Source organism: Angustibacter peucedani (genome assembly GCF_054779595.1).
Genome location: NZ_BAAGXY010000021.1, coordinates 1 through 53,859, shown reverse-complemented (window position 1 = coordinate 53,859; position 53,859 = coordinate 1). Strand labels below are relative to the sequence as shown.

64 protein-coding genes, 1 tRNA gene and 1 pseudogene (1 of these 66 only partly in view) are annotated in these 53,859 nt (G+C 73.7%); 35 read left to right on the top strand and 31 right to left on the bottom strand.

What is annotated here, in order from left to right:
- The 8 genes from ACYVJ4_RS05705 to ACYVJ4_RS05670 form a co-directional block, all read right to left on the bottom strand.
- Positions 1-662, bottom strand: partial view of a 5-oxoprolinase subunit C family protein gene (locus tag ACYVJ4_RS05705; protein WP_460459145.1) — the 5' portion only. 226 nt of this gene lie to the left of the window's left edge; the window shows 662 of its 888 coding nt (coding positions 1-662); the start codon lies at positions 660-662; its stop codon lies beyond the left edge, outside the window.
- Positions 659-1,285, bottom strand: a complete 627-nt coding sequence (locus ACYVJ4_RS05700) for a 5-oxoprolinase subunit B family protein (protein WP_460459144.1) — start codon at positions 1,283-1,285, stop codon at positions 659-661. Before ACYVJ4_RS05700 ends, ACYVJ4_RS05705 begins: the two co-directional genes overlap by 4 nt.
- Positions 1,282-2,049 carry a LamB/YcsF family protein gene (locus ACYVJ4_RS05695; protein ID WP_460459143.1) on the bottom strand — a complete coding sequence of 256 codons (768 nt, stop codon included), beginning with the start codon at positions 2,047-2,049 and terminating at the stop codon, positions 1,282-1,284. Before ACYVJ4_RS05695 ends, ACYVJ4_RS05700 begins: the two co-directional genes overlap by 4 nt.
- A gap of 19 nt (positions 2,050-2,068) precedes the next feature.
- Positions 2,069-2,575 (bottom strand): VOC family protein, encoded by a 507-nt coding sequence (locus ACYVJ4_RS05690; RefSeq protein ID WP_460459142.1) that lies wholly within the window; start codon positions 2,573-2,575, stop codon positions 2,069-2,071.
- A gap of 74 nt (positions 2,576-2,649) precedes the next feature.
- Positions 2,650-3,735, bottom strand: a complete 1,086-nt coding sequence (locus tag ACYVJ4_RS05685) for a calcium:cation antiporter (RefSeq protein WP_460459213.1) — start codon at positions 3,733-3,735, stop codon at positions 2,650-2,652.
- Positions 3,736-3,772: 37 nt separating this feature from the next.
- Positions 3,773-4,654 (bottom strand): MaoC/PaaZ C-terminal domain-containing protein, encoded by an 882-nt coding sequence (locus ACYVJ4_RS05680; protein WP_460459141.1) that lies wholly within the window; start codon positions 4,652-4,654, stop codon positions 3,773-3,775.
- Positions 4,655-4,657: 3 nt separating this feature from the next.
- Entirely contained in the window at positions 4,658-6,001 is a 1,344-nt protein-coding gene (locus ACYVJ4_RS05675; RefSeq protein ID WP_460459140.1) for a 3-oxoacyl-ACP reductase, read from the bottom strand.
- A complete protein-coding gene (locus ACYVJ4_RS05670) occupies positions 5,998-7,278 on the bottom strand; it encodes an acetyl-CoA C-acetyltransferase (RefSeq protein WP_460459139.1) in 1,281 nt (426 codons plus the stop codon). Before ACYVJ4_RS05670 ends, ACYVJ4_RS05675 begins: the two co-directional genes overlap by 4 nt.
- 105 nt (positions 7,279-7,383) lie before the next feature.
- On the opposite strand from ACYVJ4_RS05670, the gene ACYVJ4_RS05665 reads away from it, so the two are divergent.
- The 10 genes from ACYVJ4_RS05665 (at position 7,384) to ACYVJ4_RS05620 (ending at position 16,933) form a co-directional block, all read left to right on the top strand.
- Positions 7,384-8,109, top strand: coding sequence for a TetR family transcriptional regulator (locus ACYVJ4_RS05665; protein WP_460459138.1), 726 nt, complete (start codon positions 7,384-7,386; stop codon positions 8,107-8,109).
- Positions 8,106-10,115 carry an acyl-CoA dehydrogenase family protein gene (locus ACYVJ4_RS05660; RefSeq protein ID WP_460459137.1) on the top strand — a complete coding sequence of 670 codons (2,010 nt, stop codon included), beginning with the start codon at positions 8,106-8,108 and terminating at the stop codon, positions 10,113-10,115. The genes ACYVJ4_RS05665 and ACYVJ4_RS05660 overlap by 4 nt, the downstream gene beginning before the upstream one ends.
- A 464-nt stretch (positions 10,116-10,579) precedes the next feature.
- On the top strand, positions 10,580-11,086 hold the full coding sequence (locus ACYVJ4_RS05655) for a cupin domain-containing protein (RefSeq protein ID WP_460459136.1): 507 nt from the start codon (positions 10,580-10,582) through the stop codon (positions 11,084-11,086).
- Positions 11,083-11,499, top strand: a complete 417-nt coding sequence (locus ACYVJ4_RS05650) for a rhodanese-like domain-containing protein (RefSeq protein ID WP_460459135.1) — start codon at positions 11,083-11,085, stop codon at positions 11,497-11,499. Before ACYVJ4_RS05655 ends, ACYVJ4_RS05650 begins: the two co-directional genes overlap by 4 nt.
- 65 nt (positions 11,500-11,564) lie before the next feature.
- Positions 11,565-11,984, top strand: coding sequence for a PaaI family thioesterase (locus ACYVJ4_RS05645; RefSeq protein WP_460459134.1), 420 nt, complete (start codon positions 11,565-11,567; stop codon positions 11,982-11,984).
- A gap of 11 nt (positions 11,985-11,995) precedes the next feature.
- The gene (locus ACYVJ4_RS05640) at positions 11,996-13,183 is read left to right on the top strand and encodes a thiolase family protein (protein WP_460459133.1); all 1,188 of its coding nucleotides are present in this window, start codon (positions 11,996-11,998) and stop codon (positions 13,181-13,183) included.
- A 60-nt stretch (positions 13,184-13,243) separates the two neighbouring features.
- Positions 13,244-14,041, top strand: a complete 798-nt coding sequence (locus tag ACYVJ4_RS05635; RefSeq protein ID WP_460459132.1) for a CoA transferase subunit A — start codon at positions 13,244-13,246, stop codon at positions 14,039-14,041.
- Between the two features lies 1 nt (position 14,042).
- A complete protein-coding gene (locus ACYVJ4_RS05630) occupies positions 14,043-14,678 on the top strand; it encodes a 3-oxoacid CoA-transferase subunit B (protein WP_460459131.1) in 636 nt (211 codons plus the stop codon).
- A 13-nt stretch (positions 14,679-14,691) separates the two neighbouring features.
- Positions 14,692-15,864 carry a nucleotide sugar dehydrogenase gene (locus tag ACYVJ4_RS05625; protein WP_460459130.1) on the top strand — a complete coding sequence of 391 codons (1,173 nt, stop codon included), beginning with the start codon at positions 14,692-14,694 and terminating at the stop codon, positions 15,862-15,864.
- Positions 15,865-15,883: 19 nt separating this feature from the next.
- Positions 15,884-16,933 (top strand): zinc-dependent alcohol dehydrogenase family protein, encoded by a 1,050-nt coding sequence (locus ACYVJ4_RS05620; protein ID WP_460459129.1) that lies wholly within the window; start codon positions 15,884-15,886, stop codon positions 16,931-16,933.
- Positions 16,934-16,950: 17 nt separating this feature from the next.
- Here the strand turns inward: ACYVJ4_RS05620 and ACYVJ4_RS05615 are convergent, their stop codons facing one another.
- Both ACYVJ4_RS05615 and ACYVJ4_RS05610 read right to left on the bottom strand, forming a co-directional pair.
- Entirely contained in the window at positions 16,951-17,472 is a 522-nt protein-coding gene (locus tag ACYVJ4_RS05615) for a DinB family protein (RefSeq protein ID WP_460459128.1), read from the bottom strand.
- On the bottom strand, positions 17,469-18,410 hold the full coding sequence (locus ACYVJ4_RS05610; RefSeq protein ID WP_460459212.1) for an NAD(P)/FAD-dependent oxidoreductase: 942 nt from the start codon (positions 18,408-18,410) through the stop codon (positions 17,469-17,471). The genes ACYVJ4_RS05615 and ACYVJ4_RS05610 overlap by 4 nt, the downstream gene beginning before the upstream one ends.
- Before the next feature lie 80 nt (positions 18,411-18,490).
- Here ACYVJ4_RS05610 and ACYVJ4_RS05605 point away from each other — a divergent pair, with 80 nt between their 5' ends.
- From ACYVJ4_RS05605 to folP, 10 genes are all read left to right on the top strand, one after another.
- A complete protein-coding gene (locus ACYVJ4_RS05605; protein ID WP_460459127.1) occupies positions 18,491-19,081 on the top strand; it encodes a helix-turn-helix domain-containing protein in 591 nt (196 codons plus the stop codon).
- A gap of 23 nt (positions 19,082-19,104) precedes the next feature.
- The gene (locus ACYVJ4_RS05600; protein ID WP_460459126.1) at positions 19,105-20,061 is read left to right on the top strand and encodes a ribose-phosphate diphosphokinase; all 957 of its coding nucleotides are present in this window, start codon (positions 19,105-19,107) and stop codon (positions 20,059-20,061) included.
- Between the two features lie 156 nt (positions 20,062-20,217).
- Complete coding sequence (locus ACYVJ4_RS05595) at positions 20,218-21,228, top strand: 2-dehydropantoate 2-reductase (protein ID WP_460459125.1); 1,011 nt, start codon at positions 20,218-20,220, stop codon at positions 21,226-21,228.
- Position 21,229: 1 nt separating this feature from the next.
- The gene (locus ACYVJ4_RS05590) at positions 21,230-21,820 is read left to right on the top strand and encodes a TetR/AcrR family transcriptional regulator (protein WP_460459124.1); all 591 of its coding nucleotides are present in this window, start codon (positions 21,230-21,232) and stop codon (positions 21,818-21,820) included.
- Positions 21,821-21,917: 97 nt separating this feature from the next.
- Positions 21,918-22,859 (top strand): 1,2-phenylacetyl-CoA epoxidase subunit PaaA, encoded by a 942-nt coding sequence (gene paaA / locus ACYVJ4_RS05585; RefSeq protein ID WP_460459123.1) that lies wholly within the window; start codon positions 21,918-21,920, stop codon positions 22,857-22,859.
- Complete coding sequence (paaB, locus tag ACYVJ4_RS05580; RefSeq protein WP_460459122.1) at positions 22,856-23,233, top strand: 1,2-phenylacetyl-CoA epoxidase subunit PaaB; 378 nt, start codon at positions 22,856-22,858, stop codon at positions 23,231-23,233. Before paaA ends, paaB begins: the two co-directional genes overlap by 4 nt.
- On the top strand, positions 23,230-24,003 hold the full coding sequence (gene paaC / locus ACYVJ4_RS05575) for a 1,2-phenylacetyl-CoA epoxidase subunit PaaC (protein ID WP_460459121.1): 774 nt from the start codon (positions 23,230-23,232) through the stop codon (positions 24,001-24,003). The genes paaB and paaC overlap by 4 nt, the downstream gene beginning before the upstream one ends.
- A complete protein-coding gene (paaD, locus tag ACYVJ4_RS05570; protein WP_460459120.1) occupies positions 24,000-24,521 on the top strand; it encodes a 1,2-phenylacetyl-CoA epoxidase subunit PaaD in 522 nt (173 codons plus the stop codon). Before paaC ends, paaD begins: the two co-directional genes overlap by 4 nt.
- On the top strand, positions 24,521-25,684 hold the full coding sequence (gene paaE / locus ACYVJ4_RS05565; RefSeq protein WP_460459119.1) for a 1,2-phenylacetyl-CoA epoxidase subunit PaaE: 1,164 nt from the start codon (positions 24,521-24,523) through the stop codon (positions 25,682-25,684). Before paaD ends, paaE begins: the two co-directional genes overlap by 1 nt.
- A 137-nt stretch (positions 25,685-25,821) precedes the next feature.
- On the top strand, positions 25,822-26,628 hold the full coding sequence (gene folP / locus ACYVJ4_RS05560) for a dihydropteroate synthase (protein WP_460459211.1): 807 nt from the start codon (positions 25,822-25,824) through the stop codon (positions 26,626-26,628).
- A 7-nt stretch (positions 26,629-26,635) separates the two neighbouring features.
- Here the strand turns inward: folP and ACYVJ4_RS05555 are convergent, their stop codons facing one another.
- Genes ACYVJ4_RS05555 through ACYVJ4_RS05545 form a run of 3 tightly spaced genes read right to left on the bottom strand, consistent with a single transcriptional unit; the run spans position 26,636 to position 27,719 of the window.
- Complete coding sequence (locus tag ACYVJ4_RS05555; protein ID WP_460459118.1) at positions 26,636-26,848, bottom strand: hypothetical protein; 213 nt, start codon at positions 26,846-26,848, stop codon at positions 26,636-26,638.
- Positions 26,824-27,384 (bottom strand): hypothetical protein, encoded by a 561-nt coding sequence (locus tag ACYVJ4_RS05550; RefSeq protein ID WP_460459117.1) that lies wholly within the window; start codon positions 27,382-27,384, stop codon positions 26,824-26,826. Before ACYVJ4_RS05550 ends, ACYVJ4_RS05555 begins: the two co-directional genes overlap by 25 nt.
- Positions 27,385-27,386: 2 nt before the next feature.
- The gene (locus ACYVJ4_RS05545; RefSeq protein WP_460459116.1) at positions 27,387-27,719 is read right to left on the bottom strand and encodes an STAS domain-containing protein; all 333 of its coding nucleotides are present in this window, start codon (positions 27,717-27,719) and stop codon (positions 27,387-27,389) included.
- 124 nt (positions 27,720-27,843) lie between these two features.
- On the opposite strand from ACYVJ4_RS05545, the gene ACYVJ4_RS05540 reads away from it, so the two are divergent.
- From ACYVJ4_RS05540 to ACYVJ4_RS05530, 3 genes are read left to right on the top strand one after another with little or no spacing between them, the layout of a single operon-like run.
- Positions 27,844-28,602: a winged helix-turn-helix domain-containing protein gene (locus ACYVJ4_RS05540; RefSeq protein ID WP_460459115.1), complete on the top strand. Its 759-nt coding sequence runs from the start codon at positions 27,844-27,846 to the stop codon at positions 28,600-28,602.
- A gap of 19 nt (positions 28,603-28,621) precedes the next feature.
- Entirely contained in the window at positions 28,622-30,001 is a 1,380-nt protein-coding gene (locus ACYVJ4_RS05535; RefSeq protein WP_460459114.1) for a HAMP domain-containing sensor histidine kinase, read from the top strand.
- Positions 29,998-30,621, top strand: coding sequence for a GerMN domain-containing protein (locus tag ACYVJ4_RS05530; RefSeq protein WP_460459113.1), 624 nt, complete (start codon positions 29,998-30,000; stop codon positions 30,619-30,621). Before ACYVJ4_RS05535 ends, ACYVJ4_RS05530 begins: the two co-directional genes overlap by 4 nt.
- A gap of 4 nt (positions 30,622-30,625) precedes the next feature.
- Here the strand turns inward: ACYVJ4_RS05530 and ACYVJ4_RS05525 are convergent, their stop codons facing one another.
- Together ACYVJ4_RS05525 and ACYVJ4_RS05520 are read right to left on the bottom strand one after the other, a co-directional pair.
- The gene (locus tag ACYVJ4_RS05525) at positions 30,626-31,177 is read right to left on the bottom strand and encodes a DinB family protein (protein ID WP_460459112.1); all 552 of its coding nucleotides are present in this window, start codon (positions 31,175-31,177) and stop codon (positions 30,626-30,628) included.
- A 21-nt stretch (positions 31,178-31,198) separates the two neighbouring features.
- Positions 31,199-32,107, bottom strand: a complete 909-nt coding sequence (locus tag ACYVJ4_RS05520; protein WP_460459111.1) for a proline iminopeptidase-family hydrolase — start codon at positions 32,105-32,107, stop codon at positions 31,199-31,201.
- A gap of 39 nt (positions 32,108-32,146) precedes the next feature.
- On the opposite strand from ACYVJ4_RS05520, the gene ACYVJ4_RS05515 reads away from it, so the two are divergent.
- The 5 genes from ACYVJ4_RS05515 to ACYVJ4_RS05495 all read left to right on the top strand — a co-directional run bounded on the left by ACYVJ4_RS05515 (position 32,147) and on the right by ACYVJ4_RS05495 (position 34,123).
- Complete coding sequence (locus ACYVJ4_RS05515) at positions 32,147-32,476, top strand: cupin domain-containing protein (RefSeq protein ID WP_460459110.1); 330 nt, start codon at positions 32,147-32,149, stop codon at positions 32,474-32,476.
- A 7-nt stretch (positions 32,477-32,483) separates the two neighbouring features.
- Positions 32,484-32,990, top strand: a complete 507-nt coding sequence (locus ACYVJ4_RS05510; protein WP_460459109.1) for a hypothetical protein — start codon at positions 32,484-32,486, stop codon at positions 32,988-32,990.
- An 11-nt stretch (positions 32,991-33,001) separates the two neighbouring features.
- Positions 33,002-33,313, top strand: coding sequence for an ASCH domain-containing protein (locus ACYVJ4_RS05505; protein ID WP_460459108.1), 312 nt, complete (start codon positions 33,002-33,004; stop codon positions 33,311-33,313).
- Positions 33,310-33,666, top strand: coding sequence for a VOC family protein (locus ACYVJ4_RS05500; protein WP_460459107.1), 357 nt, complete (start codon positions 33,310-33,312; stop codon positions 33,664-33,666). The genes ACYVJ4_RS05505 and ACYVJ4_RS05500 overlap by 4 nt, the downstream gene beginning before the upstream one ends.
- Before the next feature lie 142 nt (positions 33,667-33,808).
- Positions 33,809-34,123, top strand: a complete 315-nt coding sequence (locus ACYVJ4_RS05495; RefSeq protein WP_460459106.1) for a hypothetical protein — start codon at positions 33,809-33,811, stop codon at positions 34,121-34,123.
- On the opposite strand, the gene ACYVJ4_RS05490 is transcribed toward ACYVJ4_RS05495, so the two are convergent.
- Together ACYVJ4_RS05490 and ACYVJ4_RS05485 are read right to left on the bottom strand one after the other, a co-directional pair.
- Complete coding sequence (locus ACYVJ4_RS05490; protein ID WP_460459105.1) at positions 34,120-34,788, bottom strand: VOC family protein; 669 nt, start codon at positions 34,786-34,788, stop codon at positions 34,120-34,122. The two genes, ACYVJ4_RS05495 and ACYVJ4_RS05490, sit on opposite strands and share 4 nt — an antisense overlap.
- Positions 34,789-34,822: 34 nt before the next feature.
- Positions 34,823-35,731, bottom strand: coding sequence for a DMT family transporter (locus tag ACYVJ4_RS05485; RefSeq protein WP_460459104.1), 909 nt, complete (start codon positions 35,729-35,731; stop codon positions 34,823-34,825).
- Positions 35,732-35,809: 78 nt separating this feature from the next.
- Here ACYVJ4_RS05485 and ACYVJ4_RS05480 point away from each other — a divergent pair, with 78 nt between their 5' ends.
- Positions 35,810-36,745: a LysR family transcriptional regulator gene (locus ACYVJ4_RS05480; protein ID WP_460459103.1), complete on the top strand. Its 936-nt coding sequence runs from the start codon at positions 35,810-35,812 to the stop codon at positions 36,743-36,745.
- 81 nt (positions 36,746-36,826) lie between these two features.
- Here ACYVJ4_RS05480 and ACYVJ4_RS05475 read toward each other — a convergent pair whose 3' ends face one another.
- From ACYVJ4_RS05475 to ACYVJ4_RS05445, 7 genes are all read right to left on the bottom strand, one after another.
- Positions 36,827-37,468 carry a dihydrofolate reductase family protein gene (locus ACYVJ4_RS05475; protein ID WP_460459102.1) on the bottom strand — a complete coding sequence of 214 codons (642 nt, stop codon included), beginning with the start codon at positions 37,466-37,468 and terminating at the stop codon, positions 36,827-36,829.
- 85 nt (positions 37,469-37,553) lie between these two features.
- The gene (locus ACYVJ4_RS05470; RefSeq protein WP_460459101.1) at positions 37,554-38,120 is read right to left on the bottom strand and encodes an LOG family protein; all 567 of its coding nucleotides are present in this window, start codon (positions 38,118-38,120) and stop codon (positions 37,554-37,556) included.
- Between the two features lie 27 nt (positions 38,121-38,147).
- Positions 38,148-39,206 (bottom strand): 5'-3' exonuclease, encoded by a 1,059-nt coding sequence (locus ACYVJ4_RS05465; protein ID WP_460459100.1) that lies wholly within the window; start codon positions 39,204-39,206, stop codon positions 38,148-38,150.
- Between the two features lie 34 nt (positions 39,207-39,240).
- Entirely contained in the window at positions 39,241-39,600 is a 360-nt protein-coding gene (locus ACYVJ4_RS05460; protein ID WP_460459099.1) for a DUF2510 domain-containing protein, read from the bottom strand.
- Positions 39,601-39,665: 65 nt separating this feature from the next.
- A complete protein-coding gene (locus tag ACYVJ4_RS05455) occupies positions 39,666-40,805 on the bottom strand; it encodes a DUF3048 domain-containing protein (RefSeq protein ID WP_460459098.1) in 1,140 nt (379 codons plus the stop codon).
- A 50-nt stretch (positions 40,806-40,855) separates the two neighbouring features.
- Positions 40,856-40,942: transfer RNA gene (locus ACYVJ4_RS05450), tRNA-Ser, on the bottom strand.
- 12 nt (positions 40,943-40,954) lie between these two features.
- The gene (locus ACYVJ4_RS05445; protein ID WP_460459097.1) at positions 40,955-41,557 is read right to left on the bottom strand and encodes a PilZ domain-containing protein; all 603 of its coding nucleotides are present in this window, start codon (positions 41,555-41,557) and stop codon (positions 40,955-40,957) included.
- Between the two features lie 104 nt (positions 41,558-41,661).
- Here ACYVJ4_RS05445 and ACYVJ4_RS05440 point away from each other — a divergent pair, with 104 nt between their 5' ends.
- Positions 41,662-43,263 (top strand): EAL domain-containing protein, encoded by a 1,602-nt coding sequence (locus ACYVJ4_RS05440; protein ID WP_460459096.1) that lies wholly within the window; start codon positions 41,662-41,664, stop codon positions 43,261-43,263.
- Positions 43,260-44,243 (top strand): Gfo/Idh/MocA family protein, encoded by a 984-nt coding sequence (locus ACYVJ4_RS05435; protein WP_460459095.1) that lies wholly within the window; start codon positions 43,260-43,262, stop codon positions 44,241-44,243. Before ACYVJ4_RS05440 ends, ACYVJ4_RS05435 begins: the two co-directional genes overlap by 4 nt.
- 101 nt (positions 44,244-44,344) lie before the next feature.
- Here ACYVJ4_RS05435 and epsC read toward each other — a convergent pair whose 3' ends face one another.
- From epsC to ACYVJ4_RS05420, 3 genes are all read right to left on the bottom strand, one after another.
- Complete coding sequence (gene epsC / locus ACYVJ4_RS05430; protein WP_460459094.1) at positions 44,345-44,959, bottom strand: serine O-acetyltransferase EpsC; 615 nt, start codon at positions 44,957-44,959, stop codon at positions 44,345-44,347.
- Positions 44,960-44,983: 24 nt separating this feature from the next.
- Positions 44,984-45,916 (bottom strand): cysteine synthase A, encoded by a 933-nt coding sequence (gene cysK / locus ACYVJ4_RS05425; protein ID WP_460459093.1) that lies wholly within the window; start codon positions 45,914-45,916, stop codon positions 44,984-44,986.
- Positions 45,917-46,109: 193 nt separating this feature from the next.
- Complete coding sequence (locus ACYVJ4_RS05420; protein WP_460459210.1) at positions 46,110-47,102, bottom strand: LacI family DNA-binding transcriptional regulator; 993 nt, start codon at positions 47,100-47,102, stop codon at positions 46,110-46,112.
- Between the two features lie 161 nt (positions 47,103-47,263).
- Here ACYVJ4_RS05420 and ACYVJ4_RS05415 point away from each other — a divergent pair, with 161 nt between their 5' ends.
- Genes ACYVJ4_RS05415 through ACYVJ4_RS05400 form a run of 4 tightly spaced genes read left to right on the top strand, consistent with a single transcriptional unit; the run spans position 47,264 to position 50,622 of the window.
- Positions 47,264-48,364, top strand: coding sequence for a substrate-binding domain-containing protein (locus ACYVJ4_RS05415; protein ID WP_460459092.1), 1,101 nt, complete (start codon positions 47,264-47,266; stop codon positions 48,362-48,364).
- A 4-nt stretch (positions 48,365-48,368) separates the two neighbouring features.
- Positions 48,369-49,394, top strand: coding sequence for an ABC transporter permease (locus tag ACYVJ4_RS05410; protein ID WP_460459091.1), 1,026 nt, complete (start codon positions 48,369-48,371; stop codon positions 49,392-49,394).
- On the top strand, positions 49,391-50,224 hold the full coding sequence (locus ACYVJ4_RS05405) for an ATP-binding cassette domain-containing protein (RefSeq protein ID WP_460459090.1): 834 nt from the start codon (positions 49,391-49,393) through the stop codon (positions 50,222-50,224). The genes ACYVJ4_RS05410 and ACYVJ4_RS05405 overlap by 4 nt, the downstream gene beginning before the upstream one ends.
- Positions 50,221-50,622 (top strand): universal stress protein, encoded by a 402-nt coding sequence (locus ACYVJ4_RS05400; RefSeq protein WP_460459089.1) that lies wholly within the window; start codon positions 50,221-50,223, stop codon positions 50,620-50,622. Before ACYVJ4_RS05405 ends, ACYVJ4_RS05400 begins: the two co-directional genes overlap by 4 nt.
- Positions 50,623-50,716: 94 nt before the next feature.
- Here the strand turns inward: ACYVJ4_RS05400 and ACYVJ4_RS05395 are convergent, their stop codons facing one another.
- The 4 genes and pseudogenes from ACYVJ4_RS05395 to ACYVJ4_RS05380 all read right to left on the bottom strand — a co-directional run.
- Positions 50,717-51,355 carry a GTP-binding protein gene (locus ACYVJ4_RS05395; RefSeq protein ID WP_460459088.1) on the bottom strand — a complete coding sequence of 213 codons (639 nt, stop codon included), beginning with the start codon at positions 51,353-51,355 and terminating at the stop codon, positions 50,717-50,719.
- Positions 51,336-51,734 carry a DUF742 domain-containing protein gene (locus tag ACYVJ4_RS05390; protein WP_460459087.1) on the bottom strand — a complete coding sequence of 133 codons (399 nt, stop codon included), beginning with the start codon at positions 51,732-51,734 and terminating at the stop codon, positions 51,336-51,338. Before ACYVJ4_RS05390 ends, ACYVJ4_RS05395 begins: the two co-directional genes overlap by 20 nt.
- Positions 51,735-51,739: 5 nt before the next feature.
- Positions 51,740-52,192, bottom strand: a complete 453-nt coding sequence (locus tag ACYVJ4_RS05385) for a roadblock/LC7 domain-containing protein (RefSeq protein ID WP_460459086.1) — start codon at positions 52,190-52,192, stop codon at positions 51,740-51,742.
- Between the two features lie 124 nt (positions 52,193-52,316).
- Positions 52,317-53,859 (bottom strand): annotated as a pseudogene (locus ACYVJ4_RS05380) (hypothetical protein); the annotation flags it as partial.

The following is a 53,859-nucleotide window of genomic DNA, read 5'->3' as shown; positions in this document are numbered from 1 at the left end:
GGGCCGTCGAGCACCACGGCCGTGCGGTCGGCATCGGCGGCGACCCACGGCCCGGCGGCGAGGGCGTCCAGAGCGGCGGGGCCGAACCAGTCGTCGCGTGGGCCGGCCTTGGCGCGCAACGGCTCTCGCGCTGCGGGATCGGTCAGCCAGACCACCTCGTCGACACCCGGCCAGGGGCCGACGTCCGACCCGACCGGCAGCTCGTCGCCCGAGCCCAACGGCGCGGGGCCCAGCCCGGCGAGCAGGTCGGTCGAGCGGCTGCCGAGGACGGGCTCGACGTCCAGGCCGCCGCGCACCCCGAGGTAGCAGCGCAGGCCGCGCGGTGCGGGGGCCAGCTCGACGACGTCCGCGGGCTGCAGGTGGAAGGGCGTGCCCGGCCCGACGTCGCGGGGCTCCCCCTCGCGCCCGCCCGGCAGCACCCGGACGCCGCACGGCGCGCCCGCGGTCGCGAGGTGCACCGGCGTCGTCGCCCGCAGGCGCAGCCCGCCCAGCGCGACCTCCAGCGCGGCGGCGCCCTCGGCGTTGCCCAGCAACCGGTTCACCTGGCGCAGCGAGCTGCGGTCGGCCGCGCCGGACGGGCCGACGCCGAGGTCGGCGAGACCGGGGCGGCCGAGGTCCTGCACCGTCGTGAGCGGACCGGTCGCGAGCACCTCGAGGCTCACGGCACCGCCTCGAAGCGCACGGCCCTGCCCGGCGCCAGCAGCGCGGGCGGGTCGCGGTGGAGGTCCCACAGCGGCAGGTCGGTGCGGCCGACCAGCTGCCAGCCACCCGGTGAGGCCCGCGGGTAGACCCCGCTCAGGCCGCCGGCCAGCCCGACCGCCCCCGGGTCGACGCGCGGCCGCGGGTGGTCGCGCCGCGGCACGTCGAGGCGCGGATCGCCACCGGCCAGGTAGGCGAACCCGGGCGCGAAACCCATGAACGCGACGGTCCACGCGGTGCCGGTGTGGGCGGCGACCACCTCGTCGCGGCTCAGCCCGGTGAGCTCGGCGACGGCGTCCAAGTCGGGGCCGTCGTAGCGAACCGGTACGACGACCGGCTCGCGCCGCGCTGCCGGTCCGCCGGACGACGGCCGGTCGGCTGCCGCCCGGACGGCGCGAGCCACGGCGGCGAGGTCGGTGCCCGGCCGCACCCGCACCAGCACCGAGCGCGCTCCTGGCACGAGGTCGACGACCCCGGGCGGCGGCGCAGCGACCAGCGCGCGGTGCAGGTCGCGGGCGGTCCCGAGATCGGGAAGGTCTGCGACGACGCCGGCGTCGCCGACCGCTCGCAGCACCAGCTCGGTCACCCGTTCTCGCAGAACGGCTCCAGGTCGAACCCGGTCTCGGCCAGCGCCGAGCGCACCGCCCGGGCGAGCCCGACCGCGCCAGCGGAGTCGCCATGGAGGCAGATCGAGCCGACCGCGACCTCGACCGCGCCTCCGGACGCCGTTGTCACGGGTCCACCCCGGGCGAGGGCCAGCGCCTGCGCGACGACCGTGCCGACGTCCGGGTGCACCGCACCGGGCTGGTCGCGCGGCACCAGCAGCCCGTCGTCGCCGTACGCGCGGTCGGCGAAACCCTCTGCGACGCAGCGCAAGCCGGCCGTCTCCGCGGCCTGAAGCAGCAGCGACCCCGGCCACCCCAGCACGACGAGCTCGGGGTCGACCCGTCGCACCGCCTCGACCACGGCCTGCGCCTGCCCCTCGTGCCGGGTCGTCGCGTGGTACAGCGCGCCGTGCGGCTTGACGTAGCGCACGACCGAGCCGGCGGCCCGCGAGATCCCTTGCAGCGCACCGATCTGGTACACGACGTCGGCCACCAGGTCGTGGGGCGCGACGTCCACGAACCGTCGTCCGAACCCGGCGAGGTCGCGGTAGCCGACCTGGGCGCCGACGACGACCCCGCGGCGCGCGGCCCCCTCGCACACGCGCAGCAGGGTCGTCGGGTCGCCGGCGTGGAAGCCGCAGGCGACGTTGGCGCTGGTGACGACGTCGAGCAGCTCGTCGTCGTCGCCGAGGGTCCAGCGCCCGAAGCCCTCGCCGAGGTCGCAGTTCAGGTCGACGGACGGCACCGGGCCAGTCTGGCAGCGCTCAGACGGTGGCGGGGAAGGAGACGCCCACGCCACCCCGCGTGGTGGCGCCGTAGCGGGTCTTGGCCGCCTCGAGGTCGAGCGGCGCGGTGGTCATCGTGAGGTCGTCGGTGATCAGGTCGGCGGGCACCAGCCACGAGACCTCGAACTCGATGCCGTCGGGGTCCTTCGCGTACAGGGCCTTGGTGGTGCCGTGGTCGGACGCGCCGACGAGGGCGCCGAGCTCCTGCAGCACCCCGGCCACGCGCTCCAGCTCGTCGAGCGTGTCGACCTCCCAGGCCAGGTGGTACAGCCCCACCGTGGTGCGACCGGCGCCGGACGCACCGGCGGCCTCGCCCACCTGGAACAGGCCGAGGTCGTGGTCGTTCTGGCTGGCGGCCGCCTGCAGGAAGGCGGCGCCGGGCAGCTCGGCCTTGACCCGGAAGTCGAGGGCGTCGCGGTAGAAGGCGACGCTGCGCTCGACGTCGCGGACGAACAGGACGGCGTGGTTGAGGCGGGTGACCGGCATGGCGTGCTCCTGGGTTGCTGTTGAACTTTCAACTACTGTAGCACGCGAGCCGAAGGAAGGGAACCGGCCGGCCGCTACGGGGTGACGGCGAGGAAGAGGAACGAGCCGAAGACCACCAGGTGCACCGCGCCCTGCAGCACGGTCGCACGCCCCATCACGGTGGTCAGGATGCTGATGACGATGGTGAGCGCGACCAGCACCATCTCCTTGGGACCCAGCCCCAGCTGCAGCGGGCCCTCGAGCCAGATCGACGCCAGACCGATCGTCGGGATGGTCAGGCCGATGCTCGCCAGCGCCGAGCCCAGCGCGAGGTTGAGGCTGTTCTGCACCCGGTTGCGGGCGGCCGCCCGGACGGCGGCCACCGTCTCGGGCGCCAGCACCAGCAGCGCGATGACGACGCCGACGACGGCCTCGGGCGCGCCCGCGCTCTCGACGGCGTCCTCGATCGAGGGCGACGCCGTCTTGGCCAGCCCGACCACCGCCACCAGGCAGGCGACCATCAGGCCGAGGCTGATCAGGGCGGTGCGCGGCGTGACCAGCGCGGCGTGGTGCTCGTCCTCGTCGGTGTCGGGGTCGTCGTCCTCGATCGGCAGGAAGTAGTCGCGGTGCCGCACCGTCTGGACGAACACGAACGTGCCGTACAGCGTCAGGGACGCGATGCCGGCGAAGGCCAGCTGCGCGCCCGAGAACGTCGGGCCGGACGACGAGGTGGTGAACGTCGGCAGCACCAGGCTCAGGGTCGCCACGGCGCTCAGCGTCGCGACGGCGCCGGCGACGCCCTCGGGCCGGAACGTCAGCACCTGGTGCCGCACGGCGCCGACCAGCAGGCACAGGCCGACCACCCCGTTGCCGGCGATCATGAACGCCGAGAACACGGTGTCGCGGGCCAGGGACGCCGACTTCTCGGGACTCGACACCATCAGGGCGACGATCAGGCCGACCTCGATGACGGTGACGGCGATCGCCAGGATCAGGGTGCCGAAGGGCTCGCCGACCTTGTGCGCGACGACCTCCGCGTGGTGCACGGCGGCCAGCACAGCAGCGACCAGGCCGATGCCGACGACCGCCAGCAGGACGCCGCCGACGTCCCGGCCCCAGGCCGCCACGAGCAGCACGACGGCCACCGGCGGGACCACGAGGCTCCAGCGCGGCAAGGTCATCACAGGCGCGGCCTCCACCGCTCCACCCTAACCGCGGCTAGGAGGTCGGCCGGACCGTGCCGCGCAGGTGCTCCGTGCGACGGGCGCCCCCGCGGGACGGTGACGCGAGCTGGACGTCGTAGCCGCCGTCCGCGGGACGCGTGCGCAGCTCGACGGTGCTGGGCAGCAGCACCGGACGTCGGAACTCCACCTCGGCGACCTGCGCCTCGGGGGTCCACGACTCCAGGGCGGACAGGCAGCGCGCCATGGTCCACATGCCGTGCGCGATGGCCCGCGGGAAGCCGAAAGCCTTGGCGGTCAACGGGTTGAGGTGGATCGGGTTCACGTCACCGCTGACGGCGGCGTACCGGCGTCCGAGGTCCTTGGGCAGCCTGAACCGGGCCGCCGGCACGACGTCGTCCGGGAACGTGACCGGTGGAGAGGTCTCGCCGTCGGTCGCACCCTCGCCGCCGGACGGCGGCGCACCCTTGGCCAGGTAGGTGCTGCGGCCGCGCCACACCAGCTCGCCGTCGACGCTCGCGGTGCCGACGAGGTCGACCTGCCGTCCGCGCGGGTGCGGGCGCAGGTGCTCGGCCCGTATGGCGAGGTCGAGCCGCTCCTCGGCCGTCACCGGCCGCAGCACCTCGATCCGCTGGCCGACGTGCACGACGCCGGGCAGCGGCAGCGGGTACTCGGGCTCGGCCATCAGCGTCAGCTGCAGCCCGAACGTCAGCACGTGCACGTACGTCGAGGGCAGCGCGTCCCGGACGGCGAAACCGCAGACCCGGTCGTAGGCGGCCAGGTGGTCGCGGTCGACGGCGACTCCGCGGCGCACCACCTCGACGTCCGGCACGGACCCGCCCCGCCCGGCCGCCGTGGCCGTCGCACGGGTCATGAGCACCGCGAGGTGCGGATCGCGCTCGAGGGTGATGGTGCGCACCGGTCAGGCCCCCAGCAGGCTCTGGCCGCAGACGCGCAGCACCTGGCCAGTGACGCCGGCGCTTCCGGGCTCGGCGAACCACGCGACGGTCTCGGCGACGTCGACGGTGCGGCCGCCCTGGCTCAGGCTGTTGATCCGGCGTCCGACCTCGCGGGTGGCGAAGGGGATGCGCGCCGTCATCTCGGTCTCGACGAAGCCCGGTGCCACCGCGTTGTAGGTGATCCCGCGCTCGGCGACCTGGCGGGCTCGAGCCTGCACCATGCCGATGACGCCGGCCTTGCTCGCGGCGTAGTTGGTCTGGCCGCGGTTGCCCGCGATGCCGCTCGTCGACGACAGGCAGACGACGCGACCGCCGTCGGCCAGCCCGCGCTCGCCGAGCAGGACGTCGTCGATGCGCAGCTGCGCCTCGAGGTTGACCGCCAGCACGCTCCCCCAGCGGTCGGCGTCGGTGTTGACGAAGAGCTTGTCGCGCGTGATGCCGGCGTTGTGCACCACGACGTCCAGGCCGCCGTGCCGGTCGTGCGCGTGGTCGGCGATCCGGCGTCCGGCGTCGGCGGCCGTGACGTCGAGCTGCAGTGCGGTGCCGCCGACGCGGTTGGCGGTGCGCGCGAGGGCGTCACCGGCCGCCGGCACGTCGACCGCGACCACAGTGGCGCCAGCGCGGGCGAGGACGTCCGCGATCGACGCACCGATGCCGCGTGCCGCGCCGGTGACGACGGAGACCATGCCCTGCAACGGTTTCGTCGGGTCGGAGGCGTCGGCGGCGTGCGCGCGGCGCGGGACGTCGACCTGCACGACCTGCCCGTCGACGTACGCCGAGCGGGACGACAGCAGGAAGCGCAGGGTCGAGCCGGCGTGGTCGTCCGCGCCCTCGGCGACCAGCACCAGGTCGGCCGTGGCACCGGCCCGCAGCTCCTTGCCGACCGAGCGCACGATCCCCTCGAGCGCCCGCTGGGCGGCGGCGTGGGCGGGGTCGTCGACCTGCTCCGGCGGGCGACCGACCACGACGACGCGGGACGACGGCCGCAGCCGCTTGAGCGCGGGGGCGACGACCGCCCTCAGGTGCTCGAGGTCGGCCGGGGTCGTCGCGCCGGTGGCGTCGTAGACCACCGCACCCAGCTTCTCGTCGTCCGAGGTCGTGGTGGTGGCCCCGGCGTCGGCGAGCACGCGGGCGATGACGTCGAGCGGTGCGCCGCTGCGGGCGGCGACGAGGGCCGGGCCGACCAGCAGGTCCTGGCCCGGCTCGTACCGGCGCAGCGCGACCGGCTGCGGCAGGCCCAGCCGGCGCGAGAGGGTGCGCCCGAACCCGCCGCTGACGAAGTCGGTGTAGCGGTCGGTGGTGGTCACGCGGCCTCCAGGATCGCGACGACGCCCTGCCCGCCGGCGGCGCAGATCGAGATCAGCCCACGGCCAGACCCCTTCTCGTGCAGCTGCTTCGCGAGCGAGGCGACGATGCGGCCACCGGTGGCCGCGAACGGGTGGCCCGCCGCCAGCGACGAGCCGTTGACGTTGAGCTTGCTGCGGTCGACCGGACCCAGCGGGGCGTCGAGCCCGAGCCGGTCGCGGCAGAACGTCTCGCTCTCCCACGCCGCGAGCGTCGACAGCACCGTGGCGGCGAACGCCTCGTGGATCTCGTAGAAGTCGAAGTCCTGCAGCGCCAGGCCCTGCCGCTCGAGCAGCCGCGCGACGGCGTACGCGGGCGCCATCAGCAGCCCCTCGCCGCCGTGCACGTAGTCGACGGCGGCGGTCTCGGCGTCGACCACGTGGGCCAGCACCGGCAGGCGGCGCTCGGCCGCCCACTCGTCGCTGGCGAGCAGCACCGCGCTCGCGCCGTCCGAGAGCGGCGTGGAGTTGCCCGCCGTCATGGTGGCGTCCGGGCCCTCGCCGAACACCGGCTCCAGCTTCGCCAGCTTCTCGACGCTGGAGTCGGGGCGCAGGTTCTGGTCTCGCGTCTGGCCCTGGTAGGCGGTGACGAGGTCGTCCATGAAGCCGCGGTCGTAGGCGGCCGCGAGGTGGTGGTGGCTGGCCGCGGTCAGCTCGTCCTGCGCCTCGCGCGTGATGCCCCACTCGGCGGCCGTGATCGCCATGTGGTCGCCCATCGACAGGCCGGTGCGCGGCTCGCCGTTGCGCGGGATCTCGGGCACGACCTGGCCGGGACGCAGGTGCGAGACCGCCTTCAGCCGCTGGCCGAGGGTGCGGGCGCGGTTGAGCTCGAGCAGCGTCTGGCGCAGCCCCTCGTTGACGGCGATGGGGGCATCGCTGGCGCTGTCGACACCGCCGGCGATGCCCGACTCGACCTGGCCGAGCGCGATCTTGTTGGCCACCAGCACCGCGGCCTCGAGGCCCGTGCCGCACGCCTGCTGGACGTCGTACGCCGGCGTCCAGGCCGACAGCCGCGATCCGAGCACCGCCTCGCGGGTGAGGTTGAAGTCGCGGCTGTGCTTCAGGACCGCGCCGGCGGCGACCTCGCCGACCCGCTCGTCGGCCAGCCCGAAGCGGGCGACCAGACCGTCGAGGGCGGCGGTGAGCATGTCCTGGTTGCTGACGCGGGAGTAGGGGCCGTTCGCGCGCGCGAACGGGATGCGGTTGCCGCCGACGACGGCGGCTCGGCGCGGTGAGGCCATGGGAGGAGCACCTTTCGGACGACGGGTGGCCGGCTCGGGAGCCGGTCGGGTTGTGCCTGATACCGACAGTAGCAGGAACTTCGAGTACCTGATACCTTGAGTTCCGTGAAGCCCGCGCCCAGCACCTCCACCCGCCCCGGCGCCGCGCGCCCGGACGGACGGGACACCCGCTGGGCGGCCCACCGCCGCGAGCGCCGGCTCGAGCTGGTCGAGGCCACGCTGCGCGCGGTGCGGCGGCACGGCGCCACCGTCGGCATGGACGAGATCGCCGCCGAGGCCGGGACCAGCAAGACCGTGCTGTACCGCCACTTCGGCGACAAGGCCGGCCTCTACCTCGCCGTCGTCGAGTCGGTCGACCGGCTGATCGTCGGCGACCTCGAGCACGCGCTGGGCACGGCCGCCGACCGCACCGCGCGCGATCGCGACGACGAGCGGGCGACCACGGCCGCCCTCGCGCACGACCCCGAGCTGGTGGTCGAGGCCGCGGTCGACGCCTACCTCGCGCTGGTCGAGAAGGACCCCGAGGTCTACCGCTTCGTCGTCACGCACCCGCTGCTCGACCGGCCGATGGGCGACGACCCGGTCACCGGCCTGACGAGCCGCATCGGCGACCAGCTGGCCGCGCTGTTCGCCCAGGGGCTCACCGAGGCCGGGCGCGAGAGCGCCGCTGCCGGTGCCCTCGCCCACGGCGTCGTGGGCCTGGTGCGGGCCGCCGCCGACCACTGGCTCGCCTCACCAGACCCGTTGCCCCGCAAGGACCTCGCCCGCCAGCTCAGCGCTCTGATCGGTGGCGGGCTGACCGCCGTCCTCGAACCCCCGGAGGGATCATGACGACCACCACGCCCCGCAGCACCCAGCCCGCCGCCGACGTCCCGGCGGCCACCCCGCCGTCGACCCCCGGGCCCACGACGACGACGTCCGAGACGGTCAGCGCGCTGCGCTCGTCGCTCGGCGGGCGGTGGGCGCACGTGCGCGACCGCGCCCGCACCGAGTTCGACGCCGACGCGCTGCTGCCCGACCCGAGCCTGTCGCTCGAGGAGCAGCGCGCCCGGGTCGCCGAGCAGATGGCGATGCTGGCCGCGAGCGACCACGCGCGCAACGGGTTCCCGGTGTCGGTCGGGGGCACGAACGACATCGGGGCGTCCGTGACGGCGTTCGAGATGCTCGGCCACACCGACCTGTCGCTGCTGGTGAAGGCGGGCGTGCACTGGGGCCTGTTCGGCGGCGCGGTCACCAACCTCGGCACCGAGCGCCACCACGAGCAGTACCTCCCCGCGATCATCAGCCTGGAGCTGCCGGGCTGCTTCGCCATGACCGAGACCGGGCACGGCAGCGACGTGCAGTCCATCGGCACGACGGCGACGTACGACGCCGAGACCGACGAGCTCGTCGTCCACACCCCCGACACCGCGTCGCGCAAGGACTACATCGGCGGCGCAGCCCGCGACGCCCGCATGGCGGTGGTCTTCGCCCAGCTCGTCACCGGCACCGCCGACGACCCGCAGCACCACGGGGTGCACGGGGTGCTGGTGCCGCTGCGCGACGAGAGCGGCGCGACGCTGCCCGGCGTCACGGCGGAGGACTGCGGCCCGAAGATGGGCCTCAACGGCGTCGACAACGGCCGGCTGTCGTTCGACCAGGTGCGCGTGCCGCGCACCAACCTGCTCAACCGCTACGGCGACGTCGACGAGCACGGCACGTACACGAGCCCGATCGACAACCAGAACCGCCGCTTCTTCACCATGCTCGGCACGTTGGTGCGCGGGCGGATCAGCGTCGCCGGGGGTGCCGGTGCTGCCACCCGCACCGCGCTCTCGATCGCGCTGCGGTACGCCGAGCGGCGCACGCAGTTCGCGGCCCCCGGCTCGGACGACGAGGTGACGCTGCTCGACTACCGCACCCACCAGCGGCGGCTGCTGCCCGCACTGGCCACGAGCTACGCGCTCGCCTACGCGCAGAACGACCTCGTGGCGATGATGCACGACGTCCAGACTGCCGAGGAGCCGGACGAGCTGGCCCAGCGCGAGCTCGAGTCGCTCGCCGCCGGGGTGAAGGTGCTCGCCACCTGGCACGCGACCCGCACCATCCAGGAGTGCCGCGAGGCGTGCGGCGGCGCGGGGTACCTCGCCGAGAACCGCATCCCCTCGCTCAAGGCCGACACCGACGTCTTCACGACCTTCGAGGGCGACAACACCGTGCTGCTGCAGCTCGTGGCCAAGGGCCTGCTGACCAGCTACCGCGACGCCTTCGGCGACCTCGACACCTTCGGCACCATGCGGTTCGTGGCTCGCCAGGTGGCGGCGACCGTCGCCGAGCGGACGTCGGCGCGCACCCTCGCGATGCGCCTGGTCGACGCCGCCCCGCGCCGCCGGGACGACGAGGGCGACCTGCTCGACCGCAGCGTGCAGCTGCGGCTGCTGGCCGACCGCGAGCAGCACGTCCTCGACGGTCTCGCCCGCCGGATGCGCGCTGCTGCCAAGCCCGGCGCCGACCTGTTCGCGGTCTTCAACGGCGCGCAGGACCACGTCGTCGAGGCGGCCCGCGCCCACGTCGAGCGCGTCGTCCTGGAGTCGTTCGTCGCCGCGGTCGAGCGGTGCACCGAGCCCGGCGCGCGGGCGCTGCTCGAGCAGGTGTGCACGCTGCACGTGCTGAGCGGGCTCGAGCGCGACCGCGCCTGGTACGTCGAGCACGGGCGGTTGACGCCGGCGCGCAGCAAGACGATCACCGCGCTGGTGAACGCCACCTGCGAGCGCCTGCGCCCGCACGCGACGGACCTCGTCGACGGCTTCGGCATCCCCGACGCCTGGCTCGGCGCCCCCATCGCCACCCGCCCCTAACCCACTGGCCGCACCTTGGCTGTCCGCCGTCCCCCTCCGGCACCTTCTTGAGAAGACGGCCTCATCCGACGCGAATGGGGCCGTCTTCTCAAGAAGGTGCCGACGGACGACCGCACCTCGGTCCCCACGTGCGGTCCTGGCGTTGCACGGGCAAGTTCTGGGGAGTTCGCCGTTCCAGCGGCGCCACGACGGCGAATTCCCCAGAAGGTGCCCTGGCGGGCGCCCCCCGCTGGTCGTCCGGATGGTGGGACGAGGGGTCCGGGTGTTGACGCGCCCCGGACGGCGGTCCCACCATCAGAACCATGGCAGAGGTCCAGCCCCGCGAGCTCGTCGTGCGCCGGCACGTCGACCTCATGCGGCTGTGCAGCGCTGCGTGTCGTCCCGCTCACGCCTGACGACCACCCAGCCACCCGCCGTTCCGCCCTCGAGCGCGGTCGCACGGCACGCCACAGGAAGCACCCGCCATGACCCTCGTCGCGACCCCTCGCACGACCCCTGACCGCTACCAGACCGCCCACGACCTCGCGGTGCTGGTGCGCCGCATCGCCAGCCAGCCGCAGCTGTGGCGCCCGAAGATCCGCTTCACGAAGGACCGCTACTGGACCCGCCTGCCCGCCCCGGCCGGCGTCGACGTCTGGCTGCTCACCTGGCTGCCCAGCCAGGGCACCGACCTGCACGACCACGGCGAGGCGGCCGCCGCGTTCGCCGTCGTCGAGGGCGCGCTGACCGAGGTGCGCGCGGACGACGTCCTCGGCATCTGGTCGACCACGCTGCACGCGCCCGCGGTGCGCGTCGTCGAGCCCGGCATCGTGCACGACGTGCGCAACGACCTCAGCAAGCCCGCGGTCAGCATCCACGCGTACGGGCCGCAGCTGCAGCGCATGACCTACTACGACGTGGACGACGCCGGCTCGCTGGTCGAGCAGCGCACCGTCTGGACCCAGGAGCCCGAGCTCGAGGCGGGGTTGTGAGCGCACCGGCCCTGGCCGCGCCGGCGGTGGCCGCGCACCGCACCATCGCCGACGTCCTGGCGCGCGCTCGCGAGCAGTTCACCCGGCTCACCCCGCACGAGGCGCACCGCGAGCAGGTCGCGGGCGCCGTGCTGGTCGACATCCGTCCGGCGGCCCAGCGGGCGGTCGAGGGCGAGGTGCCGGGCGCGCTGCTGGTCGAGCGCAACGTGCTGGAGTGGCGCTTCGACCCGAGCAGCGACGCCAGGCTGCCGCAGGCCACCGGGCACGACGTGCGGGTGGTCGTCCTGTGCTCGGAGGGCTACACGTCGAGCCTGGCCGCGGCGGCGCTGGTCGAGCTCGGCCTGCACCGGGCGACGGACGTCGAGGGCGGCTTCCTCGCGTGGCGCGCCCTGGGGCTGCCCACCACCGGGTGACCGGCGGCCGGCGGCCAGGTGGCATGCTCGGCGGACGCGCCCGACGTCGTCCGCAGGAGGTCCGCATGTCCATCGGCAGCTCGGTCGCCGACCAGTTCCCCGACGGCGTCTTCGGCGTCGTCGGCGACACCATCGGGCTGACCGTCGACGAGCTCACCGGCGACGTCATGCGGGTGCGCTGGAACGTCGTCCCGGCCGTTCACCAGCCAGCGGGCATCCTGCACGGCGGCATCCACGCCTGGATCCACGAGACCGTCGCGAGCGTGGCGGCCACCGTGTGGTTCGGCGACCAGGGGCAGGTCGTCGGCGTCTCGAACCAGACCGACTTCTACCGCGCCGTGCGCGAGGGCGAGCTGACGTCCGTCGGGACGCCGATCCACCGCGGCCGCTCGCAGCAGGTCTGGGTGGTCGAGACGCGCGACAGCGGCGACCGGCTGGTGGCGCGCGGGCAGGTGCGCCTGCAGAACCTCGCCGGCCGCGGCTGAGGAGGGCCACCGTGACCGAGCTCGCCGACGTCTTCGTCCTCGACGCCGTCCGGACGCCGTTCGGCCGGTACGGCGGGGCCCTGGCCGGGGTGCGGCCGGACGACCTGGCCGCGCACGTCCTGCGGGCGCTCGCGGACCGCTCCCCCGACCTCGACCCGGCCCGCGTCGACGACGTCCTGCTCGGCGACGCGAACGGCGCCGGCGAGGACAACCGGGACGTCGCGCGGATGGCCGTGCTGCTCGCGGGCTGGCCGACGTCCGTGCCGGGCGCGACCGTGAACCGGTTGTGCGGCAGCGGTCTCGAGGCCGCGATCCAGGCCCGTCGCGCCATCGCGACCGGCGACGCCGACCTCGTCGTGGCCGGTGGCGTCGAGTCGATGAGCCGGGCGCCGTGGGTGCTGCCGAAGCCGTCGACGCCGTACCCGCGCGGGCACGAGACGCTGCACTCGACGACGCTCGGCTGGCGGATGGTGAACCCCGAGATGCCCGGCGCGTGGACGACCAGCCTCGGCGAGAGCACCGAGCACCTGGCCGACCTGCACGGCATCGGTCGCGAGGCGCAGGACGCCTTCGCCGCCCGCAGCCACCAGCTGGCGCACGCCGCGTGGGAGGCCGGCCGCTACGAGGCCGAGGTCGTGGCGGTGCCCGGCACCGACCTCGAGCGCGACGAGTCGATCCGCGCCACCTCCACCCCGGAGAAGCTGGCGACGCTCGCTCCCGTGTTCCGCGAGGGCGGCACGGTCACCGCCGGCAACGCCTCCCCGCTGAACGACGGCGCGAGCGCGCTGCTGCTCGGTTCCGCGGCCGGGGCGCGGGCCGCCGGCCGCGAGCCCATCGCCCGGGTGGTGTCGTCCGGCGTCAGCGGCGTCGACCCCGACGTGTTCGGCATCGGCCCCGTGCAGGCGGCCGAGACGGCGCTGGCCCGCGCCGGCATCGGCTGGGGCGACCTGGTGCAGGTCGAGCTCAACGAGGCCTTCGCGGCCCAGTCGCTCGCGTGCCTGGCCGCGTGGGACGGGCTCGACCCCGACGTCGTGAACCCGGACGGCGGCGCCATCGCGCTCGGCCACCCGCTCGGCGCCTCGGGCGGCCGCGTGCTCGGCCACCTCGCGCACGGCCTGCGGGCCCGGGGCGGCGGCTTCGGCCTGGCCGCCCTCTGCATCGGCGTCGGGCAGGGCGTCGCCGTCGTCCTGGAGGCCTGAGCCCTCCGCCGCCCCGGCTAGGGTGACGCCACCACCGCACGGATGACGAGGGAGACAGACGTGGACAAGGTCGTGGCGAGCGCCGCGGAGGCCGTCGCCGACGTGCAGGACGGCGCCAGCCTGGCGGTCGGCGGGTTCGGGCTCTGCGGCATCCCGTCGGTGCTCATCGACGCGTTGCTCGAGGGCGGCGCCAAGGACCTGCAGGTGGTCTCGAACAACTGCGGCGTCGACGGCGTGGGCCTCGGCGTGCTGCTGGGCGCCGGGCGGATCAACCGCGTGACGGCGTCGTACGTCGGCGAGAACAAGGAGTTCGCCCGCCAGTACCTCGCCGGCGAGCTCGAGGTCGAGCTCACGCCGCAGGGCACGCTGGCCGAGAAGCTGCGCGCCGGGGGCGCCGGGATCGCGGCGTTCTACACCCCCACCGGCGTGGGCACGCAGATCGCCGAGGGCGGGCTGCCGTGGCGCTACAGCAGCGACGGCGAGGTCGCGAAGGCGTCGCCGCCCAAGGAGGTCCGGCCGTTCGAGGTCGCGGGCGAGACGCGCGAGTTCGTCCTCGAGGAGTCGATCGTCACCGACTTCGCGCTGGTGCGTGCCGCGGTCGGCGACCGGCACGGCAACCTCGTGTTCCACGAGTCCGCGCGCAACTTCAACCCGGTCGTCGCGATGGCCGGCCGGGTCACCGTCGCCGAGGTCGAGCGGCTGGTCGAGCCGGGCGAGATCGACCCGGACGACGTCCAGCTCCCCGGCGTCTACGTGCACCGGGTGGTCGCGCTGACGCCCGAGCAGGCCGCAGACAAGCGGATCGAGAAGCGCACCGTCCGCGCCGCCGCCGAGCCCGTGCCGAACCAGGAGGCCTGACATGCCGCTGACCCGCGACCAGATGGCCGCCCGTGCAGCCCGCGAGCTGAGCGACGGCTCCTACGTCAACCTCGGGATCGGCCTGCCCACGCTGATCCCCAACCACCTGCCGGACGGCGTGCACGTCGTCCTGCAGTCCGAGAACGGGATCCTCGGCGTCGGCGCCTACCCGACCGAGGACGCCGTCGACCCCGACCTGATCAACGCCGGCAAGGAGACCGTGACGGTGCAGGCCGGCTCGTCGTACTTCGACTCGGCCCTGAGCTTCGGCATGATCCGCGGCGGCAAGATCGACGCCGCGGTGCTGGGCGCGATGCAGGTGTCGACGTCCGGCGACATCGCCAACTGGATGATCCCCGGCAAGATGGTCAAGGGCATGGGCGGCGCGATGGACCTCGTCCACGGCGCCAAGAAGGTCATCGTGCTGATGGAGCACGTCGCCAAGGACGGCAGCCCCAAGCTGCTCGCCGCCTGCGACCTCCCGCTCACCGGCAAGGGCGTGGTCGACCGGGTCGTCACGGACCTCGCCGTGCTGGACGTCGCCGGCGACCACTTCGCGCTCGTCGAGCTCGCCGAGGGCGTCACCCTCGAGCAGGTGCAGGACGCGACCGGCGCCCCGGTCGTGGCCGGCCCCTGAGAGACTGGTCGCCATGAGCACGCGCATCGCCGTCGTCGGCACCGGGTACGTCGGCCTCTCCCTCGCGGTCCTGCTGGCCCAGCGGCACCACGTCGTGGCGCTGGACGTCGACGAGGCCCGGGTCGAGGGCCTCAAGGCCGGCCGCAGCCCGATCACCGACGAGGGCATCCAGACGTTCCTGGCCGAGCACGAGCTCGACGCCACCTGGACGACGGACCCGGCCGAGGCCTACGAGGGCGCGCAGTTCGTGGTGATCGCGACGCCGACGAACTACGACCCCGAGACCAACTACTTCGACACCAGCACCGTCGAGGGCGTGGTCGCCGACGTCACGAAGCACAACCCGGACGCCGTCATGGTCATCAAGTCGACCATCCCGGTGGGCTTCACCGCGGATCTCGTCGCCCGCACCGGCGCCCGCGTCATCTTCAGCCCGGAGTTCCTGCGCGAGGGCAAGGCGCTGCACGACAACCTGCACCCCTCCCGCATCGTCGTCGGCGACCGCAGCGAGCGCGGTGCCGAGTTCGCCGAGCTGCTGCGCGAGGCGGCGCTCGACCCCGACGTGCCGGTGCTGCTCACCGACAGCACCGAGGCCGAGGCCATCAAGCTCTTCGCCAACACCTACCTGGCGATGCGCGTCGCGTTCTTCAACGAGCTCGACACCTTCTCGGCCACCCACGGCCTCGACCCGCGCCAGGTCATCGACGGCGTCGGGCTCGACCCGCGCATCGGCACGCACTACAACAACCCGTCGTTCGGGTACGGCGGCTACTGCCTGCCCAAGGACACCAAGCAGCTGCTGGCCAACTACCGCGACGTCCCGCAGAACCTCATCGAGGCGATCGTCAACGCCAACAGCACCCGCAAGGACTGGATCGCCTCCGACGTCCTGCGCCGTCGTCCCTCCGTCGTGGGCATCCACCGGCTGATCATGAAGTCCGAGAGCGACAACTTCCGGTCGAGCAGCGTGCAGGGCATCATGAAGCGCATCAAGGCCAAGGGCGTCGAGGTCGTGGTGTACGAGCCCGAGCTGCACGACGACCACTTCTTCGGCTCGCGGGTGATCCGCGACCTGGCCGAGTTCAACGAGCTGTGCGACGTGATCGTCGCCAACCGCATGGTGCACGAGCTGGAGCCGGTGGCCGAGAAGGTCTACACCCGGGACCTGTTCGGCGGCGACGCCTGACGCGTGGCAGGCTGGCGCCATGCGCGCCACCCTCATCCACGGCACCCGTGACATCCGGCTCGAGGACGTCCCCGACCCGACCGTGCAGCTGCCGGGCGACGCCGTCGTCCGCGTGGTCGCCTCGTGCGTCTGCGGTTCCGACCTCTGGCCCTACCGCGGCGTGCGCGAGGTCAAGCGCGCGACCCGCATCGGCCACGAGTTCGTCGGCGTCGTCGAGGCGGTCGGCAGCGACGTCTCGACGGTGCGCGTGGGCGACTTCGTCATCGCGCCGTTCGCCCTGAGCGACGGCACGTGCCCCCACTGCCGCAACGGGATCCAGACCTCCTGCGACAACGGCCAGTGGTGGGGCAGCGAGGACGACGACGGCCGGATGATCGACGGCGGGCAGGGCGAGCTGGTGCGCGTGCCGATGGCCGACGGCACGCTCGTCGCCACGCCGGAGATGCCGGACGACGCCCTCGTGCCCTCGCTGCTCACGCTGTCGGACGTCATGGGCACGGGACACCACGCCGCGCTCTCGGCCGACGTCGGCCGCGGCCAGACCGTCGCGGTGGTCGGTGACGGCGCGGTCGGGCTCTGCGCCGTCCTCGCCGCCAAGCGCCTCGGCGCCGAGCGGGTCATCGCGATGTCGCGGCACGCCGACCGCCAGGCGCTCGCCCGGGCCTTCGGTGCCGACGAGATCGTCGAGGAGCGCGGCGACGAGGGCGTCGAGCGGATCGAGGAGCTCACCCGTGGCGTCGGAGCCGACGCGGTGCTGGAGTGCGTCGGCACCAAGGAGTCGATGGCGCAGGCGATCGACTCGACGCGACCCGGCGGTCGCGTCGGCTACGTGGGCGTCCCCGCCGGCGGGCCCGAGCTGCCCATCGGCCAGCTCTTCTCGTCGAACGTCTCCGTCGGCGGCGGCGTCGCGCCGGTGCGCGCCTACCTGCCCGAGCTGCTCGCCGACGTCTGGTCGGGGGCGATCGACCCGGGTCGCGTCTTCGACCGGACGTTCGCGCTGGCGGACATCGCCGAGGCCTACCGGGCCATGGACGAGCGGACGACGGTCAAGGCGTTCGTCCAGCCCTGACGTCCCAGCCGGGCCGGCTACTCGCCGGTGGTGCCGTCGACGGCCTCGCGCACGATGTCGGCGTGGCCGTTGTGCCGCGCGTACTCCTCGACCATGTGCACCAGCACCCAGCGCAGCGAGACGTGCTCGCCCCACTTCTGGTGCAAGCCTGTGACGTCGAGGGACGGCGCCGCGTCGGTGATCTCGCGGGCACGGGCCACCTCGTGCCGCCACGCCGCCCACGCCTCCTCGACCGACCCCGCCGGCTCGTAGGCGGCCTGGAAGTCGCGCTCGTCCGACCAGACCAGCCCGACGTCCTCGCCGTCGAGCACCCGGCGGAACCAGGTGCGCTCGACCTCGGCCAGGTGCCGCACCAGCCCGAGCAGCGACAGGGTCGAGGGCGCCGCCGCCCGCTGGCGCAGCTGGTCGTCGTCGAGCCCGGCGCACTTGTGCTCGAGCGTGGCACGGTGCCAGTCGAGGAAGGTGGTGAGCGTCGTCCGCTCGTCGGCGGTCAGCGGCGGGTCGACCCGGGCGTCGGCGGGGCTGGAGGTGTCGGTCACGCCGAGGTGTCTACCAGGCGGCGGACGTCCTCCTGCACCAGGTCGGCGTTGATCGCCGCGCCCGCCATGGCGCCCGCGGCCGCAGAGGCGACCACCTGCGCCATCGGGCTCGACACGTTGCCGGCCAGCCAGACGTCGGGCACGGCCGAGCGGCCCGTCAGGTCGGCCTCGAACCACGAGCCGTGCGCCGCCTCGACCAGCACCAGCCCCAACGAGGTCAGCAGGGCAGAGCGGGCCACGACGCGCGACCCCACCGCGAGCACCGAGCGCGCGAGCACGCGGCCGTCGTCCAGCTCGACGCCGGTGATCCGGTCGTCCTCGACGACGACCCGTTGCAGGCGCCCGGTGACGACGGGCACGCCGAGCGCGGCCAGCTGAACCGCCTCGTCGGGCGTCGGCGCCGGGCCGTCGTGCTGCAGCAGCACCACATCGGAGCTCAGCTGCCGGAACAGCAGGGCCTGGTGCACCGACATCTCGCCGGTCGACACCACGCCGATCGGCTGGTCGCGCACCTCCCAGCCGTGGCAGTAGGGGCAGTGGACGACGTCCCGCCCCCACCGCTCGCGCAGGCCCGGGACGTCGGGAAGCTCGTCGACCACGCCGGTCGCCACCAGCAGCCGCCGCGTCCGCACCACCCGGTCGTCGTCGAGCCGCACGTCGAACCCGCCCCGCACCCGGGTGGCGGCGCGCACGACGCCGTGCACGACGTCCCCGCCGTACGACCGCACCTCGGCGCGGCCGGTGGCCAGCAGCTCGCCGGGCGGCACACCGTCGCGCGAGATGAAGCCGTGCACCCCCTCGGCCGGCGCGTTGCGCGGCGAGCCGCCGTCGACCACCAGCACCGACCGGCGCGACCGCGCCAGCATCAGCGCACCGCTCAGCCCGGCCGCACCACCACCCACCACCACGACGTCGTACGCCGCTCCTGCTCCGGTCATCTCGACCACCTCCGCCAGCACCGTCACCCGCCGGTCCCTGGCTTGACAACTTCTGTTGCCGGAACGGCAAACTGCTCGGCATGACGGACGACGACGTGCTGACCACCGTCGGACCTCGGCTGCGGGCGCTGCGGCAGCAGGACGGCGCGACCCTGGCCGCCCTCGCCGAGCGCACCGGCATCTCGGTGAGCACCTTGTCGCGGCTCGAGTCCGGAGGGCGCAAGCCGACGCTGGAGCTGCTGCTGCCCCTGGCCCGCGCCTACCAGGTGCCGCTGGACGAGCTGGTGGGCGCACCACCGGTCGACGACCCCCGCGTGCACGGCAAGCCCATCCGTCGGGGCGACCAGACGATCGTGCCGCTCAGCCGCAACCCCGGTGGCGTGCAGGCGTTCAAGACGCTGATGCCCGGCCGGGCGAGCGACGTCCCGGCCGAGCCGACGCCCGCCTCGCACGAGGGCTACGAGTGGCTGTACGTGCTGAGCGGGAAGCTGCGGCTGGTGCTGGGCGAGCACGACGTCGTCCTGAAGGCCGGCGAGGCGGCCGAGTTCGACACCCGCACGCCGCACTGGTTCGGGCCGGCCGACCGTCGTCCGGTCGAGGTGCTCAGCCTGTTCGGACCGCAGGGCGAGCGGGTGCACGTGCGGGCCCGGCCGCGGCGTTCCCCCGCCTGACGGCGGCCCGTACGCTGGTCGCCATGGGCGACATCGTGGTCTTCAGCGGCAGCGCGCACCACGAGCTGGCGGCCGAGATCTGCTCCGACCTGGGGGTCGAGCTGGCCCCCTCCCACGTGCAGCGGTTCAGCAACGACTGCCTGCAGGTGCAGCTGCGCGCCAACTGCCGCCAGCGCGACGTCTACGTCGTGCAGCCGCTCGTGCCGCCCGTGCAGGACCACCTGGTCGAGCTGCTGCTGATGATGGACGCCGCGCGCGGCGCGTCCGCGGCGCAGATCACGGCCGTGATCCCGCACTACGCGTACGCGCGCTCGGACAAGAAGGACGCGCCGCGCATCTCGATCGGCGGCCGACTCGTCGCCGACCTGATCTCGACGGCCGGCGCCGACCGCGTGCTCACGATGGCGCTGCACGCGCCGCAGGTGCACGGCTTCTTCTCGGTGCCGGTCGACCACCTGTCGGCGATCGCCGAGCTGGCGATGCACTTCAAGGGCAAGGACCTGTCGAACACCGTCGTCGTCTCGCCCGACCTCGGCAACGCCAAGCCGGCGACGCAGTTCGCGCGGCTGCTGGGCGTGCCGGTCGCCGCGGGCAGCAAGCGCCGGCTGGCCGACGACACGGTCGTCATCGACGCGATCGTGGGTGACGTCAAGGGCCGGGACGTCGTCGTGCTGGACGACGAGATCGCCACCGCGGGCTCGGTCTGCGAGCTGCTGGACGTGCTGCAGGAGCAGGGCGCCCGCCAAGTGTCGCTCGCCTGCACGCACGGGCTGTTCACCGGTCCGGCCATCAAGCGGCTGTCGTCCCGCGACGACGTCGACGAGATCATCACCACCAACACCGTGCCGCAGGGCGACCACTACGAGCTGCCCAACCTCGAGGTGCGCTCGATCGCGCCGCTGTTCGCCGACGCCATCGGGCGCATCCACCGCGGCGAGTCGGTGAGCAGCCTGCTCTCGGACGTCGTCACCCACGGCTGACCCGGCGGCGCGAGCAGTCCGTGACAGGTTCTGGCCGGCGGACGAGCCGGCTCGTGCTCGGCGCCGCCGGCCGGGGCGGGAAACCTGTCGGCGACTGCTCGCCTCCGGCGGCGATCGGCCGAGGGTTGCCACGAGCGCGCGGGGTAGCCTCGCGCCATGCCGAGCCCGGACGTCCCTGACCTGCGCGTGTGCGTCGTCGGCGCCGGAGCGGTCGGCGGCATGATCGGTGCGCGGTTGGCGGCAACCGGCACGACGACGTCCGCCCTGGCCCGCGGGGCGACGCTGGAAGCGTTGCGCGACAACGGGTGGCAGCTGCACGAGGACGGCGCTCTCGTCACCGGGCCCGTCACGGCGAGCAGCTCGGCCGACGACCTCGGCGTGCACGACGTGGTCGTCGTGGCGGTCAAGGCGCAGTCGCTGCCCGAGCTCGCACCCTCGCTGCGACCGCTCGTGGGCGAGCGCACGGTGGTGGTGCCGGCGATGAACGGCGTGCCGTGGTGGTTCTGCGACGGGCTCGGCGGACCGGTCGACGGCCTGCGGCTGCGCAGCGTCGACCCGGACGGCGCGGTGGCCGCCGCGCTGCCGACGTCCCAGGTGCTGGGGTGCGTCGTGCACCTGAGCGCGAGCACGTCGTCCCCGGGCGTCGTGGTGCACGGCACCAAGCGCGGGCTGATCATCGGCGAGCCGGCAGGCGGACCGAGCGAGCGGCTGCAGGCGGTGCAGGCGCTGCTCTCCGCCGCCGGGTTCGACGTCACGGCATCCGAGCGGATCCAGGACGACGTGTGGTTCAAGCTCTGGGGCAACATGACCATGAACCCCATCTCGCTGCTGACCGGCACGACGATGGACCGCATCGTCGGTGACGAGCTGGTCGAGCAGCTGGTCCGCGAGGTCATGCTCGAGGCCCGCGAGGTGGGCGAGCGGATCGGCACCCCGGTGCGCCAGGACGTCGACGAGCGCCTCGAGATCACCCGGTCGATGGGGCCGATGCGCACCTCGATGCTGCAGGACGCCGACGCCGGCCGCGCCGTCGAGCTGGACGCCCTCGTCACCGCGGTGCGCGAGCTGGCGCAGGCGGTCGACGTCCGGACGCCGTTCACCGACGCGCTGCTCGGCCTGACCCGGGTCGCGGCGCGGGCGCGCGGGCTCTACCCGGAAGCCGGCTGACGTGGCCCGCCGCCGGCACGACCTGGAGTCGCTGCTCGAGGTCGCGGTGCGGGTCTACACCGAGCGCGGGTTCGACGGCACGAGCATGGGCGACCTGGCCGACGCGGCCGGGCTGTCGAAGTCGACCCTGTACCACCACGTGGAGTCCAAGGAGCAGCTGCTGCGGCTCGCGCTCGACCGCGCGGTCGAGCCGCTGTTCGCCGTCGTCGACGAGCCCGCCGCGCGCGAGGGGCGGGCCATCGACCGGCTCGAGCACGTGGTGCGGCGCGAGGTGGCGGTGCTGGTCGAGCGGCTGCCGTACGTGACGCTGCTGCTGCGGGTGCGCGGCAACTCCGAGACCGAGCGGTGGGCCCTGGGCCAGCGGCGCCGGTTCGACCACCTCGTGCGCGGGCTGGTCGAGGAGGCCGCGGCGGACGGCGACGTGCGCGCGGACGTCGACCCCGGCCTGGTCGCGCGGCTGCTGTTCGGCCTGATCAACTCCCTGGTCGAGTGGTACGACCCGGCCGGGCCGGGCGAGGCGGGAGCCGGCGCGGACGACCTGGCCGACGCCGTCGTCCGGCTCGCCTTCGACGGCCTGCGCTCCCCCGCCTGACGAGCCCCCGCCCCGCGCCCCGAGCAGGGTGGTTGCGGACGACGGCAGGCACCGACATACTTGAACCGACCGATCGGTCGGTTCGAAGGAGAGTGCCGTGGACCAGCAGCAGGAGCGCTTCGACGCGCTCGTCGCCGACGACCAGCGGATCGAGCCGCGCGACTGGATGCCAGAGGGCTACCGCAAGACGCTGATCCGCCAGATCGCCCAGCACGCGCACTCCGAGATCATCGGCATGCAGCCCGAGGGCGGCTGGATCGACGCCGCACCGAGCCTGCGCCGCAAGGCGATCCTCATGGCGAAGGTGCAGGACGAGGCGGGCCACGGCCTCTACCTCTACTCGGCCGCCGAGACGCTGGGCATCGACCGGTCCGAGCTGCTCGACCTGCTGCACAGCGGCAAGCAGAAGTACTCCTCGATCTTCAACTACCCCACGCTCAGCTGGGCCGACATGGGCTCGATCGGCTGGCTCGTCGACGGCGCCGCGATCGTCAACCAAGTGCCGATCTGCCGCTGCTCGTACGGCCCGTACGCCCGCGCGATGGTGCGCATCTGCAAGGAGGAGTCGTTCCACCAGCGGCAGGGCTTCGAGATCCTGCACACGCTGAGCCACGGCACCCCGGAGCAGCACGCGATGGCGCAGGAGTCGGTCGACCGCTGGTGGTGGCCGAGCCTGATGATGTTCGGTCCGCCGGACGACGCCTCCCCCAACTCGGCGCAGTCCATGGCGTGGGGCATCAAGCGGCACAGCAACGACGAGCTGCGCCAGCGCTTCGTCGACATGACCGTGCCGCAGGCCCAGGTGCTCGGGCTGACGCTGCCCGACCCCGAGCTGCGGTTCGACGAGGAGTCCGGCCACTGGCGCTTCGGCGAGATCGACTGGACCGAGTTCTACGAGGTCATCAAGGGCAACGGCCCGTGCAACGCCGAGCGCATGGAGCGCCGGGCGGGGGCGCACGCCGAGGGTGCGTGGGTGCGCGACGCCGCGCTGGCCTACGCCGACAAGCAGGCCGTGCGGGCGCGCGGGGCCGTGGCATGAGCGAGCCGACCACCGGCGGCGACCTGACCGCCGAGGGCGGGCACGGTGCGGTGCCGACGTCCGGCGTCCCGGCCTCGACGCCCACGCCCAACCGGCGCGACTGGCCGCTGTGGGAGGTGTTCGTGCGCGCCCGTCGTGGGCTGTCGCACGGGCACGTCGGGTCGCTGCACGCGCCGGACGCCGAGATGGCCCTGCGCAACGCGCGCGACCTGTACACGCGGCGGGGCGAGGGCGTGAGCATCTGGGTGGTGCCGAGCGGTTCGATCACCGCGAGCAGCCCGGACGAGAAGGACGCCTTCTTCGACCCCGCCGCCGACAAAGTCTACCGGCACCCCACGTTCTACGACATCCCCGACGAGGTGCAGCACCTGTGAGCACCGAGCAGACGCCGGACGACGGCGCGCGCGCTGCGTACGTCCTCGGCCTCGCCGACGACGCCCTGGTGCTGGCGCACCGGTGCGGCCAGTGGATCACCCGTTCGCCGCAGCTCGAGGAGGACGTCGCCCTCGCCAACATCGGGCTCGACCTGCTCGGCCAGGCCCGCACGCTGCTGACGCGCGCCGGCGAGCTCGAGGGCGCCGGTCGCGACGAGGACGACCTGGCCTACCTGCGGGACGCCGGCGAGTTCACCAACGTCCAGCTGGTCGAGCTGCCCAACACCGACTTCGCGGTCTCGACCGCGCGCCTGCTGGCGTTCTCGACCTACCAGCTCGCGCTGTACGAGGCGTTGCAGCACAGCGCCGACGAGACCGTCGCGGGCGTCGCCGCCAAGGCGGTCAAGGAGGTCGCCTACCACCGCGACCACTCCACCGAGTGGACGCTGCGGCTGGGTGACGGCACCGACGAGAGCCACCGCCGCATGCAGGCCGGGCTGGACGCCGTGTGGCCGTACGTCGACGAGCTGTTCGACGGCTCGACGGTCGACCCGCGGCTGGTCGAGGCCGGCGTGGCTGTCGACCCGTCGACCCTGCGCGCCGGCTGGGACACCTACGTCGCCGACGTCGTCGAGCGCGCCACGCTGGCCGAGCCGGTGCAGCCGGCCGCTCCGGGCAGCGGACGCCGGGGCGACCACACGCCGGCACTGGCCGAGATGCTCGACGAGATGCAGGGGCTGCACCGCGCGCACCCGGGGGCGACGTGGTGACCGCGACCCTCCCGGCCCTCGACGCCGCTCGGGCCGCAGCCGCCGCCGTGCCGGACCCCGAAGTCCCGGTGCTGACCGTGGCCGACCTCGGCGTGCTGCGCTCGGTCGACCTCGCCGACGACGGCGCGGTCGACGTCGTCATCACGCCCACGTACTCCGGCTGCCCGGCCATGGGCACGATCGAGGACGACGTCCGGCAGGCGGTGCGGTCGGCGGGGTTCGCCGAGGTGCGGGTCCGCACGGTGCTCACCCCCGCGTGGACCACCGACTGGATGAGCGACGGGGGACGCCGCAAGCTGGCCGAGTACGGCATCGCCCCTCCCGGACGTCGGTCGGCCGGCCCGGTGCCGCTCACCCTGGGGCGCCCCTCCGCCGATGCCGCCGCTCACCGGCCGGCGTGCCCGCAGTGCGGCTCGACCGACGTCAGCGAGCTGTCGCGCTTCGGCTCCACGGCCTGCAAGTCGTTGTGGCGGTGCGAGTCCTGCCGCGAGCCCTTCGACCACTTCAAGGCGATCTAGTGACCGACCACACCACCGCGGACTCCACCGCGGACCTGACCGAGACCGGCCCGGGCACCGGCACCACGAGCACCGCGCCCCAGGTGTCGGCGCGCAGCCACGGCGCCTTCCACCCGTTGCGGCTCAGCGGGATCGGGCAGCTGACGAACTCCGCCGTCACGCTCACCTTCGACGTCCCGGACGAGCTGCGGGAGGCCTACCGATTCCAGCCCGGGCAGCACCTGACGCTGCGCACGACCGTCGACGGCGAGGAGGTGCGGCGCAGCTACTCGATCTGCGCGCCGCCGTCGTCCGGCCTGCTGCAGGTGGCGGTGAAGTCGTTGGAGGGCGGGGTGTTCTCCACCCACGCCCGCACCGGCTTGTCGGTCGGCGACGAGCTGGACGTCATGACGCCGGCCGGCCGGTTCGGCGTGCCGCTCGACCCCGCGCACCGCAAGCACTACGTGGCCGTCGTGGCCGGCAGCGGCATCACGCCGGTCATGTCGATCCTGCCGGCGGTGCTCGAGACCGAGCCCGAGAGCACGGTCACGCTGGTCTACGGCAACCGCGACAGCGGGTCGGTGATGTTCGTCGAGGAGCTGTCCGACCTCAAGGACCGCTTCCCGCAGCGGCTGCAGTTCGTGCACGTCCTCTCGCGCGAGCCGCAGGACGCCGACCTGCTCTTCGGCCGCATCGACGACGCCAAGCTGGGCACGTTGCTGGAGTCCGTCGTCCCGGTCGACACGGTCGACGAGTGGCTGCTGTGCGGGCCGTTCGAGCTGGTGCAGCAGGTGCGCGAGAGCCTGGTGTCCCGCGGGGTCGCAAACTCCGCGGTGCACCTCGAGCTGTTCCACGTCGACGGCGAGCCGCCGCGCCTGGCCCGCCCGCGCGGCACCGGTGGCGACGCCGGCTGCCAGGTGACGGTGCGGCTCGACGGCCGCTCGACGACGTTCGCGATGCCCGACGAGGGGTCGGTGCTCGACGCGACGCTGGCCGTGCGCGCCGACGCCCCGTTCGCCTGCAAGGGCGGGGTCTGCGGCACCTGCCGGATCAAGGTGGTCGAGGGCGACGTCGAGATGAGCCGCAACTTCGCGCTCGAGCCCGACGAGATCGCCGAGGGCTTCGCGCTGGCCTGCCAGTCGGTGCCGACGTCCGACCGGCTCGTCGTCGACTTCGACGCCTGAGCGATGATGCGGGGGTGACCCCCGAGCCCTCCGCCGTCCCGCGCGTCGGCGCCGCCGTCGTGCCCGACCTCGGCCCGGCCGGATCGGTGCGAACCTTCGGCGCTCGCACCTTCGACTTCTCGCGGCAGGTCGCGATCATGGCGATCGTCAACCGCACGCGAGACTCGTTCTACGACAACGGTTCCACCTTCGACTTCGAGCCGGCACTGGGTGCCGTGCGGTCGGCCGTCGACGCCGGCGCCGACTGGGTCGACATCGGCGGCGTGCCGTTCTCGCCCATCGCGCAGCAGGTGTCACCCGAGGAGGAGGCCGAGCGCGTCGTCCCGCTGGTCGAGGCGACGCGCCAGGTCACCGACGCCGTGATCTCGGTCGACACCTTCCGGCCGCTGGTGGCGCAGGCGGCCCTGGCCGCGGGCGCGGACGCGATCAACGACACCTCGGGGCTGCGGGACCCGCACATGGCGGACGTCGCGGCGGCCGAGGGCGGCGTGCTCGTCGTGTGCCACAGCAAGGCCGCGCCGCTGACGCCGCTGCCCAGCCCGCGGTACGACGACGTGGTCGACGAGGTGCGCTCGCTGCTGGTCGACCGCGTGGGCGTGGCCCTGGCGCACGGGGTGCCGGCCGAGCGGTTGGTGGTCGACCCGGGGCACGACCTCAACAAGAACACCCGCCACTCGCTCGAGCTGACGCGGCGCCTGGACGAGCTCGCGGTGCTCGGCTACCCGCTGCTCGCGGCGGTGTCGAACAAGGACTTCATCCAGGAGACGCTCGGGCAGCCCAAGGAGGCGATCGGCGCCGGCACCACGGCGGCGCACGTGCTGTGCGTGCTGCAGGGCGCGAGGATCCTGCGGGTGCACGACGTCGCAGCCGCCGTCCAGGCCGTGCGGTTCACCGAGGCCGTGCTCGGCTGGCGCGACCCGGCCCGCGAAGCCCACAACCTCTGAGCGCGGGTCAGCAGGCGCGGACGAGGGGGTCGACCACGTCGAGGTCGATCCGGACGTCGCCACCGCCGTTGCGCGAGAGCAGCTCGTCGAGGTCCTCGACCCGGGCCTGGGCGTCCGCGGCCGCGATGTCGTCACCGACGGCCTGCGCGGCATGCAGCTCGCGCACCGCCGCCTCCCGCTGCTCGCCGAGCTCGTTCAGGAATGCTGCGCTGATCCCCATGTCGCCTCCTCCTGGTCGGTGCCCGTGGCCGGCACGAGGGCCGGCCGTCGGGCGACGATCACGCCGCTGCCCCCTGGCAGGTCGGCGAACAGCTCGCCGAGCAGGACGGCCGGTTCGCGACCGGTCACCTGCTCGGGTAGTGCTTGGAGCACGTGCACCAACGACTCGGGGAGCGCGTCGAGGGCGTCGGCAGACAGTACGAGCAGTCGTTGCCCCGTGTCGAACCGCACCGTCTCGGGCACTCCCGGCACCGCCGGCAGGGTCCGCGCCGACCTCGGGGAGACGAGCAGGGCCGGGGGCATGGCCCCGGCGTCCACCGTCACCTCTCCGTCGGCTTGCAGGACAACGGTGGTGCGCTCGCGGCTGTTCCCGCCGCCGTCCTCGACCGTGAGCCGCAGCACGCCGTCGACGACGTCCAGCCGGACGTCGTCGGGCCGGCTGGACGAGCTGGTGACCGTCCACCCACCGGACACCTGCACGCGCACCGGCGGCCGGTGCGGGCGCAGCGCGGCCTCGGACCGCACCTCGACCGCCACGCTCACCCCCTCCCCGCCGGCTCGACCTGCAGCACGTCCCCCAGCCCCGTGCGGCCCAGCAGCCCCGGACCGAGCAGCCCCTGGCCGTGCTGGCCGGCGCCGCGGATCACGACCTCGACGCCCCGGGCGCGGCCCTGGCGGGTCGCCCACAGCAGCGCCGCCACGACCGCCGACGAGACCCGGTCGACCCCGGCCACGTCGACCACGAGCCGCGCGTCACCGGCGGCGAGCACCTCGCGCAGCCGGTGCCGCAGCTCGACGACCCCTTGGGCAGGGAGCGCGTCGTCCAGCGGCACCACCACGGTGCGGCCGGTCGGCGTGCTCGCGAGCTCCATGACGACCACTGTGCCGAGCGGATGTGACGAACGGCGGAACGGGCAGTTTGCGGTTTGTTGACGACTGCGTGGAGACCTCGCCGCAGGCGGTCGAGCACCTCGCGGCGGCAGGCATCATGGACCCATGGCGACGCGGCTCCTCGTGCTGGAGGACGACGACGGGATCCGCAGCTCCCTCGCGCTCGCGCTCGAGGACGAGGGCTACGACGTCGTGCAGCACGCCGACGCCGAGCACGCCCTGACGACCGTGCACGAGGAGCCGGTCGACCTCATGCTGGTCGACCTCATGCTCGGCGGCATGGACGGCTTCACGTTCATCCGGCGCGCGCGTCCGGTCAGCCAGGCCCCGATCATCGTGGTGAGCGCCCGCACCGGCACCCCTGACATCGTCGCCGCGCTCGAGGCCGGGGCCGACGACTACGTCACGAAACCGTTCGTGGTCAAGGAGATCAGCGCTCGGTTGCGCGCGCTGTTGCGCCGCCCGCCGACGTCCACGACGGACGACGGCACCGCCCCCGGTGCAGCACCCGCCGGCGCCGACGGGGCGGGCGAGAAGGGCACCGCTCGCGGCACCGTGGTCCTGGACGCCTCCGACGGGCCGCTCGTCCTGGCGCTCGACGCCGGTGCCGTGCGGCGCGGCGACGACGAGGTGCACCTGACGCTGACGGAGTTCCGGCTGCTGTGCGAGCTCGCCTCGCCCGCCGGCCACGTGCTGAGCCGCCGCACCCTGCTCGAGCGCGTCTGGGACCGCGGCTTCTTCGGCGACGAGCGCATCGTCGACGTCCACATCCGCCGGCTGCGCACCAAGATCGAGCGCGACCCGAGCGCGCCGCAGCTCGTCGTCACCGTGCGCGGCCTGGGGTACCGGCTCGACCGCCGGTGACGACCGTGGTGAGCACCCGATGAGCCCGCTGCGGCTGCGTCGTCCGCGCTGGGGGTTGCGGGCGGGCGTGACGACGGCTTTCGCGGCCGGTGCGCTGCTGCTGTCGGTCGTGCTGGCGGCCGGCACCTACTTCGTCGTGCGGCACTACCTGATCGAGCAGCGCGAGAGCAGCGCCATGCGTCAGGCGTTCGCCGACGCGTCGTACGTCCGCGACGGCCTGCTGACCAGCGGCGCGCGCGTGAGCGACGTCCTCGGCGACGTCGCGCCGCCGGCCGACTCCGACGTCGTCGTGCACCGCGGCGGCCGCTGGTTCTCGTCGTCGCTGCAGTCGGACGCCGCGGCGGTGCCCGCTGCCGCCCGCAGCACGGTCGAGGACGGCCGCTCGGTCATGGTCTGGTCGCAGGGCCCGGACGGCGCCGTGCTCACGGTCGGCGTGCCGCTGCCCGCCGTCGGCGCCGAGTTCTTCGAGCTCACCAGCACCACCGAGCTGCGCCGCACCCTGCAGACCCTGGCCGTCGTGCTGGTGGTGTTCGCCGGCGCCACCACGGTGGTCGGCGCGCTGCTGGGCCGCTGGGCCTCGCGCCAGGTGGTCAAGCCGCTGGACGACGTCGCCTCGGCCGCCGCGCGCATCTCGGCCGGCGAGCTCAGCACGAGGCTGCCCAGCACCGACGACCCCGACCTGGCCACGATCGTCGGATCGTTCAACGCGATGGTCGAGGCGCTCGACGACCGGATCCAGCGCGACGCCCGCTTCGCCGCCGACATCGGCCACGAGCTGCGCTCGCCGCTCACCACGCTGGTGACCAGCGTCGACGTGCTGCAGCGGCGGCGCGAGGACCTGCCCGAGCGCTCGCAGCAGGCGCTCGACCTGGTGGCGACCGAGCTCGAGCGGTTCCAGCACTCCCTCGAGGACCTGCTCGAGCTCGGCCGGCTCGACGCCGGCGTGGCGGTGCAGCACCTCAGCGACGTCGACCTGCGCGACCTGGTGCAGCACGCGCTCGTCGACAGCCATCGCGAGGGCACGGCTCAGGTGCCCGACGAGCCGCTCGTCGTCCGGGTCGACAAGCAGCAGCTCAACCGGGCGCTGTTCAACCTGTTCGACAACGCCGACCTGCACGCGGGCGGGCTGCACGCGGTGCACGTGGAGCGGTCGGGCCCGTACGCGCTGGTCGCGGTCGACGACACCGGCCCGGGGGTGCCCGCCGACGAGCGCGAGCGCATCTTCGAGCGCTTCGTGCGCGCGGGCTCGCGCGGGTCGCGACGGGGCACCGGGCTGGGGCTGTCGCTCGTGGCCGAGACCGTGCACGCGCACGGCGGCAACGTGGGGTGCGCCGACCGTCCGGGCGGCGGGGCGCGCTTCGTCGTCCGGCTGCCGCTCGTCGAGGCGGGGACGTCATGAGGGCGCGGGCGTGGGTCGTGGCCGCGGCGGCCGTCGCGGCGCTGCTCGGCGGGTGCGGGCTGCCGCAGGACGGCGAGGCGCGGCCGGTCGACGACGGCGCCGTGCCGTACGGGCTGCTGGGTCCGGCCGCGACCGCCGCACCACCGTCGACCAAGCTCGGGCGGACCGAGGCGTCCCAGCCGCAGACCTACCTGCTGCGCGGCGACCAGCTGCTCGAGGCGGTGCCGTCGGCGGTCGACCTCTCGCAGGAGGTGACGACGCCGCGGGTGCTCTCGGCGCTGTTCGCGCAGCTGGCGGCCGGGCCGACCGAGGCCGAGCGGGCGGACGGGCTGAGCACGGCGCTCGCGCCAGGCGTCCAGATCACGCTGGTCTCGGTGCACGACCAGGTCGTCGACCTGCAGGTGCAGGCGGCGCTGAAGGACCCGTCAGCCGACCGCCTCCCGCTCGCGATCGGCCAGCTGGTGCTGACGGCGACGTCGGTCGACGGGATCGACGGCGTGAGGCTGGTGCGCGACGGGGTGCCGGTGGAGGTGCCGCTGCCGGGCGGCGCCCTGACGTCGAGCCCGCTGCACCGCTCGGACTACCGCGAGCTGCTCCCGGAGCCGACGCCGCAGAGCTGAGCGCTCAGACGCCGGTGCGGCCGTCGATCGCCTCGCGCAGCAGGTCGACGTGCCCGCAGTGCTGGGCGTACTCGCCGATCATCCGCAGCACCAGCCACCGCAGGTCGACGTCCTCGTGCCAGTCCAGCGGGCGGGCGGTGTCGTCCAGGTCGTGCGCGGCGACGATATCGCGGGACACCGCGCACTCCTCGCGCCAGGTCGCGAGGTCGGACTGGAAGTCGGCGTCGTCCGGCGGGTCGAAGTCGAGGTCGGGATCATCGGTGGTGAAGAACAGGAACGGCACGTCGCGGCGCTCGAAGTTCTGCTGGAACCACCAGCGCTCGACGCCGGCCAGGTGCCGCACCAGCCCGTGCAGCGACAGCGTGGACGGCGGCAGCGGCCGTGAGCGCGCCTGCTCGGCGCTGATGCCGCGGCACTTCATCTCGACCGTCGCGCGGTAGTTGTCGAGGTAGGCGGCCAGCGCCTCGCGCTCGGCCGCGACGCGCGGGATGCGGGGACGGTCGTCGTCGGCCCACCCCGGCGAGAAGTCGTCCTCGGTCAGCCCCGACTCGCTCATGCGCGCATGGTGGCACGCCGCTCAGTCGTGACGGGCCAACCAGTCGCCCACGGCCGTGAGGTACTCCTCGCGCTCCTCCCAGAACGGCATGTGCGAGGACTCCTCGAAGATCCGCAGCTCGGTGTCGGCGATGCCGTCGACGAGCACCTCCTGCAGCGCGGGCGCGGCCTCGTCGTGACGGCCGCACACCACGAACGCCGGGACGTCGATCTCGCCGAGCCGGTCGGCCGACGTCCAGTCGCGGATGCTGCCGATGACGTGGAACTCCGAGGGGCCGTTCATCGTGTGGTAGACCGTCGGGTCGTCCTCGATGGCGGCGAAGGCGCGCTGCACCGGCTCGGGGTTGGGGACCACGCGGCAGACGTGCCGGTCGTAGAACACCTGGCAGGCCGCGGCGTACTCGGGGTCGTCGGTGGTGCCGGCGTCCTCGTGCCGGCGCAACGTCGCCTCGACCTCGGGCGGCAGGTCGGCGCGCAGCCGGTTGGCCTCGGCGAGGAACGCGGGGAACGACGCGGCGGTGTTCGACAGCACGAGCGAGCGCAGACCGGCGGGCTGGGTGAGGGCGTGCTCCTGGGCGAGGAAGCCACCCCAGGACTGCCCGAGCACGTGGTAGCGCTGCTCGATCCCCAGGTGCCGCAACAGGTTCGCGAGCTCGCGGACGAAGAGGTCGACGGTCCAGAAGTCCTCGCCCCGGTCGGGCAGGTGGGTCGAGCGACCGTTGCCGAGCTGGTCGTACAGCACGACGGCGCGACCACCCCGCCGCGGCTCGGCCAGGTCGAGCAGCGGCAGCAGGTACTCGTGCGTCGCACCCGGACCGCCGTGCAGCACCACGAGCGGCGCGGGTCCGTCGTCGCCGGCCGGCAGCTCGCCGTCCACGCGGTACCAGGTCTGGTGCTCGTCGAACGGCGCGTAGCCCTCGGTCGTCGTCATGGGGTCACGCTACGGCCGCGCTGGGTCTACCGTCGGCCCATGACCGACTTCGTGGTGCGCGAGTGGGAGCTGGCGCCGTACGACGGCGACCAGGCCCCGCGGCACGTGCACCACCACGGCGACGAGGCCTTCGTCGTCCTCGAGGGACGCCTCGACGTCGAGGACGACGGCACGCGGCACCGCCTGGAGGCCGGCGACCACCACGTCGTGCCGGCCGGGTCGGCCCACACCTTCGCGACGGTGGACGACGTCGGCGCCCGGGTGCTGTGCATCATGACGCCCGAGATCGACGAGCTGATCAGCGCGCTGCACGAGCCCGGCGTCGACCAGGCAGAGGTCTGGCAGCGCTACCGGTCGTCGCTGGTCTGAGGGCGCTGTGCGGACCGAGTCGAAGCTGGTGCTCGCAGGGCGCCGGGCGGTCGTGCTGCTCGTCGGTTGCGCTGTGCTCGGCCTCGTCGGCAACGCGGTCTACGAGTTCTACCACCACGAGACGCACCCGGACACGGCGGTGCGCACCGTGAAGGGGACGCACGTCCTGATGGAGACGGAGGCGTACGAGGGTGACGTCGGCGGAGTCGGGGTCGGCGGGACGCTGGCCGTCCTCCCGAGCGGGTGCGTGGGATTCCACGAGCCCTCACCGGTGCTGCTGCTGTTCGCCTCCGGCACCGAGGTCGGCACGGAGGACGGCCGGCTCGCGATCCACGTCGCGGGCGACCAGTTCACCCCGCCGACGGTGCTGCACGTGGGTGACCCGGTGGACGGCGGTGCCCGAACGGGGCAGAGAAAGCCGTTGAGCAGCTATGGCTCGGACCTCGAGCGGGCCACCCCTGCCGCGTGCCGGAAGTACCCCGTGCTGCCGGTCGACGGCCTCCGGGTCCGCTGACCGGGGGTTCCGTGCAATTCAGCCCCGACCTCCGAGAACCGTTGCGGCGCGGGCAGATCACGGTGTCCGTGCGGTTGTGGGCACGCCCCCAGGTCAGGGTCGGCGGGCGGTACCGCACGGCCGGCGTCGTGGTCGAGGTCGACGCGATCGAGGTGATGCCCTTCTCCGCGCTGACCGACGAGGACGTCCGGGCGTCGGGCGAGCCCGACCTGGAGTCGTTGCGCCGCAGGGCCGCCCATGCCGGGCCGGTGCACGACGACACGCTCGTGCACCGGGTCGAGCTCCACGTGGTTCCGGCACCCGGTGGCAGGATCGACCCATGATCGGACGCTGGCACGGCCTGGTGGTCAACTGCCCCGACCCCGACCCGCTGGCGACGTTCTACCAGGAGCTGCTCGGCATGGTCCGGGTGCAGGACGAGGGCGACTGGGTCGTGATCGGCGACGCAGCGGACCGCCCGGGGCTGGCGTTCCAACGAGCGCCCGACCACTCGCCGCCTGCCTGGCCGGACGACGACTCCCGGCTCCAGATGCACCTCGACGTGCGGGTCGACGACCTGGACGACGGCGAGGCCGCTGTCGTGGCGGCCGGTGGCACCCGGCTGGCCGGCGGTGGTGAGACCTTCCGCGTCTTCGCCGACCCCGCGGGCCACCCGTTCTGCCTCGTGCTCGTCTGAGCGTCGGTCGGAAACCTGGTGCGAGCGCTCGGCGCCGCGGCCTACCGTGGTGGTTCGCGCTGAGTGTCCGCAGACCAGAGGAGGTGGCACGTGAGGCCGACCCACCGAGCCTGACCACCAGGTCGGGCGAGAGAGGCTTCACATGACCACCCAGCGCTTCTACCGGCGCCGCTTCCTGAACCGTCGTGGGTTCCACGCGGGCGCCTACGTGATCGCCGACTGCCGCGTCGAGACGTACCGCCGGCAGGGGGACGCCGACGAGCACTCCGTCGACGGCGAGCTCGTCATCGCCGACTCCGGCCGCATCGCCACGCTCGACTTCGCCGCGAGCGACGAGGCCGCGGTGCGCAACGCCCTCCACAAGGCACGCCTGCTGCGCGACGTCGTGACGGACTTCACCGCGGCGCTCGAGCGCGCCGCGGACGAGTGGCGCCGGCTCGAGCGGCACGACGCCTAGGGCCGCTGCCAGGACCGGGGGATCGGACCGTCGGGCCAGCAGGTGACGCACACCTTGTTGCCGGCGGCGTCGGCCAGGATCCAGGTGGCCGGCGCGTCCGAGTCGTCGACGACCCGCCCGCCAGCGGCGAGCGCCGCCTGCACCCGCGCCTCGGCCTGGTCGCGACCGACCGACACGTCGACGTGCATGGCGTGGCGCAGCGGCTTGGCCGGGTCGAGCTCCTGCAGCCACACCGTGGAGCCGTGGCCCAGCGGGTCGGCCCCGTTGTCGTCCGCCAACCTGTCGTAGCCGAGCACCGCCCGCCAGAAGCCGACCTCGACCGCCTCAGGCTGCGCAGCGATCGCGAGCTGCACCTCCTGCGCCGCAGCGGGATCGGGCGTCGCGCCGTAGGCGTGGGCGACCCGGCTGATCTCCCGCGCGAGGACGACGTGCTGGTCCTCGACGCGGAACACACCCCTCGTCAGCCGGACCGAGACCCGGCCGTCGCCGACCGTCACCAGCGCTCCCGTCCCCTCGAGGTCCGGGACCCGCGACACGGCGTCGGCCAGGCGTCCGGCCTCGGCCAGGGACGACGTCCGGTAGACCGCGACAGCGCCGCCGTGCAGCACGACCCAGTCGTCCAGGCCCTCGGCCGCCAGGAAGGCCCGCCAACCTCGCTCGCTCATGCGGCCACCTCCGCGCCCACCGTCCCACGACTCGTCAGTGGCTGACGAGCACCTCGGCGTGCTCGACCGCGGGCGCATCGCTCGGACGTCGGCCGGGCCACTGGACGACGGTGACCGCCCCCAGCACCAGCACGCCACCCAGCACCTGCAGCGCCGTGAGGCTCTCGCGGAAGACCACGGCGGCGCTCAGCACGGTCACGACGGGCTCGACCGCCGACAGCAGCGCGGCGACGGTCGGCCCGACCCGCGCGAGCCCCGCGAAGAACATCAGGATCGAGCCGACGGTGCTCACGAGCACCAGCACCACGAGCCAGCTCCACCCGGTGGCGTCGAAGGTGAGGTCCGGGCCGCCGGTCAGCAGGCTGGCGGCGGTGCAGCTCACGAGCGCGCCGGTGCAGACCAGCGCGGCCAGCGGCACGGGCGGGACGTCCCCCACCACGCGGTCGCCGACCAGGATGTAGCAGGTGTAGACCAGCGCCGACCCGAGCGAGAGCAGGGCCCCGACGCCGTCGAAGCCGCCACCGGCGCCCGCGCCACCCAGGACGCCCGCGATCCCGGCGAGCGCCATGAGGAGCGCCACCAGCCGGCGGCGCGAGGCCCGCTCGCGACCGACGAGGATCGCGCCCACCATCACCGTGACCGGGTAGATCGCGAACACCAGCGCGACCTGCGAGGCGTCGACCCGCGAGACGGCGGCCAGGTAGAGGCCGGCCTGCACGGCGTAGCCGAACGTGCCCATGCCCAGGCCGGCGAGCACCGTTCGGCGGCCGAGCCCGGCGAGCGAGCGGCGGGCGACGCAGACCGCGAGCAGCACGACCCCCGCCAGCCCGAACCGGACGACGAGCAGGGCGTCGACCGTGACGCCCTCGGCGTAGGCGAGCTTGGCGAAGACCGCCATCAGCCCGAAGCCGACGGCGGACCCGAGGCAGAGGAGAGGTCCCACGTCGTCCAGCGTGAGGCCCGACGACCGTCCACGTCCATCACGCTTTCCTGGGGTGCACCGTCCGCATAACCTGGACGGATGCTGGACCTCCACCGCATGCGGCTGCTGCGCGAGGTGCACGCCCGCGGCACCCTCGCCGCGGCCGCCGCGGCGCTGCAGTACTCGACCAGCGCCGTCTCGCAGCAGCTGGCGGTGCTCGAGCGCGAGGCGGGCACGCCGCTGCTCGAACGGGTGGGTCGCACCGTGCGGCTCACCTCGGCCGGGCTGGTGCTGGTGGCGCGCGCCGAGACGCTGCTGGCGGAGGTCGAGGCGGCCGAGGCCGAGCTGGCGGCGGTCGCGGCGGGGCGGCTGGCCGGCGTGGTCCGGGTCGCGGCGTTCCAGTCCGCGGTGATCCGGTTGGTCGCCCCAGCGGTCGCGGCCCTGGCGCGGTCGCACCCCGACATCCGGGTCGAGGTCACCGAGGCCGAGGTCGAGCAGTCGGTGCCGGCGCTGCGGCTGCAGCACCTCGACGTCGTCATCGGCGACGAGTACGCCGAGCAGCCGCGGCCCCTCCACGACGACCTGGTGCGCGAGACCCTGCTGCGAGAGGCGATCCACCTGGTGCTGCCGGCCTCGCACCCCGCCGCTGCCGCCGAGCGCGTCGCGCTGGCCGACCTCGCCGACATGCCCTGGGCCGCGTGCCAGCCGAGCACCGGTCACCACGCCATGCACCTGCGGGTGTGCCGGCAGCTCGGCGGCTTCGAGCCCGACGTCCGGCACACGTCCGACGACTTCCTGATCCTGCTCGAGCTGGCACGCACCACCGGGTCCGCGACGCTGCTGCCCGAGCTGATCCACGCCCACGAGGCGCCCGGTGTCGCCGTCCGGCCGCTGGCCGAGGGCGGGGTCGAGCGGCTGGTCTACGTGCTCACGCGGCGGACGTCACCGCCGACGGTGGCCGCGGTGGCCGCCGCGCTCCACGACGCCGCCACCCGCGAGGCCGGCGCCGCAGTTGATCACGTTGTGCATGCCTAGCCCTGCTTTCCCAGGGCTGCAGCCCGTGACAAGCACGCGCAACCCTCGACAAGTACCACCGCGCGGACGGGGCCGCCCGCGTCAGGCCGCGCCCGCCCTCCGCGTGAAGGTCAGGTGCGTGACGCCGCTCGGCGACGACACCGCCTCCACCGCGTAGGCGTCCTCGAGCCCCTCGAGCCCGTCCCACACCCGGGAACCGCGCCCGAGCACCACCGGCACCTGCACCAGGTGCATCAGGTCGACCAGCCCGGCGGCGACGAAGTCGCGGATGACCGTCGCGCCACCGCCGAGCCGGACGTCGAGACCACGCGCCGCCTCGCGAGCCACCGCGAGCGCCTCGGCCGGTGCGGCGTCCAGGAACTGGAAGGTGGTGCCGCCGTCCATCTCCAGCGGCGGCCGCGGACGGTGGGTCAGCACGAACGTCGGCGTGCCGAACGGCGGGGTCTCGCCCCACCAGCCGCGCCACCCGTCGTCGTCCTGCCAGCCGGGTGGCCCGAACTTGCCCGCGCCCATGATCTCCGCGCCGATGCCGTCCGAGTGCCGCTGCGCCAAGGCGTCGTCGACGCCGGAGCTTCCGGTCTCGGCGTCCCAGAAGCGGGTCGCGAACATCCACTCGTGCAGGCGCTCGCCGGCGTGGCCGAACGGCGCCTCGGCCGACTGCGGCTCGCCGGTGCCGAACCCGTCGAGCGAGATCGAGAAGTTGTGGACGCGCAGCTGCGACATCGTGGCCTCCAGGCTCGGACGACGGCGGAGCCCCCGCCGTCACCCCTACCGACCGCCAGGGCCGGCCGTTCTCATCGCTGCCGGCTCAGCCGGCGGCATCGAGGCGAGCGGCCAGACCGGAGAGCGCGGAGTCGAGGTCACCGGCCACCACGAGGTCGTCCATCACCTCGCGTCGGATGAAGCCGGCGTCGACCAGCCCGTCGACCGCGTCGAGCAGCGGCCGCCAGAAGCCGCCGACGTCCAGGAAGCCGACCGGGTCGTCGTTGAAACCGATGTGCCGCCAGCTCCAGACCTCGACGACCTCCTCCAGCGTGCCCAGCCCTCCGGGCAGGCACAGGAACGCATCGGCGAGCTCGGCCATCAGCGCCTTGCGCTCGTGCATCGTCTCGACGACGTGCAGCTCGGTGAGGTCGTGGCGCCCCCACTCGCGCTCGACCATCGAGCGCGGGATGACGCCGACCACCTCGCCGCCGGCGTCCAGGGCGCCTTGCGAGACGTCGCGCATCAGCCCGAAGCCTCCCCCGCCGTACACGAGCCCGATGCCGCGCTCGGCGAGCCCGCGCCCGACGTCGTACGCCGCGCTCGGCAGGGCGGGGTCGACGCCGGGGCTCGACCCGCAGAAGACGGCGACACGACGGATGCTCCGGCTCACGCGCCGAGTCTAGGAACCCGCAGCCCGTCAGAAGAGGCTGAGCTGGTCGTCGGTCGGCACCGGCTCGACGGCCTTCGCCGGGCGCTGCTCGCGGTGGTAGACGTGCGGCAGGTCCTCGAGCTCGGCCAGCCGGTCCCACGACGCCGCACCGGGAGGCGCCGCACCGGTCAGCGCCCACAGCGACGGACCGAGCCGGATGTCGCGCTGCAGCAGGCCGTTCTGCAGCCGGACGACGTCCATCGGCACCCGCATCGACTCGACCGGCGGCAGCTCGAGCCCGTCGTTCATGGACATCAGCCGCAGGTTGCGCTCGACGTTGGCCCGCGCCACCGGGTCGGCCAGCCGCCGGGCCGCGGCCACGCCGATCGCGGCCTCCACCTCGGCACCCCGCCCGTCGTCGAGGGCAGCGTAGGCGTCGGCGACTCGCGCGTAGGCGCCCATCAGCCGTGCCGCCGTCTTCGCCCCGATCCCCAGCGCCCCGGGCAAGTTGTCGGACACGTCCCCGCGCACCGCCGCGTAGTCGCGGTACCGCCCCTGCGAGACGCCGCACGCGGCCGGCATGCGCGCGGGCGTGAGCAGCGGCGAGGCGTCGATGCCGCCGACGATCACGCGCAGCACCGAGGTCCACTCGTCGATCAGGGCGAAGGCGTCGCGGTCGCTGGTGACCAGCGTGCTGCGCCAGCCCGCACGTCGGGCCGTGGCGGCAGCCGAGGCCAGGACGTCGTCCGCCTCCCAGCCCTCGTGCTGGACGACGGCGAACCCCGCCGCGCGCAGCAGGTCGGGGGCGGCGGCGAGCTGGTCGAGCAGCTCGGGCGACTTCTCGCGGCGGCCGGCCTTGTAGTCGGGGTACTCGCTCTTGCGGCACGAGTCGCCCTCGCAGTCGAAGGCCACCACCACGGCGTCGGGCGTGAGGCGGGCCGCGGCACCGCCCACCGAGACGACCATGCCGCGCAGCGCCCAGACCGGCCGGCCGGTGGTGTCGCGCTGGCCGCTGTGCTCGTGCGCGTGGTGCGCCCGGTGCAGCAGGCTGTTGCCGTCGACCGCCATGAGCAGCGGGGACGACGGGAGCGGGCCGGGCGAGGTCACGCCACGACCGTAACCCGGCCCACCGACGTCCGGCTCAGCCCTCCGGGTGCCACGACGACGGCTCGCCCGGCGAGGTCGCGGCGGTCCAGGCCGTGCCGTCCCACCAGCGGGTCAGCGTGGGGTCGGCCTCGTCGGGGTACCAGCCCGGCGGGGGCAGCGCGGGGTCGGCCGCCCGACGACGTCCGGCGAAGGCTGCGACGAGCAGCAGCACCACGCCCAGGACGGCGAGCGGGACGGCCATCACGTAGCAGCTGAAGGCCAGCATCCCCGGCCCGTCGACGTCCGGGTCGCCGGTGGCGAGGACGTACTGGGCCCACCCGACCAGCGCGGCACCGCCCGCGAGGCACCCGGCCCCGCCGGCCCAGAACGACCTCCGCCACCCCTGGCGCCGCACGTCACCATGGTGCGCCCGCCGACGGCCTCAGCGGAAGCACGCGCCGGTCACGGTGCGTGCCGCGATCAGGCCCCGATGCGGATCTTGGCGTCCTTGTCGGCGAGCTCGACGTAGGTCTGGCCGGGCGCCATCTGCAGCGGGCTGCCGTCGGCGAGCGTGAACCGAAACGGGTCGTCGAGCCCGCCCTTGCTCCAGGTGCCGGTGACGTAGCGGCCGCCGTTGGCGTAGTAGAACGAGCCCTTGCGGTGCGAGACGTCGTGCGCCGGCTCGTCGTGGCCGGACCCCGAGTAGGTCTTGGCGTAGTGCTGCCGCGCGCGGATCACCAGGACGTTGTCGGGCGCCACGCGCTTGCCGTTCGCCAGGGTGTGCGGCCCCCAGGGCATCGAGCGCAGGTAGGTGCCGGACCGCGCGTCGTAGGTGTAGCCCATGACGTAGCCGTCGCCCTTCCACGGCACCCCGATCGTGCGCGCCTTCTTGCCCTTGGCGGTGCTGGCGCCCGCCGAGGTCGCCGCGAACGGGAAGTACACCTGCTTCGGGCCGCTCTTGAAGGCGCTGGTCTGCTTCGCCAGCACCTCCGGGTGGCAGACGACGGCGCGGTCGTAGTACGTCACGCCCTGGTAGGTGCGCACGCGGTTCGGGTCGATCGAGTACGACCCCGTGCCGCGCGTCTCGAGGTACGACAGCGACCCGTCGACCAGGCGGCGGTAGTGCTTCACGTAGTTGAGCACCCAGCCGGTGGCGCCGGTGTTGCCGATGATCGCGCCGATGGGGCTGAGCAGCGCGACGTCGACCGGCCGGATCGAGCGCACCGGCCCGACGTCGTCCGGCATGCGCGAGTGGAACACCGGCACCAGGCGCGTGCTGCTGTAGCCGGAGGCGTCGGGGTAGCCGTCGAGCTCGACGAAGACGATGTCGGCGAGGTCGAGGCCGACCTGCGGGTGCTCGTTCTTGTTGTCCGGCACTTTGACCGCAACGGCGGCGTGCTTGGCGTCGGACGGGTCCTTGAGCAGCTTGCCGGTCAGCGGCCAGCGCGGGCGCGTGTCCTTCGGCGTCGCGGACGGCGTCGGCGTGGGCGTCGGCGTCGCGGACGGCGACGGGCTGGGTGCCGCCTTCGGTGTGTCCTTCGAGCAGCTCGCGAGGGCGACCCCGGCGACGCCGAGCACTCCTCCGAGCAGCAGCGTGCGACGGTCGAACGCTTCGGTCACGATCCGGTTCCCCTCGAGGTGGTGCGGCAGTCTTGTCCCGGTGGTTCCAGCGGAGGGCGTGGGATTCGAACCCACGAGACGGTTGCCCGCCTAGCGGTTTTCAAGACCGCCGCGCTCGGCCACTACGCGAGCCCTCCTGAGCAGCGTCATCATGCCCCACCGCGCCCGCGCCGCCGCTGACCCAGGGCGCGGTGCAGCTCGCGGTCGAGCCAGTCGCGGGCCCGCTGGTCGACGTCCAGCCACTGCAGGCCCACCACGCGCAGCAGCCGGTGGGCGTGCGTGCGGCGCGACCGGACGACGGCCCGCACCCGATCGCCGCGCGGCAGCGCGATCTGCACCTCGGCGCCGGCCATCGGCGCGAGCGTGCCCTCGATGAGCAGGGCGGCACCTTCGGCCGAGACGTCGACGAGCCGGCCCGCGACGTCCTGGTCGCGCACCTGCACGCGCACCGCCACGGCCGCCTCGACGCGCGGGCTGCGTCGCGTCTGCTGCCGCACCAGCCAGGCCGGACGGTCGAGGACCAGCTGGCCGTCGCGCACCTCGCGCACCGTCGTCGTCCAACCGCCTGCTTCGTCGCTCCAGCAGTGCACCTGCTCGCCGACCCCGGGCAGGGCCGACGGGGCGCCGTCCAGCGCGTACACGACCCCGTCGGCGGTGCCTTGCGGCTCGGCCAGCCGGCCCACGAGACCGGCGGGGTTGGTGCTGTGGCTGATCAGCGCCATCGGACCGAGTCGCTCCCGCAGCGGCGTCACGCGCCGAGCCTATGTCCCGCACCGCCCAGAAGGCGGTCACGTCCGCGCGGGTTCCGTGGCACAGTGGTCCGGCCAGTGATCAACCCGAGCGCAGGGGCGGGCCCATGGGCACACCCGACACCCCACCGGACGACGGCCGCGCCGTCGGCGGTGCGGTGCCGCCTGCGCCCGCGACGAGCGTGCCGACCGGCGAGATCGAGGCGCGGCTGCGGCAGGCGCTGACCGACGGCGCGGTGACGCTGCACTACCAGCCGGTTGTCACGCTGCCGTCGGCGCGAGCCACCGGCGTCGAGGCCCTGGCCCGCTGGACCGACCCCGTCCTCGGCGTCGTCCCGCCCGACGTCTTCATCCCGGTCGCCGAGGCCTCGGGGCTGATCCACCCGCTCGGCGCGCAGGTGCTGTTCGCCGCCTGCCGCACCGCGGCCGGCTGGCCGGCGCGCGAGGGCCGGCTGCCCACGGTGGCCGTCAACGTCTCGCCGCTGCAGCTGGCCACGCCGGCGTTCGTCGGGCAGGTCGCGACGGCGCTGGAGGAGTCGGGCCTGCGGCCGCAGCAGCTGCTGCTCGAGATCACCGAGTCGGCCGCGATCGAGGACCTCGAGGAGGGCGCGGCCCGCCTGCACGCGCTGCGCTCGCTCGGCGTCCGCATCGCGCTGGACGACTTCGGCATCGGCCACTCGCCGCTGAGCATGCTGCGGCAGCTGCCGATCGACCTGCTCAAGATCGACCGGTCGTTCGTCGCGAAGGTGCACGAGAACGCCCGCGACGCGGTCGTCGTCCGGCTGCTGATCGACACCGCCCACACCCTCGGGCTGACGGTGTGCGGCGAGGGCGTCGAGACCCGCGAGCAGGCGCGCCAGCTGGTGGCGCTCGGCTGCGACACCGCCCAGGGCTGGTACTTCGGGCGTCCCGCACCGGCGTCGGCCGAGCTCGAGCACGACCTCGACCAGCCCTCCGGCAAGGTCGTGAGAGCGCTCGACGTGTCGCAGCCGGCGCCGATCCAGATCGGGTCCGACGAGCTCGTCACCATCACGCGGCCGGACGCGCTGGTGCTCTACGCCTCCCCCGGCTCGCTCGCGGTGCTCGGCTACACGCCGTCCGACCTCATCGGCACCTCGATGGCCGACCACCTGCACCCCGACGAGGCGCAGGAGATCCTCACGACCCGCGAGCCCGAGCGCGGCCAGCCGCCGTCGGTGCGCATCCACCGCGCGCGGCACCGCGACGGCGGCTACCGCTGGCTCAACACGCGCGCGCAGCTGCTGCGCGACCCCGACGGCCGGCCCTCGCAGGTGGTGGCAACGAGCCGCGACGTCACGCCGCAGGTCGAGGCCGAGCGGCTGCTGGCCTCGACCGAGGCGACGCTCAGCTGGGCCTTCGAGCAGTCGCCGATCGGCATGGCGCTCTCGGACTTCGACGGCGGCATCGTGCGCGTCAACCGGGCGTTCGCCTCGATGCTGGGCTACCGACCGGAGGAGCTCGTCCGGGTGCTCGTGCCCGACATCACCTTCGCCGCCGACCGCGAGGTCGACGCCAAGAACCTGCGCGCCCTGCTCGAGAACCACCGCTCGACCCAGCACGTCTCGAAGCGCTACCTGCACGTCGACGGCACGACCGTGGCGGCGCACGTGTGGGCGACGACGCTGGACGACGACAGCGGCGACCCGACGTTCGTCGTCGCGCACATCATGCCTGCGGAGGACCTGTGAGCCCGACCCGTGTCGGCGTCATCGGCACCGGGGGCATCGCCCGGGCCATGACGCGCGACGTCGCGCTGCTGCCGGACGTCGAGGTCGTGGCGGTGGGATCGCGGACGGCGGAGCAGGCGTCCGCTTTCGCTGCGGCGCATGGTGTTTCGCGGGCGCACGGCAGCTACGAGGCGCTGGCCACCGACCCCGAGGTCGACGTCGTGTACGTCGCGACGCCGCACCCGGGGCACCACGACGCGGCCCTGCTGGCCATCGAGGCGGGAAAGGCCGTGCTGGTCGAGAAGCCGTTCACGATGGACGCCGCGCAGGCCCGCGCGCTCGTCGCCGCGGCGCGCGCCCGGGGCACCTTCTTGATGGAGGCCATGTGGGCGCGGTTCAACCCCCACCTGGTCGCGGTGCGCGAGGTGCTGGCCCGGGGCGAGCTCGGCGAGGTCGTCACGGTGACGGCCGACCACGGGCAGTGGTTCGCCTTCGACCCGTCGCACCGGCTGTTCGCACCCGAGCTCGGCGGCGGCGCGCTGCTCGACCTCGGCGTCTACGTGGTGTCGTTCGCCTCGATGGTGCTGGGACCGCCGTCCGCGGTCACGGCCCGGTCGACGCCGACGTCCACCGGGGTCGACGCCCAGACGTCGATGGTGCTCGACCACGCGTCGGGTGCGCAGGCGGTGCTCTCGACGACGTTGCGAGCCAAGAGCCCTTGCCGCGCAACGGTGGTCGGCACCGATGGACGCCTCGAGATCGACACGACCTTCTACTCGCCGACGTCCTTCACCGTGGTGCCGCGCACGGGGGAGCCGTGGCGCTTCGACGAGCCGCACGAGGGCCACGGGCTGCGGCACGAGATGGCCGAGGTGGCGCGCTGCCTGCGCGAGGGCCTCACCGAGAGCCCGGTCATGCCGCTGGACGAGACCGTCTCGATCATGGACACCCTGGACGAGGTGCGCCGCCAGATCGGTCTGACCTACCCCGGCCTGCCGTAGCCCTTCCCTCGCCGGAGCCGCTTTCCCTCGCAGATGCCGCTGCCGGGGCCTGCCCAGCGGCACGGGTGAGGGAAACCGGCACCGGTGAGGGAAGACCGGCGTCAGATGAAGAGGGCGGGGTCGGCCCAGACGTCGTAGGGGTCGGCCGGCACCGGGACGTCGGGCGGCGGCTGCCGCACCTGCCCCGGGACGCCGACCACCACCGCACCCGGCGGCACGTCCTTGACCACCACCGAGTTGGCGCCGATCTGCGCGCCGCGCCCCACCGTCACCGGCCCCAGCACCCGGGCGCCCGCGCCGATGACGACGCCGTCCTCCACCGTCGGGTGCCGCTTCACGCGCTCGAGCGACCGCCCGCCCAGGGTCACCCCGTGGTAGAGCATCACGTCGTCCCCGACCACGGCGGTCTCGCCGATCACGACACCCATCGCGTGGTCGATGAACAGCCGCCGCCCGAGCACGGCCCCGGGGTGGATCTCGACGCCGGTCAGCGTGCGGTTCAGCTGCGAGAGCAGCCGCGCCGCGAGCCGCAGCCCCGGCCGCTGCCACATGCGGTGGGCCACCCGGTGCACCCAGACCGCGTGCAGCCCCGGGTAGGCGAGCGCCAGCTCGACGCGGCTGCGGGCGGCCGGGTCGCGACGTCCGGCCGCCTCGAGGTCCTCGAGGAACCGGTCACGCACCCCCGCCCAGCCCTTGACCAGCGTGGGTGACGGCACAGATCTGTTGACGTGCAACGGGTCTCAGTCCAGCAGGTCCTGGTAGAGGATCGTCGACAGGTAGCGCTCGCCGAAGCTCGGGATGATCACGACGATCGTCTTGCCGTCGTTCTCGGGCCGCTTGGCGACGTCGACCGCGGCCTTGAGCGCCGCACCCGACGACAGCCCGACCAGCAGCCCCTCCTCGGCGGCCGCCCGGCGGGCCCACTCGACCGCGCTGTCGGCGTTGACGTCGATGACCTCGTCGTAGACCGACGTGTCGAGGATCTCGGGCACGAAGTTCGCGCCGATCCCCTGGATCTTGTGCGGGGCCGGCTGACCGCCGTTGAGGATCGGCGACTCCTCGGGCTCGACCGCGATGATCTGCACCTCGGGCCTCTTCTCCTTCAGCACCTGGCCGACCCCGGTGATGGTGCCGCCCGTGCCGATGCCGGCGACGACGACGTCCACGGCCCCGTCGGTGTCGTCCCAGATCTCGACGGCCGTGGTGCGGCGGTGGATCGCCGGGTTGGCCTCGTTCGCGAACTGCCGCGCCAGGACCGCCCCGCGCTCCTGCGCGATCGCCTCGGCCCGCGCGACGCAGCCCTTCATGCCCTCCGCGCCGGGCGTCAGCACCAGCTCGGCCCCGAAGGCCCGCAGCAGCGCCCGCCGCTCCTTGCTCATCGTCTCGGGCATGGTGAGCACCACCTGGTAGCCGCGCGCCGCACCCACCATGGCGAGCGCGATGCCGGTGTTGCCGCTCGTGGCCTCGACGATCGTGCCCCCCGGCTTCAGCTCGCCGGACGCCTCGGCCGCGTCGATGATCGAGACGCCGATCCGGTCCTTGACGCTGTTGGCCGGGTTGTAGAACTCGAGCTTGGCGAGCACCGTGGCGCCGGCGCCGTCGGTGATGCGGTTGAGGCGCACCAGCGGGGTGTTCCCGATCAGGGCGGTCACGTCGTCGTAGATGCGGCTCACGGTGCAGTCACCTCGGGGGGTCGGGCCGGCGGGCGCTCGCGCCGGCGGCGCGGGGCAGCACGGACGACGGGTGCGTCGTCCCGTACCAGGGAACACCGGCCGCACGGAGCAGTCATCCCGTGGACACCACCAATCCGCATGCTGAGACGGCCGCCCACCAGCTGGCCCGGTCGGCGACGCCCGGAAGGCCCCGCTACGGGCGGATCTCGCCCGAGCCGCGCTGCACCAGCGTCGGCGGCAGCACCAGGTGCTCGGGCACCGAGTGGTCGCCGTCGATGCGCGAGAACAGGATGCGGGTCACCTCGGCGCCGATCTGGGCGACGTTCTGCCGGATGACGGTGAGCGGCGGGTCGACCAGGTCGGCGAGCGGGAAGTCGTCGAAGCCGACGAGGGCCACGGAGCCGGTCGCCCCGCGCTGGCGCAGCGCCCGGATCGCCCCGACGGCCAGCGCGTTGCGCGCGGCGAAGATCGCGGTCGGCGGCTGCTCGGAGTCCAGCAGCCGCAGCGTGGCCTCGGTCGCGACGTCCTCCGACCGCAGCGAGGTGACGACGTGCTCGGGCCGCACCGGCAGGCCGGCGGCCTGCAGCGCCGCCCAGTACCCGGCCAGGCGCGCGGCACCGGTCTGGATGTCGGGCAGGTCGGCCAGCACCGCGATGCGCTCGTGCCCGTGCGCGAGCAGGTGCTCGACCGCCATGCGCGCCCCGCCAGCGTTGTCGACCGTGACCGAGTCGGCGTCCAGGCCCTGCGGACGCCGGTCGACGAACACCACCGGCAGCCCGGCCCGGACGTCGTCGACCAGGTAGTCCTGCCGCTGGGTCGCCGGCATCAGCAGCAGTCCGTCGACCCGTCGCCGCACCAGGCTCTCGACCAGGGTGTGCTCGCGGTCGGGCTCCTCGTCCAGGCTGGCGGCGAACAGCAGCATGTCGCGGCTGTGCGCGGCGTCCTCGAGGCTGCGCAGCAGCGCGGCCGAGAAGCTGTTGCTCACGTCCTGCACGAGCGCACCCACCATGGCGCTGCGCGCGTTGGCGCGGCGCAGGTTGCTCGCCGCCAGGTTGTGCCGGTAGCCGAGCTGGCGCACGGCCTTCTCGACCCGGGCCTTCACCTCGGGCGAGACCCCCGGCTCGCGGTTCACGACGCGCGAGACCGTCTTGATGCTCACGCCGGCCAGCGCCCCCACCTCGCGCATGGTGGCGCGGGGCCTGGGGCCCGTTGACATCGGTGTCACGATTGCACCCGCTCTCGCGCCGAGCCCTTGACTTTCGTGCACTCCGGGACTACACACTACTTCTGCCAACGTTGTCAAGGCGCGCAGCGCTGCTCAGAGAGGGACCAGCTGACATGACTCGCATGACACTCAGGAGCCCGTCCGCACGGCGGGCCGTCGCCATCACTGCGGCCCTCGTCACCGTCACCGGTCTGGCGGCCTGCAACCGGGGTGGTGACGACGCCGGGGGCGGTTCCGGCGGCGGCGACGCCGCGGTGGGCGTCAGCCTGATCACCAAGGACTCGACCAACCCGTTCTTCGTCGCCATGCAGAAGGGCGCGAAGGCCGACGCCACGAAGAACAACGTCAAGCTCACCGTCGCCTCCGGCAAGCAGGAGGGTGACGACCAGGGCCAGATCACCGCGATCGAGGACTCCATCGCCCGCGGCGACAAGGGCATCCTCATCACCCCGATGAGCACCGGCGTCAACGCCGCGATCAAGAAGGCCCGCGACGCCGGCCTCTACGTCATCGCGCTCGACACCCCGCCCGACCCGGCTGACACGGTCGACATCACGTTCGCGACCGACAACCGCGAGGCCGGCAAGCTCGACGGCCAGTGGGCCGCGGCGCAGATGGACGGCAAGGACGCCGTCATCGCGCTGCTCGACCTGTTCGACGACAAGATCGTCTCGGTCGACTACAACCGCGACCAGGGCTTCCTCGAGGGCATGGGCATCGACGTCGCCGACCCGAAGAAGAACGGTGACGAGGCCAAGACCGGCAAGTACACCGGCGGCAAGGGCGGCAACTACACGATCGTCTGCAACGAGGCGGGCCAGGGCGCCGAGGACGGCGGCCGCTCGGCGATGGAGAAGTGCCTCGCCAAGAACCCCGACATCAACGTGGTCTACACGATCAACGAGCCCACCGCGGTCGGCGCCAACGCCGCGCTGAAGGCGGCCGGCAAGACGGCCACCATCGTCTCGGTCGACGGCGGGTGCGCGGGTGTCAGCAGCGTCAAGAGCGGCGTCATCGGCGCCACGGCGCAGCAGTACCCGCTGAAGATGGCGACGCTCGGCATGGAGGCCATCGCCAAGATCGCCCGCGGTGGCGAGAAGCCGCAGACGACGTCCGGCCTGGACTTCTACAACACCGGGGTCGCCCTGGTGACGGACAAGCAGGCCGAGGGCGTCGACAGCATCAGCTCGGACGACGGCTCCAAGATCTGCTGGGGCAACTGACCCGATGACGACCACCACCGGCTCTGCTGCCGCCGCCGAGTTCGCTCGGCGGCGGCAGTCCCCGCTCCAGAAGGTCCAGCACCAGCTGCACGGCAGACCGTGGCTGAGCCCGCTGTTCCTCCTGTTCGTCGCCTTCGTGGCCTTCTTCATCGCGACGCCGACGTTCCTCACGCCCAACTCCATGGGCATCCTGCTGCAGCAGTCGGCGGTCGTGGCGGCGCTCGCCGTCGGCCAGACCCTGGTGATCCTCACCGCCGGCATCGACCTGTCGGTCGGCGCGATCATGGTGCTGTCGATGATGGTCATGGCCACCTTGAGCAAGGACGGCGGCATGCCCGGCGTCCTCGGCCTGCTGATCGGCGTCGTGCTGGCCACCGCGGCCGGCCTGCTCAACGGCGTCCTCGTCACCCGGATCAACCTGCCGCCGTTCATCGTCACGCTCGGCACGCTGAGCATCTTCACCGCGATCGCGCTGCTGTACTCCGGCGGCGAGAGCATCCAGGCCGACCACCTGCCGCGGGTGCTCAACTTCCTGGGCGAGGGCTTCGCGATCGGTGCCTTCCGCCTGACCTGGGGCATCGTCGTCGTGATCATCATCTACGCGGTGATCGGCTTCGTGCTGTCGCAGACCGCCTGGGGTCGCTACGTCTACGCGGTCGGCGACGACGCCGAGTCAGCCCGCCTGTCCGGCGTCCCGAGCAAGCGCATCCTGCTCGGCGTCTACACCGTGGCCGGTCTGATCTACGGCATCGCCGCCTGGATCCTCATCGGCCGCGCCGGGGCGGCGACGCCCAACGCGGCACCGGACGCCAACCTGGCCAGCATCACCGCCGTCGTGATCGGCGGCACCAGCCTGTTCGGCGGCCGCGGCCGGCTGGTGGGCACGCTCATCGGCGCGCTCATCGTCCAGACCCTGCAGTTCGGCCTGTCGCAGATGGGCGTCGACCAGCAGTGGCGCGTGCTGGCCACCGGCATCCTCGTGATCGTGGCCGTCGCGGTCGACCAGTGGATCAGGAAGGTCAAGGCATGACGACGACAGAGCTCGAGGTCGCCCACGGCGGCGTGCCGGAGGGCAAGCAGCACATCTACGAGCAGCAGCCGGTGCTGCAGGCCCGCAAGCTGGTCATCACCTTCGGTCGGGTCGTCGGCCTCGACGGCGTCGACCTCGACCTGTACCCCGGCGAGATCCTCGCGGTCATCGGCGACAACGGCGCCGGCAAGTCGACGCTCATCAAGTGCCTGACCGGCGCGTACGTGCCGGACTCCGGGGACATCTCGATGAACGGCAAGCCGGTGAACTTCCGCAAGCCGCAGGACGCGCGCGAGGCGGGCATCGAGACGGTCTACCAGCAGCTGGCGGTCATCCCGGCGCTCGACATCGCGAGCAACCTGTACCTCGCCCGCGAGGAGCGCCGCAAGGGACCGCTCGGCTCGGTGCTGCGCATGCTCGACAAGAAGGGCATGGAGCGCCGGGCGGGCAAGTCGGTGGAAGACCTCGGGATCCAGACGATCCAGAACATGGGGCAGGCCGTCGAGACGCTGTCCGGCGGTCAGCGCCAAGCGGTCGCCGTCGCCCGCGCGGCGGCGTTCGGCTCCAAGGTCGTGGTGCTCGACGAGCCCACGGCCGCCCTGGGCGTCAAGGAGTCCGGCATGGTGCTGGACATGATCAAGCAGCTGCGCGACCAGGGGCTCTCGATCATCTTCATCAGCCACAACATGCCGCACGTGTGGGAGGTCGCCGACCGCATCCACATCCAGCGCCTCGGCGGGCGGGCCGGCGTCATCACCCCGCAGACGCACGACATGGGTGAGGGCGTGGCCATCATGACCGGGGCCAAGAAGCTGGACGGCCCGGCGTGAGCGAGCGCATCGTCGTCGGCTACATCCCGAGCTCGCAGGGCGTCGCGGCGTTCGAGCGGGCCAAGGACGAGGCGGTGATGCGCGGCGGCCGGCTGGTCGTCGTCAACACCGGCCGGGGCGGCAACTACGCCGACCCGGTGTTCGCCTCGGCCGCCGACCTCGACAGCATCGAGTCCGAGCTGACCGAGGCCGGGATCGACCACGAGGTGCAGCAGCCGACCGAGGGCCGCGACGCGGCCGACGAGATCCTGCGGGCGGCCGCGGCGCACGACGCCACCCTGGTGGTGATCGGCATCCGGCAGCGCAGCCCGGTCGGCAAGCTCATCCTCGGCAGCACCGCCCAGCGCGTGCTGCTCGAGGCGTCCTGCCCGGTGCTCGCGGTCAAGCAGAAGGCCTGAGCCGCAGCGGGTCTGGACGTGGCGCGGCCGGCGCCGGTGCCTCTGGGGCACCGACGCCGGCCGGGTCGTGAGCGGGGCGCTCGAGCGGTGAGGCTCAGGCCCCGGTGAGACGCTGCATCGCCAGCTGGACGACGGAGATCAGCGCCTGCTTGGTCGCCGCGCGGGTGCGCGCGTCGGTGTAGAGCATCGGCACGTGCGCCGGGATGGCCAGCGCCTCACGGACGTCCTCGAGCTGGTGGCGGGCCACGCCGTCGAAGCAGTTGACCGCGACGACGAACGGGATCTGCCGGGCCTCGAAGTAGTCCACGGCCGGGAAGCACTGGTCGAGCCGGTCGGTGTCGACCAGGACGACGGCGCCGATCGCGCCCTTGACCAGGTCGTCCCACATGAACAGGAACCGGTCCTGGCCAGGCGTGCCGAACAGGTACAGCCACAGGTTGCCCGGGAGCGAGATGCGCCCGAAGTCCATGGCCACCGTGGTGGAGGTCTTGCGGTCCGTCACGCCACCGGCGTCGTCGACGCCGAGCGAGTGCTCGGTCATCGCGGCCTCGGTGCGCAGCGGCTCGATGTCGGACAGGGATCCGATGAAGGTCGTCTTGCCGACGGCGAAGCCGCCCGCGACGACGATCTTGACGACGGTGGGGGGCGCGTCGGGGGTACCCGCAGCAGTGGGCGTGCCCGGGGCTCCCGCGGGCGTGCCCTGCGGGGCGACGTCAGAGCGAGGAAATGCCATTGAGAACACTCTCCAGGACGCTGAGGCTGGTTGCGGGGGCAGATGCGGTGAGGGCGCCGGACCCGTGGATCCGGACCTTGCCGGCGTCGGACAGGTCGCTGATGATGACCCGCACGATGCCGACAGGAAGGCTGACGTGGGCGGACAGCTCCGCCACGGACAGGTACTGGTCGGCGGTGAGCTCGAGGATCTTGCGGCGCTCGGGGGTCAGCCCGATGTCGTCGTGACCACCGAGCGCCTGGACCAGCGCCTCGACGGGAAGGGGCTCGTTCGTCGTGGTCCGCGTGCGGCCGCCGGTGACGGCGTACGGACGGACGGCGTACGTCTCCTCGTCCGCCTCGTCCTCGGCCAGGTCGGCCGGGAAGTCGAGGGGGTCCACCGGGATCACCCCCCGGCCCCAGCCCGCAGCGCGCCGGCGACGGGGAGGCGCGAGCGCATCTCCGACACGAGCTGCGGGGTGAGCGTCGCCTCGGTACGGCTGACCAGGAGGGCCATCTCGTAGCCGATCAGACCGACGTCGCAGGTGGCGTCGGCCATCACCGACAGCACGGAGCCGTCGGAGATGCTCATGGTGAACAGGAACAGGGTGTCCATCTCGACGATGGACTGCCGGACCTCGCCGCTGCGCAGCTGGCGAGCAGCTCCGCGGGTGAGGCTGGCCATGCCCGACACGATCGCCGCCAGCTGGTCGCCGCTGGTCCGGTCGAGCTCGTCGGACATGGCCATCAGGAGCCCGTCGGCGGACACGACGAGCGTGTGCCGCACGCCGGGCACGCTCTTCACGAAGTTGTCGAGGAGCCAGCTGAAGTTGGCTGCCTCGGTGCTCATCGTCGTCACGGTGGTGGTCCTCCGTCGCATCTGCGCTGGTGTTGCTTGCTGGGTTGATCGGACAGGGTGGTGCAGGTCTTGAGCGGTCACGGGTCGTCAGACCCGCTCGGCGTAGGCCGGATCTGGGGGCAGATCAGCCGTCGGCCTGGTCGGTGGGCTGGTGGCTGGCAGGGCTGGTACGACCGCGCTCCACGCCGGCCCGGAAGCCGCTGAGCATGGTGCGGACGTCGGCGGCGTTGCGGGCGCCCCGGCGGGCCCCGATGGGCTCCTCCGGCTGTGCCTGCGCGGCCTGGCCGGCCGGGGTGGCCAGCGGGGTGCGGCGCTGCAGCGTCACCGGAGCACCGGGCTCCAGCGTCTGCGGGCTGTAGGACGACAGGGCCGACAGCTCGGACAGCGCCTCGGACGCCATGGCCGACCGCTCGCGCAGGCTGGCCGCGGCCGCCATGGCGGGCACCGCGCTCGGGAACGCGGGCTCGACCGGCACCTCGTGCTCCACCGGCGCGGGCGCCGTGAAGAGCGGGGCCTCGGCCGCCGGGCCGGCGGCCGCGGGGGCGAACAGCGAGGACGGCGCGGGCTCCGGCACGACCGGGGCACCGAAGATCTCGGGCTCCGGCGCCACCGGGGCGACCGGAGCGGGCTCCGGCTGCCGGGCGGCGGGGATCGACGGGACCGACGGGACCGAGGGCACCGACGGGACCGCGGGGACCGGGGCCGTCGGGGCGACGTACGGCGCAGCCGGGGCGGGCGCGCTGGAGGCCACGGGGGCCGGCGCGGGCAGCGGCTTCGGGGTGCGTCGGCCCAGACGGCCACGGCCACCACGGGTGGGCAGGATGTCCATGGACGGCGCGCCGACCGGCGGCAGCGCCGGCGCGGCGGGCACCTCGGCGACCGGGGCCACCTCGGGCTCCTCGGCGACGGGCTGCTCGACCGGCTCGGCGACCGGCTCGACCGGCTCGACCGGGGCGGCGTCGCGAGCCAGCTCCGACAGCGCGGAGCGGGCGTCGCCGAACGACGGCACGGGCTCGGCCTCGACGACCGGCTCGAGGGCGACCGGCTCGAGGGCGAAGGTCGGGGCGACCTCCGGCTCGACCTCGGCGACCGGCTCCAGCTCGGCGACGGTCTCCTCGACCGCCTCGACCTGGGGCTCGACCTGGGGCTCGACCTGGGGCTCGACCTCGGGCTCGACCTCGGCGACCGGCTCCTCGGCCGGCTCGACGACGTCCGCGACCTCGACCTCGACGACCTGCTCGACCTCGGCCACCTCGGGCTCGGGGGTCCAGCCGGCGTCCAGCGGGCCGGGCGTCTCGACGACGGCCTCGACGACCGGCTCGGCCTCGACGACGGCCTCGACGACCGGCTCGACGACGGGCTCGGCCTCGACGACCGGCTCGGCGACGTCGCGCGTCGGCAGCGCCGAGGATTCCTCGAGCACCGGCACGAAGGCCTGCTCGCCGTCGTCCAGCGGCGTGTTCAGCGCGGGCAGGTCGAAGGGAGCGGCGGGACGGGTGCCCTCGACGTTCTCCTCGACCGCACGGCGCGAGCGGAAGTTGCTGAAGATGCCGCCACGGGGACCGCCGGCCGGCGCGTCGGCCGCGGGGGCCTCGGCAGCGGGGGCGGCGTCGCGCGGGGCGCGCTTGGGCAGGGCGTCGGCGTCCACCTCGGGGGCGTCGACGACC

Bases quoted from the DNA above. Each gene is read 5' to 3' on its own strand.
- ACYVJ4_RS05690 (WP_460459142.1), bottom strand. From the start codon at position 2,575: ATGCCGGTCACCCGCCTCAACCACGCCGTCCTGTTCGTCCGCGACGTC.
- ACYVJ4_RS05685 (WP_460459213.1), bottom strand. From the start codon at position 3,735: ATGACCTTGCCGCGCTGGAGCCTCGTGGTCCCGCCGGTGGCCGTCGTG.
- ACYVJ4_RS05670 (WP_460459139.1), bottom strand. From the start codon at position 7,278: ATGGCCTCACCGCGCCGAGCCGCCGTCGTCGGCGGCAACCGCATCCCG.
- ACYVJ4_RS05660 (WP_460459137.1), top strand. From the start codon at position 8,106: ATGACGACCACCACGCCCCGCAGCACCCAGCCCGCCGCCGACGTCCCG.
- ACYVJ4_RS05655 (WP_460459136.1), top strand. From the start codon at position 10,580: ATGACCCTCGTCGCGACCCCTCGCACGACCCCTGACCGCTACCAGACC.
- ACYVJ4_RS05645 (WP_460459134.1), top strand. From the start codon at position 11,565: ATGTCCATCGGCAGCTCGGTCGCCGACCAGTTCCCCGACGGCGTCTTC.
- ACYVJ4_RS05630 (WP_460459131.1), top strand. From the start codon at position 14,043: ATGCCGCTGACCCGCGACCAGATGGCCGCCCGTGCAGCCCGCGAGCTG.
- ACYVJ4_RS05625 (WP_460459130.1), top strand. From the start codon at position 14,692: ATGAGCACGCGCATCGCCGTCGTCGGCACCGGGTACGTCGGCCTCTCC.
- ACYVJ4_RS05620 (WP_460459129.1), top strand. From the start codon at position 15,884: ATGCGCGCCACCCTCATCCACGGCACCCGTGACATCCGGCTCGAGGAC.
- ACYVJ4_RS05610 (WP_460459212.1), bottom strand. From the start codon at position 18,410: ATGACCGGAGCAGGAGCGGCGTACGACGTCGTGGTGGTGGGTGGTGGT.
- ACYVJ4_RS05605 (WP_460459127.1), top strand. From the start codon at position 18,491: ATGACGGACGACGACGTGCTGACCACCGTCGGACCTCGGCTGCGGGCG.
- ACYVJ4_RS05600 (WP_460459126.1), top strand. From the start codon at position 19,105: ATGGGCGACATCGTGGTCTTCAGCGGCAGCGCGCACCACGAGCTGGCG.
- ACYVJ4_RS05595 (WP_460459125.1), top strand. From the start codon at position 20,218: ATGCCGAGCCCGGACGTCCCTGACCTGCGCGTGTGCGTCGTCGGCGCC.
- paaB (WP_460459122.1), top strand. From the start codon at position 22,856: ATGAGCGAGCCGACCACCGGCGGCGACCTGACCGCCGAGGGCGGGCAC.
- folP (WP_460459211.1), top strand. From the start codon at position 25,822: ATGGCGATCGTCAACCGCACGCGAGACTCGTTCTACGACAACGGTTCC.
- ACYVJ4_RS05555 (WP_460459118.1), bottom strand. From the start codon at position 26,848: ATGGGGATCAGCGCAGCATTCCTGAACGAGCTCGGCGAGCAGCGGGAG.
- ACYVJ4_RS05545 (WP_460459116.1), bottom strand. From the start codon at position 27,719: ATGGAGCTCGCGAGCACGCCGACCGGCCGCACCGTGGTGGTGCCGCTG.
- ACYVJ4_RS05540 (WP_460459115.1), top strand. From the start codon at position 27,844: ATGGCGACGCGGCTCCTCGTGCTGGAGGACGACGACGGGATCCGCAGC.
- ACYVJ4_RS05535 (WP_460459114.1), top strand. From the start codon at position 28,622: ATGAGCCCGCTGCGGCTGCGTCGTCCGCGCTGGGGGTTGCGGGCGGGC.
- ACYVJ4_RS05530 (WP_460459113.1), top strand. From the start codon at position 29,998: ATGAGGGCGCGGGCGTGGGTCGTGGCCGCGGCGGCCGTCGCGGCGCTG.
- ACYVJ4_RS05525 (WP_460459112.1), bottom strand. From the start codon at position 31,177: ATGAGCGAGTCGGGGCTGACCGAGGACGACTTCTCGCCGGGGTGGGCC.
- ACYVJ4_RS05520 (WP_460459111.1), bottom strand. From the start codon at position 32,107: ATGACGACGACCGAGGGCTACGCGCCGTTCGACGAGCACCAGACCTGG.
- ACYVJ4_RS05515 (WP_460459110.1), top strand. From the start codon at position 32,147: ATGACCGACTTCGTGGTGCGCGAGTGGGAGCTGGCGCCGTACGACGGC.
- ACYVJ4_RS05500 (WP_460459107.1), top strand. From the start codon at position 33,310: ATGATCGGACGCTGGCACGGCCTGGTGGTCAACTGCCCCGACCCCGAC.
- ACYVJ4_RS05495 (WP_460459106.1), top strand. From the start codon at position 33,809: ATGACCACCCAGCGCTTCTACCGGCGCCGCTTCCTGAACCGTCGTGGG.
- ACYVJ4_RS05490 (WP_460459105.1), bottom strand. From the start codon at position 34,788: ATGAGCGAGCGAGGTTGGCGGGCCTTCCTGGCGGCCGAGGGCCTGGAC.
- ACYVJ4_RS05480 (WP_460459103.1), top strand. From the start codon at position 35,810: ATGCTGGACCTCCACCGCATGCGGCTGCTGCGCGAGGTGCACGCCCGC.
- ACYVJ4_RS05475 (WP_460459102.1), bottom strand. From the start codon at position 37,468: ATGTCGCAGCTGCGCGTCCACAACTTCTCGATCTCGCTCGACGGGTTC.
- ACYVJ4_RS05440 (WP_460459096.1), top strand. From the start codon at position 41,662: ATGGGCACACCCGACACCCCACCGGACGACGGCCGCGCCGTCGGCGGT.
- ACYVJ4_RS05420 (WP_460459210.1), bottom strand. From the start codon at position 47,102: ATGCGCGAGGTGGGGGCGCTGGCCGGCGTGAGCATCAAGACGGTCTCG.
- ACYVJ4_RS05415 (WP_460459092.1), top strand. From the start codon at position 47,264: ATGACACTCAGGAGCCCGTCCGCACGGCGGGCCGTCGCCATCACTGCG.
- ACYVJ4_RS05410 (WP_460459091.1), top strand. From the start codon at position 48,369: ATGACGACCACCACCGGCTCTGCTGCCGCCGCCGAGTTCGCTCGGCGG.
- ACYVJ4_RS05405 (WP_460459090.1), top strand. From the start codon at position 49,391: ATGACGACGACAGAGCTCGAGGTCGCCCACGGCGGCGTGCCGGAGGGC.
- ACYVJ4_RS05395 (WP_460459088.1), bottom strand. From the start codon at position 51,355: ATGGCATTTCCTCGCTCTGACGTCGCCCCGCAGGGCACGCCCGCGGGA.